General features: G+C 68.5%; 52 protein-coding genes, 1 tRNA gene and 1 pseudogene (1 of these 54 only partly in view). 28 read left to right on the forward strand and 26 right to left on the reverse strand.

Going from position 1 to position 55245, the window contains the following annotated elements; translation table 11 throughout:
- Nucleotides 1-212, forward strand: a pseudogene (istB, locus tag F3H32_RS10665) (IS21-like element ISPkr1 family helper ATPase IstB); the annotation flags it as partial.
- Between the two features lie 107 nt (nucleotides 213-319).
- Here istB and F3H32_RS17720 read toward each other — a convergent pair.
- On the reverse strand, nucleotides 320-484 hold the full coding sequence (locus F3H32_RS17720) for a hypothetical protein (RefSeq protein ID WP_188128644.1): 165 nt from the start codon (nucleotides 482-484) through the stop codon (nucleotides 320-322).
- A 171-nt stretch (nucleotides 485-655) separates the two neighbouring features.
- On the reverse strand, nucleotides 656-1309 hold the full coding sequence (locus F3H32_RS10670; RefSeq protein WP_188128645.1) for a GntR family transcriptional regulator: 654 nt from the start codon (nucleotides 1307-1309) through the stop codon (nucleotides 656-658).
- A 389-nt stretch (nucleotides 1310-1698) separates the two neighbouring features.
- Between F3H32_RS10670 and dctP the strand changes: the two genes are divergently transcribed.
- The 5 genes from dctP (at nucleotide 1699) to F3H32_RS10695 (ending at nucleotide 6698) form a co-directional block, all read left to right on the forward strand.
- Nucleotides 1699-2694: a TRAP transporter substrate-binding protein DctP gene (gene dctP / locus F3H32_RS10675; protein ID WP_115755259.1), complete on the forward strand. Its 996-nt coding sequence runs from the start codon at nucleotides 1699-1701 to the stop codon at nucleotides 2692-2694.
- A gap of 76 nt (nucleotides 2695-2770) precedes the next feature.
- The gene (locus F3H32_RS10680) at nucleotides 2771-3385 is read left to right on the forward strand and encodes a TRAP transporter small permease (protein ID WP_149765845.1); all 615 of its coding nucleotides are present in this window, start codon (nucleotides 2771-2773) and stop codon (nucleotides 3383-3385) included.
- Entirely contained in the window at nucleotides 3382-4677 is a 1296-nt protein-coding gene (locus F3H32_RS10685; protein ID WP_149765846.1) for a TRAP transporter large permease, read from the forward strand. Before F3H32_RS10680 ends, F3H32_RS10685 begins: the two co-directional genes overlap by 4 nt.
- A gap of 32 nt (nucleotides 4678-4709) precedes the next feature.
- A complete protein-coding gene (locus F3H32_RS10690) occupies nucleotides 4710-5867 on the forward strand; it encodes a M24 family metallopeptidase (protein WP_149765847.1) in 1158 nt (385 codons plus the stop codon).
- A gap of 3 nt (nucleotides 5868-5870) precedes the next feature.
- A complete protein-coding gene (locus tag F3H32_RS10695; RefSeq protein WP_149765848.1) occupies nucleotides 5871-6698 on the forward strand; it encodes a carbon-nitrogen hydrolase family protein in 828 nt (275 codons plus the stop codon).
- A gap of 208 nt (nucleotides 6699-6906) precedes the next feature.
- Here the strand turns inward: F3H32_RS10695 and F3H32_RS10700 are convergent.
- A tRNA-Ser gene (locus F3H32_RS10700) sits at nucleotides 6907-6996 on the reverse strand.
- A gap of 214 nt (nucleotides 6997-7210) precedes the next feature.
- Nucleotides 7211-8308 carry a redox-regulated ATPase YchF gene (ychF, locus tag F3H32_RS10705; RefSeq protein WP_149765849.1) on the reverse strand — a complete coding sequence of 366 codons (1098 nt, stop codon included), beginning with the start codon at nucleotides 8306-8308 and terminating at the stop codon, nucleotides 7211-7213.
- A gap of 127 nt (nucleotides 8309-8435) precedes the next feature.
- Here ychF and trpA point away from each other — a divergent pair, with 127 nt between their 5' ends.
- From trpA to F3H32_RS10720, 3 genes are all read left to right on the forward strand, one after another.
- Nucleotides 8436-9233, forward strand: a complete 798-nt coding sequence (gene trpA / locus F3H32_RS10710; RefSeq protein ID WP_149765850.1) for a tryptophan synthase subunit alpha — start codon at nucleotides 8436-8438, stop codon at nucleotides 9231-9233.
- A gap of 200 nt (nucleotides 9234-9433) precedes the next feature.
- Entirely contained in the window at nucleotides 9434-10963 is a 1530-nt protein-coding gene (locus F3H32_RS10715; protein ID WP_149765851.1) for a VOC family protein, read from the forward strand.
- Between the two features lie 245 nt (nucleotides 10964-11208).
- Nucleotides 11209-11802 carry an NADPH-dependent FMN reductase gene (locus F3H32_RS10720; protein ID WP_149765852.1) on the forward strand — a complete coding sequence of 198 codons (594 nt, stop codon included), beginning with the start codon at nucleotides 11209-11211 and terminating at the stop codon, nucleotides 11800-11802.
- Nucleotides 11803-11833: 31 nt separating this feature from the next.
- On the opposite strand, the gene F3H32_RS10725 is transcribed toward F3H32_RS10720, so the two are convergent.
- On the reverse strand, nucleotides 11834-12235 hold the full coding sequence (locus F3H32_RS10725; RefSeq protein WP_149765853.1) for a DUF1801 domain-containing protein: 402 nt from the start codon (nucleotides 12233-12235) through the stop codon (nucleotides 11834-11836).
- A 147-nt stretch (nucleotides 12236-12382) separates the two neighbouring features.
- Nucleotides 12383-13327, reverse strand: a complete 945-nt coding sequence (locus tag F3H32_RS10730) for a ring-cleaving dioxygenase (protein WP_149765854.1) — start codon at nucleotides 13325-13327, stop codon at nucleotides 12383-12385.
- A 109-nt stretch (nucleotides 13328-13436) separates the two neighbouring features.
- Between F3H32_RS10730 and F3H32_RS10735 the strand changes: the two genes are divergently transcribed.
- Both F3H32_RS10735 and F3H32_RS10740 read left to right on the forward strand, forming a co-directional pair.
- Entirely contained in the window at nucleotides 13437-14402 is a 966-nt protein-coding gene (locus F3H32_RS10735) for a LysR family transcriptional regulator (protein ID WP_149765855.1), read from the forward strand.
- Complete coding sequence (locus F3H32_RS10740) at nucleotides 14399-15418, forward strand: LLM class flavin-dependent oxidoreductase (protein WP_149765856.1); 1020 nt, start codon at nucleotides 14399-14401, stop codon at nucleotides 15416-15418. The genes F3H32_RS10735 and F3H32_RS10740 overlap by 4 nt, the downstream gene beginning before the upstream one ends.
- Nucleotides 15419-15444: 26 nt before the next feature.
- Here F3H32_RS10740 and F3H32_RS10745 read toward each other — a convergent pair whose 3' ends face one another.
- The 5 genes from F3H32_RS10745 to F3H32_RS10765 form a co-directional block, all read right to left on the reverse strand.
- Entirely contained in the window at nucleotides 15445-16008 is a 564-nt protein-coding gene (locus F3H32_RS10745) for a HutD/Ves family protein (RefSeq protein ID WP_149765857.1), read from the reverse strand.
- 14 nt (nucleotides 16009-16022) lie between these two features.
- The gene (locus F3H32_RS10750; RefSeq protein ID WP_149765858.1) at nucleotides 16023-17054 is read right to left on the reverse strand and encodes an AbrB family transcriptional regulator; all 1032 of its coding nucleotides are present in this window, start codon (nucleotides 17052-17054) and stop codon (nucleotides 16023-16025) included.
- Between the two features lie 77 nt (nucleotides 17055-17131).
- Entirely contained in the window at nucleotides 17132-18895 is a 1764-nt protein-coding gene (locus F3H32_RS10755; protein WP_149765859.1) for an acetyl/propionyl/methylcrotonyl-CoA carboxylase subunit alpha, read from the reverse strand.
- The gene (locus F3H32_RS10760) at nucleotides 18892-20478 is read right to left on the reverse strand and encodes a 5-oxoprolinase subunit B/C family protein (protein WP_149765860.1); all 1587 of its coding nucleotides are present in this window, start codon (nucleotides 20476-20478) and stop codon (nucleotides 18892-18894) included. Before F3H32_RS10760 ends, F3H32_RS10755 begins: the two co-directional genes overlap by 4 nt.
- Nucleotides 20475-21434, reverse strand: coding sequence for a LamB/YcsF family protein (locus F3H32_RS10765; RefSeq protein WP_223191416.1), 960 nt, complete (start codon nucleotides 21432-21434; stop codon nucleotides 20475-20477). Before F3H32_RS10765 ends, F3H32_RS10760 begins: the two co-directional genes overlap by 4 nt.
- 198 nt (nucleotides 21435-21632) lie before the next feature.
- On the opposite strand from F3H32_RS10765, the gene F3H32_RS10770 reads away from it, so the two are divergent.
- The 3 genes from F3H32_RS10770 to F3H32_RS10780 all read left to right on the forward strand — a co-directional run bounded on the left by F3H32_RS10770 (nucleotide 21633) and on the right by F3H32_RS10780 (nucleotide 25961).
- Nucleotides 21633-22817 (forward strand): HPP family protein, encoded by a 1185-nt coding sequence (locus tag F3H32_RS10770; protein WP_149765861.1) that lies wholly within the window; start codon nucleotides 21633-21635, stop codon nucleotides 22815-22817.
- Nucleotides 22818-22904: 87 nt separating this feature from the next.
- Entirely contained in the window at nucleotides 22905-23867 is a 963-nt protein-coding gene (locus F3H32_RS10775; protein ID WP_149765862.1) for a glycosyltransferase, read from the forward strand.
- A gap of 9 nt (nucleotides 23868-23876) precedes the next feature.
- The gene (locus F3H32_RS10780) at nucleotides 23877-25961 is read left to right on the forward strand and encodes an NAD-dependent epimerase/dehydratase family protein (protein ID WP_149765863.1); all 2085 of its coding nucleotides are present in this window, start codon (nucleotides 23877-23879) and stop codon (nucleotides 25959-25961) included.
- A gap of 54 nt (nucleotides 25962-26015) precedes the next feature.
- On the opposite strand, the gene F3H32_RS10785 is transcribed toward F3H32_RS10780, so the two are convergent.
- From F3H32_RS10785 to F3H32_RS10800, 4 genes are all read right to left on the reverse strand, one after another.
- Nucleotides 26016-26960: a hypothetical protein gene (locus F3H32_RS10785; protein ID WP_149765864.1), complete on the reverse strand. Its 945-nt coding sequence runs from the start codon at nucleotides 26958-26960 to the stop codon at nucleotides 26016-26018.
- Nucleotides 26961-27051: 91 nt separating this feature from the next.
- Nucleotides 27052-28143: a DUF475 domain-containing protein gene (locus F3H32_RS10790; protein ID WP_149765865.1), complete on the reverse strand. Its 1092-nt coding sequence runs from the start codon at nucleotides 28141-28143 to the stop codon at nucleotides 27052-27054.
- Between the two features lie 131 nt (nucleotides 28144-28274).
- A complete protein-coding gene (locus F3H32_RS10795) occupies nucleotides 28275-29705 on the reverse strand; it encodes a sensor histidine kinase (protein WP_149765866.1) in 1431 nt (476 codons plus the stop codon).
- Nucleotides 29702-30373, reverse strand: a complete 672-nt coding sequence (locus F3H32_RS10800) for a response regulator (protein ID WP_115756249.1) — start codon at nucleotides 30371-30373, stop codon at nucleotides 29702-29704. Before F3H32_RS10800 ends, F3H32_RS10795 begins: the two co-directional genes overlap by 4 nt.
- A 78-nt stretch (nucleotides 30374-30451) precedes the next feature.
- Here F3H32_RS10800 and F3H32_RS10805 point away from each other — a divergent pair, with 78 nt between their 5' ends.
- The 6 genes from F3H32_RS10805 (at nucleotide 30452) to F3H32_RS10830 (ending at nucleotide 35789) form a co-directional block, all read left to right on the forward strand.
- Nucleotides 30452-31531: an ABC transporter substrate-binding protein gene (locus F3H32_RS10805; protein ID WP_188128646.1), complete on the forward strand. Its 1080-nt coding sequence runs from the start codon at nucleotides 30452-30454 to the stop codon at nucleotides 31529-31531.
- 147 nt (nucleotides 31532-31678) lie between these two features.
- Complete coding sequence (locus tag F3H32_RS10810; RefSeq protein WP_149765868.1) at nucleotides 31679-32620, forward strand: Bug family tripartite tricarboxylate transporter substrate binding protein; 942 nt, start codon at nucleotides 31679-31681, stop codon at nucleotides 32618-32620.
- Complete coding sequence (locus F3H32_RS10815) at nucleotides 32617-33111, forward strand: tripartite tricarboxylate transporter TctB family protein (protein WP_149765869.1); 495 nt, start codon at nucleotides 32617-32619, stop codon at nucleotides 33109-33111. The genes F3H32_RS10810 and F3H32_RS10815 overlap by 4 nt, the downstream gene beginning before the upstream one ends.
- Nucleotides 33112-33114: 3 nt before the next feature.
- Nucleotides 33115-34632 carry a tripartite tricarboxylate transporter permease gene (locus F3H32_RS10820; protein WP_149765870.1) on the forward strand — a complete coding sequence of 506 codons (1518 nt, stop codon included), beginning with the start codon at nucleotides 33115-33117 and terminating at the stop codon, nucleotides 34630-34632.
- Nucleotides 34633-34668: 36 nt separating this feature from the next.
- Nucleotides 34669-34962 carry a hypothetical protein gene (locus F3H32_RS10825; RefSeq protein ID WP_149765871.1) on the forward strand — a complete coding sequence of 98 codons (294 nt, stop codon included), beginning with the start codon at nucleotides 34669-34671 and terminating at the stop codon, nucleotides 34960-34962.
- Nucleotides 34963-35468: 506 nt separating this feature from the next.
- Nucleotides 35469-35789, forward strand: a complete 321-nt coding sequence (locus F3H32_RS10830; protein WP_024842734.1) for a DUF6280 family protein — start codon at nucleotides 35469-35471, stop codon at nucleotides 35787-35789.
- Nucleotides 35790-36081: 292 nt separating this feature from the next.
- Here the strand turns inward: F3H32_RS10830 and F3H32_RS10835 are convergent, their stop codons facing one another.
- Nucleotides 36082-36798, reverse strand: coding sequence for an LrgB family protein (locus F3H32_RS10835; protein ID WP_149765872.1), 717 nt, complete (start codon nucleotides 36796-36798; stop codon nucleotides 36082-36084).
- On the reverse strand, nucleotides 36795-37148 hold the full coding sequence (locus tag F3H32_RS10840) for a CidA/LrgA family protein (RefSeq protein WP_149765873.1): 354 nt from the start codon (nucleotides 37146-37148) through the stop codon (nucleotides 36795-36797). Before F3H32_RS10840 ends, F3H32_RS10835 begins: the two co-directional genes overlap by 4 nt.
- Nucleotides 37149-37296: 148 nt before the next feature.
- On the opposite strand from F3H32_RS10840, the gene F3H32_RS10845 reads away from it, so the two are divergent.
- From F3H32_RS10845 to F3H32_RS10860, 4 genes are all read left to right on the forward strand, one after another.
- Nucleotides 37297-40740 (forward strand): chromosome segregation SMC family protein, encoded by a 3444-nt coding sequence (locus F3H32_RS10845; RefSeq protein WP_149765874.1) that lies wholly within the window; start codon nucleotides 37297-37299, stop codon nucleotides 40738-40740.
- A gap of 116 nt (nucleotides 40741-40856) precedes the next feature.
- Complete coding sequence (locus F3H32_RS10850) at nucleotides 40857-41297, forward strand: RidA family protein (protein WP_149765875.1); 441 nt, start codon at nucleotides 40857-40859, stop codon at nucleotides 41295-41297.
- Nucleotides 41297-42052 (forward strand): glycerophosphodiester phosphodiesterase family protein, encoded by a 756-nt coding sequence (locus tag F3H32_RS10855; RefSeq protein WP_149765876.1) that lies wholly within the window; start codon nucleotides 41297-41299, stop codon nucleotides 42050-42052. The genes F3H32_RS10850 and F3H32_RS10855 overlap by 1 nt, the downstream gene beginning before the upstream one ends.
- A gap of 32 nt (nucleotides 42053-42084) precedes the next feature.
- Nucleotides 42085-43230 carry a GNAT family N-acetyltransferase gene (locus F3H32_RS10860; RefSeq protein ID WP_223191417.1) on the forward strand — a complete coding sequence of 382 codons (1146 nt, stop codon included), beginning with the start codon at nucleotides 42085-42087 and terminating at the stop codon, nucleotides 43228-43230.
- Here the strand turns inward: F3H32_RS10860 and F3H32_RS10865 are convergent.
- Both F3H32_RS10865 and F3H32_RS10870 read right to left on the reverse strand, forming a co-directional pair.
- Nucleotides 43217-44029: a TIGR02186 family protein gene (locus F3H32_RS10865; protein ID WP_149765878.1), complete on the reverse strand. Its 813-nt coding sequence runs from the start codon at nucleotides 44027-44029 to the stop codon at nucleotides 43217-43219. The genes F3H32_RS10860 and F3H32_RS10865 overlap by 14 nt on opposite strands.
- Nucleotides 44026-44949 carry a sulfite exporter TauE/SafE family protein gene (locus tag F3H32_RS10870; RefSeq protein WP_149765879.1) on the reverse strand — a complete coding sequence of 308 codons (924 nt, stop codon included), beginning with the start codon at nucleotides 44947-44949 and terminating at the stop codon, nucleotides 44026-44028. The genes F3H32_RS10865 and F3H32_RS10870 overlap by 4 nt, the downstream gene beginning before the upstream one ends.
- 192 nt (nucleotides 44950-45141) lie before the next feature.
- Between F3H32_RS10870 and surE the strand changes: the two genes are divergently transcribed.
- From surE to F3H32_RS10885, 3 genes are read left to right on the forward strand one after another with little or no spacing between them, the layout of a single operon-like run.
- The gene (gene surE / locus F3H32_RS10875) at nucleotides 45142-45936 is read left to right on the forward strand and encodes a 5'/3'-nucleotidase SurE (protein ID WP_149765880.1); all 795 of its coding nucleotides are present in this window, start codon (nucleotides 45142-45144) and stop codon (nucleotides 45934-45936) included.
- A 7-nt stretch (nucleotides 45937-45943) separates the two neighbouring features.
- A complete protein-coding gene (locus tag F3H32_RS10880) occupies nucleotides 45944-46594 on the forward strand; it encodes a protein-L-isoaspartate(D-aspartate) O-methyltransferase (protein ID WP_115757039.1) in 651 nt (216 codons plus the stop codon).
- Between the two features lie 31 nt (nucleotides 46595-46625).
- Nucleotides 46626-47801, forward strand: a complete 1176-nt coding sequence (locus F3H32_RS10885; protein ID WP_149765881.1) for a LysM peptidoglycan-binding domain-containing protein — start codon at nucleotides 46626-46628, stop codon at nucleotides 47799-47801.
- A 49-nt stretch (nucleotides 47802-47850) separates the two neighbouring features.
- On the opposite strand, the gene F3H32_RS10890 is transcribed toward F3H32_RS10885, so the two are convergent.
- The 3 genes from F3H32_RS10890 to F3H32_RS10900 are packed head-to-tail and all read right to left on the reverse strand — an operon-like array spanning nucleotide 47851 to nucleotide 50717.
- On the reverse strand, nucleotides 47851-48618 hold the full coding sequence (locus F3H32_RS10890) for a hypothetical protein (protein WP_149765882.1): 768 nt from the start codon (nucleotides 48616-48618) through the stop codon (nucleotides 47851-47853).
- A gap of 27 nt (nucleotides 48619-48645) precedes the next feature.
- Nucleotides 48646-50040 (reverse strand): TolC family outer membrane protein, encoded by a 1395-nt coding sequence (locus tag F3H32_RS10895; RefSeq protein ID WP_149765883.1) that lies wholly within the window; start codon nucleotides 50038-50040, stop codon nucleotides 48646-48648.
- A gap of 23 nt (nucleotides 50041-50063) precedes the next feature.
- Nucleotides 50064-50717: a protein-L-isoaspartate O-methyltransferase family protein gene (locus tag F3H32_RS10900; RefSeq protein WP_115757177.1), complete on the reverse strand. Its 654-nt coding sequence runs from the start codon at nucleotides 50715-50717 to the stop codon at nucleotides 50064-50066.
- 112 nt (nucleotides 50718-50829) lie between these two features.
- Between F3H32_RS10900 and F3H32_RS10905 the strand changes: the two genes are divergently transcribed.
- Entirely contained in the window at nucleotides 50830-51525 is a 696-nt protein-coding gene (locus F3H32_RS10905; RefSeq protein ID WP_149765884.1) for a fumarylacetoacetate hydrolase family protein, read from the forward strand.
- Between the two features lies 1 nt (nucleotide 51526).
- On the opposite strand, the gene F3H32_RS10910 is transcribed toward F3H32_RS10905, so the two are convergent.
- The 4 genes from F3H32_RS10910 to F3H32_RS10925 form a co-directional block, all read right to left on the reverse strand.
- Complete coding sequence (locus F3H32_RS10910) at nucleotides 51527-51946, reverse strand: PaaI family thioesterase (RefSeq protein ID WP_115757175.1); 420 nt, start codon at nucleotides 51944-51946, stop codon at nucleotides 51527-51529.
- 58 nt (nucleotides 51947-52004) lie between these two features.
- Nucleotides 52005-52364: a hypothetical protein gene (locus tag F3H32_RS10915; RefSeq protein WP_149765885.1), complete on the reverse strand. Its 360-nt coding sequence runs from the start codon at nucleotides 52362-52364 to the stop codon at nucleotides 52005-52007.
- A 98-nt stretch (nucleotides 52365-52462) separates the two neighbouring features.
- On the reverse strand, nucleotides 52463-53506 hold the full coding sequence (gene selD / locus F3H32_RS10920; protein WP_149765886.1) for a selenide, water dikinase SelD: 1044 nt from the start codon (nucleotides 53504-53506) through the stop codon (nucleotides 52463-52465).
- Nucleotides 53503-55245, reverse strand: partial view of an efflux RND transporter permease subunit gene (locus F3H32_RS10925; protein WP_149765887.1) — the 3' portion only. The gene runs 1356 nt beyond the window's last position; 1743 of the gene's 3099 nt are visible here — the last part of the coding sequence; its start codon lies off the right edge, out of view — the gene reads right to left on this strand; it ends in the stop codon at nucleotides 53503-53505. Before F3H32_RS10925 ends, selD begins: the two co-directional genes overlap by 4 nt.

Below are 55245 nucleotides of genomic sequence, written 5' to 3' on the forward strand. Positions count from 1 at the left end.
TCGCCCAGACGGGTGGCCAGCTCCTGTTCCACCTCATCAGTCGCCTTTACGAACGCACCTCGATCATCGTGACGACGAACCTCGACTTCGGCGAATGGCCGACCGTCTTCGGAGACGCGAAGATGACAACGGCGCTCCTCGACCGACTGACCCATCACTGTGACATCGTCGAGACCGGCAACGAGAGCTGGCGCTTCAAGACGCGGGAATGACCGAGACGCCGCTGGCCCGATCCGGTTGCGCTGTATGGAGGCTACACCGCATCGGGCCAGCTACCCGTGCTGACCAAGCGGGGTCATTATTGGGCGCCGAAAGGGGGTCAAAGTTGCGTGCCGATTGACACCCCGGCCATCCCCTTGGAGGTGCCGCCATAGCCATTGGCGAAATAGCCGTTGGTGGCCTGGGCGGGTTGCGTGCCGAGGATGGCCGTCAGCACTGCGCCGCCGGCCAGCGCCGCGGCGCGACGCTGTTCGATCTTGTCCATCTTTCCTCCCTGACTGGGGCTTCTTGCCGCCCCGCTTTGTCTTCTGCGATCCCGCTCCTCCACGGAATCCAGAAGATTCATATATTCGTATGTAAAGATATTGCCGTCCGTCAAGCGAATGTCGCGGCCCGCGGATAGCGAAGGCTTTCGTTTCGGGGCGACGACCGGGTGTCAGTCGGCGTCCAGCCCGCCTTCCTCCAGCATCGCGTTGATCTTGGCGAAGCCGTATTGGATATGGATGCGCTGCACGAAGCCCACGGCCTCGGCGTCGCCATGCTTTACCGCATTCACAAGATCGGTCAGTTCTTCCAGCAGGGCGTCGGTGACTTCGGCCTCGCGCGTCTGCGCGACCATGTACCAGGTGCTGGCCGCCTGGACATAGGTCTGAAGCCACATCGAGCGAAGCGACGAGTTGCCGATCATCGAGGCGATCACCTCGTGCAGCTCGTGATTGATAAGGACATATTCGTCAGCCTTGAAGCCGTCCCGCAGCCTGCGGGCGCGCTGAAGCAACCCCTGCAAGGCGGCCAGATGGGCGGGGCCGGGGGCGACGGGCGACAGCTTTCCGATCAGGCAGGCAAGCTCAAGGCGCATTTCGTAGACGTGGCGGATCTGCTCTTCGGACAGGCGAACGACGACCGTCCCGACGCCGTTGCGCGATTCGATCATCCCCAGATGGCTTATCCGGTTCAGCGCATCGCGGACCGGGGTCCGGCTGACGCCGAACTCGCGCGCCAGCTCGGCCTCTTTCAACTGGTCGCCGGGTCTGTATCGCAGCAGGCAGATGCGCTCGACCAGCAACCGCTGGATCGCCGAAGCGTCCATCCTGGGCCCCAAAGCTGCGGCTGCTTTTGACTTGTCGTCGATGGCGTTCAACTTGCGATCTCCGATGCTTCTCAATGCTCCAGCGGGCGACGACAGCCGCCGTGCGGTATTCGATCCGGCCAGCCGCATGTCCCACATCCCGGCCTGATTCGAACAGATAGCCGGTTTGCCCGGCCTCTGCTTTTGCTACAGCGCGACATCCGGGCTTGCGGCGGCGGTTGGCGTCCGCGACCAAAGGCGTAGGTCCTGCCAAGCTGAATGCAGCATTTGTTGTTATTGCGGAAATATCCAGCATAATTTCCAGTTGACAGCTTAGGTGTATGCAGCTTAGCTTTTTGAAAGCGGCGCGTCCAGACTCGGCGCCGCCAGAAAAAACAGGGGAGGACGATATGAAATACGCGGGCTACCTTCTGGGCGCCGTGCTGGTCGCGGGGGGTGCTGCCTCCTCTGCGCAGGCGCAACAGGCCATCCTGGGCCACATCATGGACAGCGAACACATCTTCCACCACGTGTCCGAGCGTTTCATGGAACGGCTGGACGAACTGTCGGGCGGAAGCTTCGCCGTCGACTACCATCCGGGCGGCGATCTTGGCGACTGGACCTCGATCACCGAGCAGGTGGCGCAGGGCGCGGTGCAGATGACCATGACCTACAACCACTCGGAACTGGACCCGCGGTGGGATCTTTCGGTGCTGGGCTATGTCGCCAGCGACTGGGATGCCGCCCAAAAGATCTATGGACCCGGTTCGGTCATGGAAGGCGTCTATGCCGGTATCATGAACGACCTGGGGATGGAGCTGCTGGGCATCATCCCGACCGATTTTGCCGGGTTCATCGTCCGCAAGGGCAAGGCCGTCCCGGTGAACTTTCCCGAGGATGCAGCGGGCATGAAGATGCGGGTGCCGGGCATGCCGATGGCGATCGAGCGTTACAACGCGCTGGGCTTCTCGCCGGTGCCGATGGCGTTCTCCGAGGTGCATACCGCGCTGCAAACCGGCGCGATCGACGGCCGCGCCTATTCCCCGCCGGTCGAGGTGCCGATGTTCAGCGACGTGCTGGAGGCCTATGTCTTCACCCGCGAGCATTTCGAGCATACCTTCTGGGTTGCTAACAAGGCTTGGTTCGACGGCCTGACCGACGAACAGCGGGGCTGGCTGACGGAAGCGGCCGACGAGGCGGTTTCCGGCTCCTGGGAACTGGCGCAGTCGCAAAGCGCCAAGTGGCTGGCCGAAATCGAGGCCGGCGGCGTCGATGTGGTCGAACTGACGCCCGAGCAGCAGGAAAAGCACCGCGCGCTCGTGATCGAGGCCGAATACCCCTACATGGAAAACATCGTCGGCGCCGAGATCATGGACCAGATCCGCGCCGCCGCCGGCACCAACTGAACCACCGTCAACGAAAGCGGACCGGGCCGCGGGGGCAACCTGCGCGCCCTGCCGCGATGCGCCGAAAGGCCAGATCATGACCAAGGACTTGCTGCATATCGACAGCCTGGACGACGTGATCGGCACCTCGCCAATCCGTCCTGTCCCGGAACATGACCGCCCGCCGTCGCCGATCCATTCGGGCCTGGGTCCGGTCTATGCCGCCGAGCGCGGGATCGCCTGGCTCATGCGGGTGATCATGTTCCTGGCGATCATCTCGCTTGGCCTGCTGATGGCGGCGCAGGTGTTCATGCGCTACGTGATCTCGGCGCCTTTCCTTGGAATCGAGGAGCTGGCGCCGCTGCTTGCGGTCTGGGTCTATTTCCTGGGCATGGCCTATTGCTCGCGCGAGCGGGACCATATCGAGGGCGGGATGATGACGCTTGTCATCAAGAATCCGCGCCTGCTGACGGCCCTGCGGCTGCTTGGCTCGGCCGCGACGCTGATCACCATCGTGATCTTCATGCGCTTCGCCTGGGACTTCGTCGCCTTCAACTATTCGGTGGGCCGGCGCAGCACCTATATGCGGCTGCCCAAGGTGCTGTGGGACGTTTCGCTGCTGATCGGGCTGGCGCTGATGACCTTTTATGCCGCGCTTCAGTGCCTTGCCGAGGCGCGGGCGCTTTTCATCACGCGGGGTCGTGGCAAATGACCGCTTTGTTCATCGTTCTGATCGTCGTCGTCTTCTTCCTGCTGATCGAGGTTCCGGTCGGCTTCGCATTCGGCATTGGCGCGCTGCTTTACGGCTATATGTCGGGCACCGACATCTCGTTCCATGCCGGTTTCGGCTATACGCAGATCAGCGCCTTTTCCCTGCTGGCCATCCCGCTTTTCATCCTGTCGGGCACGCTGATGGGGGCCAGCGGGATTTCCGACCGGCTGCTGAACTTTGTCAATTCCTTCGTCGGGCGCACCAAGGGCGGCCTGGGCGCGGTGACGGTCATCACCTGCGCGATCTTTGGCGCGATCTCGGGCTCGGCCTCGGCGGCGATCGCGGCCATCGGCAAGATCATGGTCCCGCGCATGATCCGCGAGGGCTATCCGCCCGGCCACGCCACCGCGCTGGTCGCGGTCTCTTCGGTGCTGGCGCTGCTGATCCCGCCCTCGATCCCGATGATCGTCTTTGCCATCGCCATCCGCGAGTCGGTCGCCAAGGCGTTCCTGTCGACGATGATCCCCGGCGCCCTGCTGGCGATCATCTACTGCGGCCTGAACTTCTGGTTCCTGCGCAACAACAGGACCATCGTGGTGCAGCCCAAGCTGCCGGCGCAGGAAACCGTCCGGCAGATCGCGATCACCGGCAAGCAGGCGTCGCTGGCGATCCTGATGCCTGGCATCATCCTGGGCGGCATCTATTCCGGCATCGCCACCCCGACCGAGGCGGGCGCGGTGGCCCTTGTCTACACGCTGTTCGTCGGCATCCTGATCTACCGCACGCTAAGCTGGGGCAATCTGTTCAATTCCACCGTCGAGGCGGCGCGGCTGACCGGCGCAATCATCATGGTGCTGTTCTTCCTGTTCGTGATGAGCCGCGGAATGGTGCTGGCCAAGGTGCCGACGCAATTCGCGGATTTCCTGCTGTCGATTTCGGACAACCGCATCGTGATCCTGCTGCTGATCAACCTGCTGCTGCTGCTGATGGGCATGATCATCGACGATGTCTCGGGCAGCGTGCTGGCGGCGATCATCCTGCTGCCGGTGACGCAGAGCATCGGCCTGGACCCGATCCATTTTGCCGGAATCGTCGGCGTGAACCTGGGCCTGGGCAATATCTCGCCGCCTTGCGCGCCGCTTCTCTACATGGCGGGCGGGGTCACGAAACAGCCTTTGTCCACCTATATCGGCCCGACCATGAAGTTCCTTATGCTCGGCCATCTGCCGATGGTGTTTCTGGTCACGTTCATCCCCGAACTGTCGCTTTGGTTGCCCAGCCTGCTGGGCTGATCTTCAATATCCTACATTACAGGAACCGACCCATGCTTGAAGAAGCAAGAATACGCACGGCCCGCCTTCAGTCACGGATGAAGGAACTGGGCATCCGCCAGGCGGTGTTCACCGACGAAAGCTCGATCGCCTATCTGGCCGGGTTCTGGGGCTATCTGGGCATCGAGTTCGGCCGCCCCACGATGCTGGTTCTGCGCGCCGAGGACGAGCCGGTCGTCATCACGCCGATGATGGAAAGCGAAATGGTCGCAGAGATGACCTGGGTTTCCGATATCCGCGTCTGGGAGGACATGGGCCAGCGTAGCTGGGGCCGCGCCCTTTCGCAGGTGCTGGGCGACAGCCCGTCAGAGATCTGGATCGAAAAGCCGCATGTCCCGGCGATCGTGCGCAATTTCCTTGACGACAGCTTCCCCGGCGTGGCGCTGAAGGACATCAGCCCGGTCCTGGGCGCGCAACGGATGATCAAGTCGCCGCTTGAAATCCAGGTGATGAAGCAGGCCGGGCAGATCGCCGGCGCCATGATGAAGGCCGCACATGAGTCGCTGGCCGAGGGCGGCCGCGAATACGAAAGCGCCCTGGCCGTGATCGACGCGGGCACCCGCAAGGCGGCCGGCTTCCTGACCGACAAGGGGTGGGAGCGGTTCGTTTCGCCGATGATCCACAACCTTCAGATCCTGCAAAGCGGCGCCGATACCTCGATGGTCCACCGCCGCGCCTCGGTCCGCGAATACCGCCGCGCCGACCCGGTCTATTTCTGCTTTTGCAACATGGTCCAGTTCAAGCAGTACAAGCTTGGCTTCGACCGCATGTTCCACATCGCCGAAATCTCGGACGAGGCCGCCCGCGTCCAGCAGGCCGCCATCGACGCCCAAGCGGCCGCCATCGCGGCGATCCGGCCCGGCGCGCTGGCCGAGGATATCGCCGCCGCGGCGAATGCGGTTTATGCCGAACGCGGCTACGAGACCGGCTACCGCACCGGCCGCTCGATCGGGGTCGCCTATCTTGAGGCGCCCGAGCTCAAGGCCGGGGACAGGACGGTGCTGCAACCGGGCATGACCTTCGCGGTGGATGGCGGGATTTCCATCGACGGCGTGACCGCGGGACGGATCGGCGATTCCGTCGTCGTGACCGAGGATGGGTGCGACTATCTCACCGACTATCCCCGCCAGCTTCTCGTGACCGCGGGCTGAGGCATGGCGCGCGGCTTCAAGCTTGCCGTGGCCCAGACCCCAGGGGACCTGGCCACCACGCGGGATCGGATCGAGTGGCTGGCCATGACGCTTTCGCAACTGCAAGGCCGGGACGTCGATCTGTTGCTGCTGCCGGAACTGTATCTGACCGGCTACAATATCGGTGCGGATGTCGTCGATCGGGCCGAGGCATCGGACGGCCCCGGCGCCGCCAGGATCGCGGATCTGGCCCGCCGGTTCGGTATCGCGGTCCATTACGGTTATGCCGAGCGCGCGGATGGCGTGATCTATGGCGCGGCCCAGTGCTTTGGCCCGGACGGAACCTGTCTGGGCCGGCATCGCAAGCTGATCCTGCCGCCGGGATTCGAGAGCGAATATTTCGCCCCCGGCGAAGGATGCAGCCTGTTTAGCTGGAGGGGCCTGCGGATCGCCACGCTGATCTGCTATGACGCAGAGTTCCCCGAAACCGCGCGACATGTCGCGGCGCTGGGGGCGCAACTGATCCTTGTTCCGACCGCCCTGGGCGCGCAATGGGGTTGGGTCGGCCGCACGATGATCCCGACGCGCGGCTATGAAAACGGCGTCTTTCTTGCCTATGCGAACCACGCCGGGCAGGAAAACGGCATGGCATTCCTGGGCGAAAGCTTCATCGCTGCACCAGACGGCCAGGAGCTTGCGCGGGCAGGGGTCGCCCCCGAAGTCCTGATCGCGGATATCGACCCGACGCGGGTGACGCAGGCGCAAAAGCGCCTGCCCTATCTTAAGGACCGGCTTGCGCTGCCGCTGTCTGGCGACAATGCGCCGGAAAGAGGCGGTGTTCTGGCAACTTAGCCGGAATCGCGGCACGGGAAAGACATGCGGTCGGCGGCGAAATGGCCGCCGGCCGCGCCAGTGCCCGGCAGTATCGCTGCGCGCCGGCCCGCCTTTACCGGCTTCATGGCGCGGTCTGGGCGATGCAGCAAAGTCACCAAGCTATATGGGCATGAAGGTTGGCGCCAATGCACGCCCATTGATCGGAATGCAGCCGCCAGTCAGGTGATGGCGGAGACGAAGGGATTCGAACCCTCGAGGCGGTTTCCCGCCTGCACCCTTAGCAGGGGTGTGCCTTCGACCACTCGGCCACGTCTCCGCCGCGGGGTCTAGCAGGCTGGGGGCGGGAGAAACAAGGGGAAATCGCACCGGATGCACGGTTTGGCGAAAATTCCCCCGATCACCGCGCCAACCCGCAACGGCCCGGAAACACGCCGGGATTCGCCCAGTGTCCAGCGGCTCGGCAGCCGCTGCGGCCCACCCGGTGGGCAGCCGCCGCCAAACCCGGTGGCCCGCCCGCGGGACGGCCGTTCTTAGGCGTTGAACAGGAAATGCAGCACGTCGCCGTCCTGCACCACATAGGACTTGCCCTCGACGCGGAACTTGCCGGCCTCGCGGGCGCCGGCCTCGCCCTTACAGGTGATGTAGTCGTCATAGGCGATGGTCTCGGCGCGGATGAAGCCGCGCTCGAAATCGCCATGGATCACGCCCGCCGCCGCCGGGGCCAGCGTGCCCTTGTGGATGGTCCAGGCGCGGGCCTCCTTGGGGCCGACGGTGAAATAGGTCTCAAGGCCCAGAAGCTTGTAGCCTTCACGGATCAGGCGATCCAGCCCGGCCTCGTGCAGGCCCATCTCTTCCAGGAACATGCCGGCTTCCTCGGGGGGAAGCTGGCTGATCTCTTCCTCGATCCTGGCGGAAATCACCACATGGCCGGCACCCTGTTCCGCCGCCATCTGCGCCACGCGCTCGGACTGGCTGTTGCCGGTGGCGGCCTTGTCTTCTTCGACGTTGCAGACGAACAGCACCGGCTTGGCGGTCAGCAATTGCAGCATGTCCCAAGGCTTGCGATCCTCGTCGTCGACCTTGACGGTGCGGGCGGGCTTGCCGGATTCCAGCGCCGCCTGCGCGGCCTTCAGCAGCTTTTCCTGGGCCACCGCCTCCTTGTCGCCGCCCTTCAGCTTGCGGGCGATATTGGCCAGCCGCCGCTCGACCGATTCCAGGTCGGCGATCATCAGCTCGGTCTCGATGGTTTCGGCATCGGCGATGGGATCGACGCGGCCCTCGACATGGGTGACGTCGCCGTCTTCAAAGCAGCGCAGCACATGGGCGATGGCATCGACCTCGCGGATATTGGCCAGGAACTGGTTGCCCAACCCCTCGCCTTTGCTGGCGCCCTTTACCAGGCCGGCGATGTCGACAAAGGTGATGCGGGTGGGGATGACCTGCTTGCTGCCCGCGATCGCGGCCAGCTTGTCCAGCCGCGCGTCGGGCACCGCGACCTCGCCCACGTTCGGCTCGATGGTGCAAAAGGGAAAGTTCGCGGCCTGCGCGGCGGCGGTTTTCGTCAGCGCGTTGAACAGCGTCGACTTGCCCACGTTGGGCAGGCCGACGATCCCCATGCGAAAGCCCATGATGCACCCCTTTTTGCCGGATTTGCGCGCTTATTATGGGCAGCGGACGGCCAAGTCCAGTGGCGGGCCGTTGATCTTGCCCCTCAAGCCGGGCTAGGGCTGGGCGGACCATGAGGGAACGGGGCGGATGAGCAGAATCGACGACACTTTCGCGCGGCTGGCCGAAACGGACGGCAAGGCTTTCGTCACCTACATGATGGGCTGCGACCCGGATTTCGACCGCTCGCTGGAGATCATGCGCGGCCTGCCGGGCGCAGGCGTGGACATCATCGAACTGGGCATGCCCTTTACCGACCCGATGGCGGACGGCGCCACGATCCAGGCGGCCGGCCAGCGCGCGCTGGCGGCGGGGGGCAGCGTCAGCCGGGTGCTGGACATGGTGCGCGCCTTTCGCGTCCAGGACGACGCGACGCCGATCGTGCTGATGGGCTATTACAACCCGATCTATGCCCGCGAGGGGGGCGTGGACCGCTTTATCGCCGAGGCGGTCGAGGCCGGGGTGGACGGGCTGATCGTCGTCGACCTGCCCCCCGAAGAGGATGCCGAACTGTGCCTGCCGGCGCGGCAAGCGGGGCTGAACTTCATCCGGCTTGCGACGCCCACCACCGACGACCAGCGCCTGCCCGCGGTGGTCCGCAACACCAGCGGCTTCGTCTACTACGTCTCGGTCACGGGCATCACCGGCGGCCCGGCCGCCAATGCCGCCGAGGTCGCGCCCGAGGTCGCGCGCATCCGCGCCAGCGCGAAACTGCCGGTGGTGGTGGGCTTTGGCATCTCGACCCCCCAGGCGGCGCAGGCGGTGGCGGCCGTCGCCGACGGCTGCGTCGTGGGCAGCGCCATTGTCAAGCTGATCGGCGAAGGGCGGCCGGTGCCCGAGGTCCTGTCCTTTGTCGCGGATCTGGCCCAGGGCGCGCATCACCGCTGAACCGTTCGGGCTTGGGCTGCGTTCGACGATACGGAACGCCGCGTCCCGGTCGCCGCCGGTTGGCGAAAGGCGGCAGGCCGCTATCTTGGACGCATCGTCACAGGTTCCATGGCCCGGCCGGCCTTTCCGGCCGGGCGCAGGCTTGTCCGCCGGCATGTCGTGATGCAAGGCGCGGGCGGGCGACAGGATAGGGGAAAGCCATGCCCAGCGGCATCCATCACGTCACCGGCATCACCCGACGGGTGCAGGCCAATGTGGATTTCTATGCGGGCTTTCTGGGCCTGCGCCTGGTCAAGCGCACCGGCGGCTTCGAGGATGCCGGGCAATTGCACCTGTTTTATGGCGATGCGCTTGGCTCTCCCGGCTCGCTTGTCACCTTCCTGGTATGGGAGGACGGCGCGAGGGGCCGAGTCGGCCTGGGCCAGGTGGCGGAAATCGCGCTGGCCGTGCCGCCCGACAGCATCGGCGACTGGCTGACCCGCGCCATGGCCGCGCGCGTCCCGGTCGAGGGGCCGCTGCGCGAGCAGGGGGAAACCGTGCTGCGGCTGAAAGACCCGGACGGCATCACCGTCAAGCTGGTCGGCGCGGCGCTGCCGGCCGCCGCGCCGTTGCCCGACCCGGTCGCGCCGACGCGGCTGCGCGGCGTTACCATCCTGACCGAACGGCCGCAGGAGACGCGCGATTTCATCGCCCGCTTCGGCTATCGGCCGGGGCCGGCGGCGGGGGCGATCCAGCGCATGGTCTCGGACACCGATGTCGTGGATATCCGCGATGCGGCCGGCTTCTTTCCTGCCATCGCCGGCACCGGCACGCTGGACCACGTGGCCTTTCGCGCCGCCGATGCCGATGCGCTGCGCGCCATGCGGCTGGCGCTGAAGGACGGCGAGCCGACCGCCCTGCATGACCGCAAGTATTTCCAGTCGCTCTATGTCCGCGAGCCGGGGGGCACGTTGCTGGAACATGCCACCGACGGCCCCGGCCTTGTCGTGGACGAAGCGCCTGCGGAACTGGGCCGGACACTGTTCGTCCCGCCCCAGGACGCGGCCCGCGCCGATGACCTGCGGGTGATCCTGCCGCAATTCGCCCTGCCGGGCGAAGAAAGGCATCCGATGCGCGATCTGCATTTCGTCCACCGCTTTCACCGGCCCGCGCAGGCCGACGGCAGCACCATCGTCCTGCTGCACGGCACCGGCGGCAACGAGGCCGACCTGATGCCGCTGGCCCATCGCATCGCGCCGAACGCCACGCTGCTGGGCGTCCGCGGCCGCTCGACCAAGGAAGGCATCAACCGCTGGTTTCGCCGCTACAACGCCGTGGCCTTCGACCAGGCGGATGTCCGGGCCGAGGCCGAGGCTTTCGCCGGCTTCATCGAGGCTGCCGCGCGGGCCTATGGGCTGGACCCGCGGGCGCTGGTCCATCTGGGCTATTCCAACGGTGCGAACCTGCTGGGCGCGGTCATGCAACTTTACCCCGGCCTGATCCGCCGGGCGGTGCTGATCCGCGCCGTCCAGGTGCTGGAGGAACCCCCGGCGCTGGAGGCGCAGGCCCTGGCCGACAGCCGGGTCCTGATGCTGACCGGCAGCCGCGACCCCTTTGCCCGCATGGGTCCGGCACTGGGGCGCGCCTTGCAGGACGGCGGCGCGGCGCTGGATGCCCGGACGATCGATGCCGGGCATGAGCTTCAGCCCGACGACCTGACCGCGGCCACCGACTGGCTGGCCCGCGACTGAGGGCCCAAAACCGGCGGTGCGGCGCCTGTCCGCGCTGCCGCATGAGTATTTTTGAAACGGTGAAAGCCGGGCAGGCGGGTCGCAAGGCCCGCCTGTTCCTTTCCGGCGGCCTGTTTCCGATTTTCGAACGCTGCTTCCGATGCCGGTTGGCTTGCCCGAAAGCCCCGCAACGGCCAGTTTGAGGCCATGACGTTCCACCACGCGGCCGCGACCGGCCCGCAGCACCATCACGAAGGACAACACCCATGACCCGCAAACCGCATATCGCCATCATCATCGGTTCGACCCGCGCCGCGCGCTTTGCCGACAAGCCCGCCGCCTGGCTGCTTGAAAATGCGCAAAAGCGCCAGGACATGAGCTTCGAGCTGGTGGACCTGCGCGACTATGACCTGCCGCTGTTCGACGAGGCCGCCTCGAACCTGTGGATGCCATCGCAGGATGCGCGCGCGGTGAAATGGCAGCAGAAGCTGGCCGAGTTCGACGGCTATGTCTTCCTGACCGCCGAATACAACCATTCGGTCAGCGGCTCGCTGAAAAACGCGCTGGACCAGGCTTATAAGGAATGGAACCGCAAGCCGGCTGCCGCCATGGGCTATGGCGGCGTCGGCGCCGCCCGCGCCATCGAGCATCTGCGCGGCATCGCCGTCGAATTGCAGATGGTGCCGCTGCGCAACGCCGTGCATCTGGGCGGCGGCGATTTCTTCAAGGTCTCGCCCCTGGGCGCTAATGGCGAGATGGCCGAGGTCGAGGCGAACCTGCTGCCGGCGCTGGAGGCCATGCTGGACGAATTGCTCTGGTGGGCCGAGGCGACCATGGCGCAGCGCGCCAAGACCGCCTGATTATAGTCTTGTTAATCGGTTTGCGGGGCGGTCACTTCGACCGCCCCTTTTTCTTGGCCCGGTTCAGCGCCACGGCGGCGCGGATCAGCGCCTTCAGCGCCTCGGCGTCGATCGGCTCGCCCTCGCGCAGGTCGATGGCGCGGCGGGTATTGCCCTCCAGGCTGGCGTTGAACAGGCCCGCAGGATCTTCCAGCGCCGCGCCCTTGGCGAAGGTCATCTTGACCACCTGCTTGTAGGTCTCGCCGGTGCAGAGGATGCCGTCATGCGACCAGACCGGCACGCCGCGCCATTTCCATTCCTCGACCACCTCGGGATCGGCCTCGTGGATCAGGGCGCGCAGCCGCGCCAGGGTCTCGCCGCGCCAGTCGCCCAGTTCCCTGATCCGCGCGTCGATCAGGTCCGAGGCGCGCTGTTCCGCTTCCGGCTGGCTCATGGCTTGGGCTCCACATCCTGTCGCGGTTGGAAGCATGGCGCGAAACCCCCCGATCCGGCAACAGGGCCGACGGCTGCGAGCGGATTCGCGCGCAGGAAAAGGCCGCCGGATCGCTCCGGCGGCCTTTCGTTTCGTTTCGGCGGGGTTTCAGTCCAGCGGCTTCAGCCGCGCCTCGATCTGCGCGCGCTGCCCCTCCAGGAAGGGGGGCAGGGACAGCGACTGCCCCAGGCTTTCCAGCGGCTCGTCCACGGCAAAGCCGGGCTCGTCGCTGGCGATCTCGAACAGGTTGCCGCCCGGCTCGCGGAAATAGAGCGAGCGGAAATAATAGCGCTCGACCTCGCCCGAATTGGGCACCCGCATCTCGGCCAGCCGCTGCGCCCAGGCGTGGATCGCCGGCTTGTCGGGCACGCGGAAGGCGACGTGATGCACGCCCCCCGCGCCCTGGCGCGCCTTGGGCAGGTCGGGCTGGACCGCGACATGCAGTTCGGCCGCGGGGCCGCCCCGGCCCATTTCGTAGACATGGACGGTGCCGTGCCCGTCGGGGCTGGCATGGTCGCGGACCTTGCGCATGCCCATCACCTGGGTCAGCACCGCCTCGGTCGGGGCAAGCTCGGGGACCGAGATGGTGATCGGCCCCAGCCCGTGGATCTGCTGCGCCGCGGGCACCGGGCTTTTCTCCCAAGGGGCGGCCACGGCATCGGGCGCGTCCTCGGTCAGGCGAAAGCGCTGGCCTTCGGGGTCTTCGAAATCCAGGCTGGCGCGGCTGTCGAGGGTCGCGATCTGGCCCACGGCCAACCCGCGATCCCGAAGCCGCCCGGCCCAATAGTCCAGGCTGTCGCCGGCGACCCGCAAGCCGGTGCGGCTGATCGAATGCGTGCCGCGCCGTTCCCGCGCCGCCGGCCAGTCGAAAAAGGTCAGGTCGGTGCCGGGCCGCGCCAGCCCGTCGGCGTAGAACAGGTGATAGGCGCTGGTGTCGTCCTGGTTGACGGTCTTTTTCACCAGTCGCAGCCCCAGCGTGTCGGTATAGAATTGCTTGTTGCCGGGCGCATCGGCGGTGATCGCCGTCAGGTGGTGAATTCCGGTCAGCTCCATGATGGGCCTCCTTTCTTCCTGGCACCAATATCGGTCATGGGCGGCTTTTGCGCCACGGTCCCGGCCACGAACCTTGTGTTCGGCGCCGGCGAACGGATAGGCTAGGGCCATGCGCTATGACCTGAACGACCTGGAAACCTTTCTGACGGTGATGGAACTGGGCACCGTCACCGCGGCCGCCGCGCGGCTGAACCTGTCGAAATCGGTGGTCAGCAAGCGCATCACCGACCTGGAGGCGACGCTGGGCGCGGCGCTGTTTCGCCGCAATGCCGGCCGCATTACCCCGACCGAGGCGGCGCAGCGCCTGGCCGAACGGCTGCGTCCCGCGCTGGCCGAACTGGTCGCGGCGGCGGAAAGCACCGCCTGGGACATGGACGGGCTGGCCCCCCTGCGCGGGACCCTGTCCGTCGCCGCGCCGATGAGCTTTGGCGTGCTGCATCTGGGGCCGATCATCGCCCGCTTTGCCGCGCAGAACCCGGAACTGGAATTCCGCGTCGATTACGACGACCGCAGCCGCGACCTGGCGCGCGAGGGGTTCGACATCGGCATCCGCATCGGCAAGATGCGCGACAAGGCGCTGATGCAGCGCAAGCTGTGCGAGGATGCCAGCATCGCCTGCGCCAGCCCCGCCTATCTGGACCGCAAGGGCCGGCCGCAAACCCTGGCCGACCTGCGCGAGCACGAGGTGATCGGCTACAGCCACCTGCCGATGAGCCAGCTTTGGCAGTTCCAGGACCGCGACCGCTTCGTGTCGCCGCTGGTGCAGGGCCGGCTGTCGATGAACAATGGCGAGGCGATCCGCGACATGGCGATCGAGGGGCTGGGCCTGGCCATCCTGCCGGGCTTTCTCGTCGCCCCGGCGCTGGCCGACGGGCGGCTGGAGCGGGTGCTGGCCGGTTTCGGCACCCGACCCTTGCCGATCGTGGCGGTCTGGCCGCCGGTTTCGCCCATGCCGGCCAAGCTGCGCCGCTTTGTCGATCACCTGGCGGCGGAATTGCACCGCCCGGCATGGCATGCCGGCCGGGCGGGTCCCATATCCCCCCTGTCCGCCACAACCCCAAAGGTCGCCTCGTGAAGAAGATCGGTTTCCTGTCCTTTGGCCATTGGTCGGACGAGCCCGCGTCGCAGGCGCGCAGCGCCCAGGATACGCTGCTGCAATCCATCGAGCTGGCCGTCGCGGCCGAGGAACTGGGCGCGGACGGCGCCTATTTCCGCGTGCATCATTATGCGCGCCAACTGGCTTCGCCCTTTCCGCTGCTGGCGGCGGTGGGCGCGCGCACCAGCCGCATCGAGATCGGCACCGCCGTGATCGACATGCGCTATGAAAACCCGCTGTATATGGCCGAGGATGCCGGGGCCGCCGACCTGATCGCCGGGGGGCGACTGCAACTGGGCATCTCTCGCGGGTCGCCCGAGCAGGTGATCGAGGGCTGGCGCTATTTCGGCTATGTCCCGGCCGAAGGGGAAAGCGACGCCGACATGGCGCGACGCCATGCCGAGGTGTTCCTGAATGTGATCGAAGGCCGCGGTTTCGCCCAGCCGAACCCGCGCCCGATGTTCCCCAACCCGCCCGGCCTGTTGCGGATCGAGCCGCATTCGCCGGGCCTGCGCGACCGCATCTGGTGGGGCGCCGCCTCGAACGACACCGCCCGCTGGGCGGCGCAGATGGGCATGCATCTGCAAAGCTCGACCCTGAAGACGGACGAAAGCGGCAAGCCCTTCCACGTCCAGCAGGCCGAGCAGATCCGCACCTATCGCGAGGCATGGGCGGCGGCAGGGCACGAGCGGAAGCCGCGGGCTTCGGTCAGCCGCTCGATCTTTCCGCTGCTGGACGACCGCGACCGGATGTATTTCGGCCGCGGCGGCAAGGAGGCCGACCAGGTCGGCTTTATCGAGGAGACGCGCTCGATCTTCGGCCGCGGCTATACAGGCGAGCCGGACCGGCTGATCGAGGAATTGCGCGGCGACGAGGCCATCGCCGAGGCCGACACGCTGCTGCTGACGGTGCCGAACCAGTTGGGCGTCGATTACAACGCCCATGTGATCGAGGCGGTGTTGAAACACCTGGCCCCGGCGCTAGGCTGGCGCTAGGTCGCCGGGCGGGGTCAGGCGCGCATTCAGGCGCGGCTGATCTCGGCCAGCCAGACCTGCGGGGCCGGGGCGATGGGCTGCGCGGCCTCGGGTCCGTCGCACAGCAGCGCGTCCAGCGGCTCCAGCGCCACGGCGCGGCCGGCAAGATCCAGCACCACCGGCCCGGTCGCAAGCAGCAGCCGCCAATCCGCTGGACGCTGGACCGCCTGGGTCAATCGCGACAGCCGGTGGGTAAAGCCGCCGCGCCGCGTCATCACGTTCAGGTCGGTGATCGGCCCGGCAAGCAGCCGCGCCGAACAGGGCTGATCCGCAGGAAAGGACAGGGGCGGCCCGTCCGGCGTCAGCGCCTGCGGGTCCCGTCCCTGCACCTGCAATTCGATCCCCTTGCCGGTCAGCACCGCCAGGCTGCGGTCGATCTGCGGAAAGATCGAGAAATCGCCATCCTCGGCCACGTCCGCCATGCTGACGCGCCAGCCGAAATCCGCAAGGCCCGCGGGCGGCGGATGAATGGCGATCTGAACCGTTTGGCCGCGCCCGTTCTTCCACGGCATCCGGCGGTGATCGGCGGCTTTCAGAATGCGGTAGGCCATTCGGGTCTTTCCTCTTAGCGTTGCCGGTTCAGCAATTTTCCCGCCACCGGGGCCAGCACGATGACGATGACCATGCGCAGCAGGTGGTGGCTGACGACATAGGCCAGGTCCGCCCCGGCGATCAGCGCGATCACCACCATTTCGGCCTGTCCGCCCGGCAGAAAGGCCAGGAATGCATCAAGCGCCGGGGCCAGGCCAAGATGCATGATCGCTTCGATGAAAACCAGGCTGATCCCGGCCAAGAGCAGCGCATAGGCCATGCCGGCCGTCACATGCAGCCGCAATTCGCGCAGGGTGATGCCGGCATATTTCACCCCGACCGCGATGCCGATGAAGAATTGCGCGGCCTGGATCATCTCGGCCGGCGGGCGGTGGCTGATCAGGCCCGACAGCGACAGCGCCGCCGTCAGCACCATCGGCCCCAGGATCGAGGCGCCAAAGACGCCCAGCCGCTCGGCCCCTTTCCAGCCGACCAGCCCGGCGGCGAGCATCAGCGCGATCTCGGCTGCGCCGGTCGCGCGCATCGGCGCGCCGGGCGGCTGCGTCAGGTCCAGGCCCCACCAACTGGACATGATCAGCGGCGCGACGGTGACGATCACCAGGACCCGCGTCGCATGGATCAGCGACAAGGCGCGGACGTCGCCGCCCGCCTCTTCGCCAAAGACCAACATGTCCTGCAAGCCGCCGGGCATGGCGCCATACCAGGCCGTCGCATGGTCAAAGCCGAAGCCGCGGCGAAACAGCGGATAGCCGACCAGCGCGATCACGGCGATGAAACCCGGCACGAACAGCAGCGACGCGGCCACCTCGGGCAGTTCCGCCAGCACGCCGGGCGTGATCGAAGCGCCGACCGCGACCCCCAGGATGGTGCGCATGAAGATGCCGAACTGGCCGGCCCCGGCCAGCGGCGCACCGGCCAGCGCCGCGACCAGGCAGGCCAGCATCGGACCCAGCAGCATGGGCAGCGGCAGGTGCAGCATCACAAAGGCCGCGCCGCCCAGGGCGGCCAGCGCAAAGGTCAGAATGCGGCGGTTCAGCAGGTTCATGGTGTTTTCGGCAGTCACCCGGCATTGCGCGCCGGCAGGCCGAATTGGCACGGCCCGCCGGGAAATGTCAAAGCGCCTTAGCCGATCCGCGCCAGCGGGTCGCCAAAGCCCAGCACATCGCCCTGCGCGGCGATGCGGGTCAGGCGGCCCGCGCGATGCGCCTCGATCCGGGTTTCCATCTTCATCGCCTCGATGGTGGCGACGATCTGGCCCTGTTCGACCTTAGCCCCGTCTTCGGCCTGCCACAGCGTCAGCGTGCCGGGGACCGGGGCGGTCAGCACCGCTTCGTCCGTGCTGGGCGCAGCCTGGGCGGCGGGGGCGGCGGGGGGCAGGGCGGAAAGCAGATCGGCCGGCAGGCCCAGTTCATGCCGCTTGCCGTCGATCTCAACCGCCAGGCGCAACAGCCGCGCGGGCGGGGCCGGCGCGACGCGGGGATGGGGGGCGACCGCCTGGACCAGCGCCTTGGCGAAATCGGTCTCGATCCAGCGGGTATGGACGCGGAAATCCCCGTCCTCGGCGCGGAAATCCGGCTGGTCCAGCAGCGCGCGGGCAAAGGGCAGCACCGAGGCCACGCCCTCGATGCGGAATTCGCGCAGGGCGCGGGCGGCGCGCTCCAGCGCCTCGGCGCGGGTCGCGCCGGTCACGATCAGCTTGGCCATCAGCGAATCGAAGCTGCCCGGCACCACCGACCCCTGGGCCACGCCGCTATCCATGCGGATGCCCGGCCCCGAGGGCGCGTCGAAGACCTTGACCGGGCCGGGCGTGGGCAGGAAGCCGCGCGCCGGGTCTTCGGCATTGATGCGGAACTCGATGGCATGGCCGCGCGGCTGGGGCACCGTGTCGTCGGCCAGCCGCGCGCCTTGCGCCACGCGGATCATGGCGCGCACCAGGTCGATGCCGGTGGTTTCCTCGGTCACCGGATGTTCGACCTGCAACCTGGTATTCACCTCGAGAAAGGAAATCATGCCATTGGCGGACAGCAGGTATTCCACCGTTCCCGCCCCCGAATAGCCGGCATGGGCGCAGATGGCGCGGGCGGAATCCTGGATGCGGGCGCGCTGGCCGTCGGTCAGGAACGGTGCCGGCGCTTCTTCGACCAGCTTCTGGTTGCGGCGTTGCAGGGAACAGTCGCGGGTGCCCAGCACCTTGACGGTGCCGTGCCGGTCGGCCAGCACCTGCGCCTCGACATGGCGCGGGCGGTCCAGGAACTGCTCGATGAAACACTCGCCGCGGCCAAAGGCTGACAGCGCCTCGCGGGTGGCGCTGTCGAACAGTTCTTCGACCTCTTCCAGCCGCCAGGCGACCTTCATGCCGCGGCCGCCGCCGCCGAAAGCGGCCTTGATGGCGATGGGCAGGCCGTGCTGCTTGGCAAAAGCCAGCGCCTCGGCGGCGCTTTCGACCGGGCCGGGGGTGCCGGCGACCAGCGGCGCGCCGACGGACTGGGCGATGCGGCGGGCCTGGATCTTGTCGCCAAGCGCCCGGATCACCGATGCGTCGGGGCCGATCCAGATCAGCCCCGCATCCTGCACCGCCTGGGCGAATTCGGCGCGTTCGGACAGGAAACCATAGCCCGGATGGATGGCATCGGCCCCGGCAGCCTGGGCGATGGCAAGGATCTTGCCGGCATCCAGATAGGTCTCGGCGGGCTTGTCGCCCCCCAGCGCATGGGCCTGGTCGGCCATGCGCACGAAGATCGCGTCGCGGTCGGCATCGGCATAGACGGCGACGCTTTCGATGCCTTCGTCGCGGCAGGCGCGGATCACGCGCACGGCGATCTCGCCCCGGTTGGCGATCAGCAGGCGGCGGATCGGGCGGCTGGGGCCGGTGGCGAAGATGGTCATGCGGGCCTTTCTGGCGTGATGGCGGCAAAATCGGCGCTGGCGGTGAAGCGGATGCGGGCGCCGGGCGGAATCTGCCCGGCCAGGTCAAGCGCCCGCGGGTGCAAGGTGGCGATGACCGGATAGCCGCCGGTCAGCGGATGGTCGGCCAGAAACAGCACCGGCTGGCCGGAATGCGGGATCTGGATGGCGCCGGTTTCGGTCCCTTCCGAGGGCAGTTCGGTGGCGTCGGCCCGCGTCACCGCATCGCCTTGCAGGCGGATGCCGACGCGCGAGCTTTGTTGCGTCACCAGCCATTCCTGGCTCAGGAAATGCTTGACCATCCGGGGCGTGAACCAGTCGGTGCGGGGGCCCAGTGTCACCGGCAGCTCCACCAGATCGCCGGCTTTCGGCAGGGCGGGCTGGTCCTGGGGCTGGCCGGTGGCCCCGGCAGGGCCATTCGCAGGCGCGACCACCGCGCCCGAGGTCAGCGCGCCCGGCCCCACGAAGGCCAGCGTGTCGGTTGCGGCCGAGCCCAGGACCGGCGCGACCGCGAAGCCGCCGCGCAGTGCCAGATAGCTGCGCATCCCGGCCTGCGGCGGGTCGATGATCACCTCGTCCCCCTTGTCCAGCGCGAAGGCATGGCCGGGCGGGATCCTTTGCCCGGCCACCCGTGCCTGGCCCGCGCCCGTCAGTGCCAGCACCATCGGCTGGTCGGCGGCCATTCGGACCGGACCCAAGGTGATCTCCAGCACCGGCCTGTCCGAGGGGTTTCCGACCGCGCGGTTCGCCCGGCGCGCCGCGCCCATGTCCAGCGCGCCCGAGGCCGAGACGCCTTGCCCGCCCTGTCCCGGCCGCCCCTCGTCCTGGAAAGTGATGGGAAAGGCGGTGAAGAGCAGGCGCAACCCTTGCCTGGGTTGCGGCTCGGGGATGGCGGCCGAGGCGTGGACCTTGGACCCGCGCGCCACGAACCGGCAGCGCATGCCGGGACGCAGCAGCGCCGGCGGATCGCGGGACAGGTCCCACATCGGCACCTTTGTGCGGCCGATCAACTGCCAGCCGCCGGGGGTTTCCTGCGGATAGACGCCGCAAAACCGCCCGGCCAGCGCCACCGAACCCGCCGGGATGCGGGTGCGCGGCGATGGCCGGCGCGGCAGGTCGAACCGCGGATCGTCGCCGGTCATATAGGCGAAACCGGGCGCAAAGCCGCAAAAGGCCACCTGCCAGGTGGTGTCCTGATGGGCGGCGATCACCTGGGCCTGGGTCAGGCCCATATGGGTGGCGACATCCGCCAGATCCTCGCCGTCATAGGTCATGGGCAGTTCGACCGTCTGGCGGGCGCGGGGGTCGGGCCGGGCGCCGGGGGCGGGCTGGCGGGCCTGCACCGCGCCGGCCAGCCGGCCGTCGGCGGCAACGCCGGGGGCGGTGCGGATCATCAGCGTGCGCGCGGCCGGGACGATCTCGGCCACGCCGGGCAGCGGATCGGCCATGAGCGCGTCGAACAGCGCCAGCGTCCGGTCCAGGTCATCCAGTTCCGCCAGCAGGGTGCGGGGCCCGATGGGCAGAAAGCGGATGGCCGGCGGGGGCGGGGCGGGGGACCCGCTCATCCCCTTGCCCGCACGGCCGGGGCGATAGTGACGCCGCCCGCCAGCAGCACCGCGCGGATGCGGGCGGCCATGGCGACCGCGCCGGGGCTGTCGCCATGCACGCAGATGCTGTCGGCTTGCAGATGCAGGGTGGAGCCGTCCGCAGCCTCGACCACGCCCTCGCCCGCCAGACGCAGCATGCGGGCGGCGACGGTTTCGGGATCGTGCAGCACCGCGCCCGGCTCGCGGCGCGAGACAAGCTGCCCGTCGGGGCGATAGGCGCGGTCGGCAAAGGCTTCGGCGATGACGGGCAGGCCGGCCCGCGCCGCCTGGGCCAGGATCTGCGTCCCCGCCAGGCCCATCATGGCAAGCGAGGGATCGACGGCGCGGATCCCCTCGATCACCGCGGCGCCCTGTCGGGGATCGACGGCGATGGTGTTGTAAAGCGCGCCATGCGGCTTGACATAGCTGACGCGGGTGCCGGCGGCGGCGGCGATGCCTTGCAGCGCGCCGATCTGATAGACCACGTCCGCGACCAGTTCGGCATGGGTCACGTCCATCGCCCTGCGGCCGAAGCCCACCCGGTCGGGATAGGAGACATGCGCGCCGACCGCCAGGCCCCGCGCCGCCGCCTCGCGCACGGTGGCCAGGATGGTCAGCGGGTCGCCGGCGTGAAAGCCGCAGGCGACATTGGCCGAGCTGACGATGCCAAGCATGGTGGCGTCGTCGCCCATCTTCCAGGCGCCATAACCTTCGCCCAGGTCGCTGTTCAGGTCGATGTTGCGGGTCATGTTTTCCTCGGGCGGGCGACGGATCTGAAGCTCATATACCAGATCGGCGCAACAGGCGGCCAGCGGGATGGCGATGACGATCACCGTGGCGATGTTGCGGTCGTGGCCGCCTATACGGAGTTTCACGCCGCCATGATCGCGCCAGACCGACAGCCCGCGGCTGAGCCAGTTCCTGACCCAGGCCACCGGGCTGCGGCTGGCATGCGGCCTGCTGGACAGTCCCGGACTGCTGCGCCGGCCTATGGCAATGCCGGCATCCTGGACCGGCCGGGCCGATCCCGGCGGCGATACATCCTTTCTAGGACTTGCAACCGGCGCGGTCCTGCGACAAATCGGGCGCGGGGACGCGGCCCCTCGCGGGCCAGGCGTGAAGGAACAAGCCAAATGACCAGACCGGCTGCGGCTGCGCTGCACCAGTTCACGCGGGCCCTTGGTCCCGCCATCGCCCCCGGCTCCCCGCGTGAGGCGTTTCGCGCAGGAATAGGCGCATTGGCAGGATTGGGGGTGGCGGGGCTGCTTTTGCTGACCCCCTCGGCCGACATGCGGCTGGGGCTGTCGATGATCGCGCCCTTCGGGGCGACCGCTGTCCTTGTCTTTGCGGTGCCGAACAGCCCCCTGGCCCAGCCGTGGTCGGCGGTGGTCGGCAATTGCGCCGCCGCCCTTATCGGCGTGCTGGTCTGCATGGCGACGCCGCATCCGTTGCTTTGCATCGCGCTGGCGGTCGGGCTGACCATTACCGCGATGATCCTGTTGCGCGCCGTGCATCCGCCCGCCGGCGCGGTCGCCATGACCGCCGCCCTTAACCCCGAGGCGATCGCAGAGCTTGGCTTCCGCTTTGTCTTCGCGCCGGTGCTTGCGGGCACGCTGGCGCTGGTCGGGCTGGCGATGATCTATGCCCGGCTGACCGGGCGGCGCTATCCGCTGCGCCAGTTCGACGAGCCTGGGCCGCATGGCACCGCCGATCATCCGGCGATGGAGCGGCTGGGCCTGTCCGAGCAGGAACTGACCGAGATCCTGCAACGCTATCGCCAGTCGCTGAACCTGGGGGTCGAGGATCTGGCCCGGCTGATCGGCGCCGCCGAATTGCAGGCTGCCACCCATCATACCGGACCCCTGACCGCGGCGGACGTGATGTCGTGCGACCTGATCACCGTGATGCCGCAGACGCGGCTGGTCCGGGTCGCCGACATCTTTCGCAACCATGGCTTCACCTCGTTGCCGGTGATCGACGCCGCGGGCCGGTTCTGCGGCATCATCTTTCAGATCCACCTGATCCGCCGCGCCCGCGAAGACGCCTTTCACCACGACCGCCGCTTTTCCGCCGCCATGTCGGATCTGCTGGGTCCCCGGCGCGGCATGCCGACGCGGGCGCGCGAAATCATGCAGACCGACCCGCCGCATGTCGCCCCCGATGCGCCCATCGGGACGCTGCTGCCGATGCTGGCCTCGGGCGAATGCGACGCGGTGCCGGTGCTGGAGGGGTCGCGGATCGTCGGTATCGTGACCCAGACCGACCTGATCTCGGCCCTGGCCCGGCAAAGCTTGCGCAAGGGGCTGTCGGGGTCCTGAACATGCCCATAACGACAGGCCGCGCCGCATTGCAGGATGCTTGGCCGCGGGGCTAGGGTTTCCCGGCCGGATCAACACGAGGGAATCATGACCCGTCCGACGCTGGGCGCCGTCGCCATCGGCCGCAACGAGGGCGAGCGGCTGAAAGCCTGCCTGCGCTCGCTGGTGCCGCTTTGCGACCGGGTGGTCTATGTCGACAGCGGCTCGCGCGACGACAGCGTAGAGTTTGCCCGCGGCCTTGGCGTCGCGGTGGTGGAACTTGACCCGTCGGTTCCCTTTACGGCCGCCCGCGCCCGCAATGCCGGCTTTCAGGCGCTGCTGGCCGGTGGCGGGCTGGACCTGGTGCAATTCGTCGATGGCGATTGCCGGGTCCAGCCGGGCTGGCTGGAAGCCGGCATCGCCGCCATGCAGGCCGATCCCGGCCTGGGCCTGGTGACGGGCTGGCGGTCCGAGATCCACCCCACGGCCACCGTCTACAACCAGATGTGCCAGGTGGACTGGCACCGCCCGGCCGGGCCGATCACCACCTGCGGCGGCGACATGATGGTGCGCGCCGCGGCGTTTCGCCAGATCGGCGGCTTCGACCCGACCGTGATTGCCGCCGAGGATGACGAATTCTGCCTGCGGCTCGGCAAGGCCGGCTGGACGCTGATGCGCCTGCCGGTGCCGATGACCCGCCACGACGCCGACATGACCCGTTTCGACCAATGGTGGCAGCGCAGCATCCGCAACGGCCACGGATTCGCGCAGGTGGGCGCCCTGCATCCGCCGCATTTCCGCCGCGAAAAGCTGCGGGTCTGGGCCTATGGGCTGGTGCTGCCGCTGCTTTTCCTGCTGGGGCTTTTCACCAGCCCCTGGCTGTCGCTGGCGGTGCTGGGGCTTTACGCGCTGTCGTTCTGGAAAACCTGGCGCGGGCTGCGGGGCCAGCCGCTGGCTGCGCGGCAGGCGGGGTTGCTGACGCTGGCCAAGATCCCCAACCTTTGGGGGATGCTGACATATTTCCGTCGCCGCCGCCGGGGCGACGCCATGCATATTATCGAGTATAAATAGGAGCTTGCCATGACATCGGACCTGCGCGTCGCCCTTTTGGGGGCCGGCTATATCGCGTCATGGCATGCCGACGCGATCAAGGCCGCGCCGGGCGCGCGGCTGGTGGCGATCTGCGACCCCGCTATCGACGCGGCCGAGGCGCTGGCCTCCAGCCACGGCGTTGCTGCCTTTGCCGACCTGGACCAGATGATCGCCGCGGGCGTTTGCGACGTGGTGCATATCCTGGCGCCGCCGGATCTGCATCGCGACCTGGCGGTGCGATGCCTGAACGCCGGCCTGCATGTGCTGGTGGAAAAGCCGGTGGCGCTGTCGGTGGCCGAGCTCGACGAGATGGAGGCCGCGGCCCAGGCCGCCGGCCGCCAGCTTGGCGCCTGCCACAACTTCCTGGGCCTGCCGGGCTATGAAAGGCTGAAGCGGGCGGTGCAAGCGGGCGATCTGGGCGTGGTCTCCAGTGTGCAGGTCAATTGGGCGCTGCCCTTGGTGCCGCTGCGCTCGGGTCCTTACGGGCTGTGGATGCTGCGGCAGACGCAGAACCTGCTGCTGGAGCTTGGCCCGCATCCGTTTTCCCTGGCCGCGGACCTGTTCGGCCCGCTTGAGATCGAGCATGTCAGCCTGGGCCAATGGATCACCCTGCCCGGCGGCGAGCGGCGGCCGCAAAGCTGGCGTATCCTGGCCCGCGCCGGCAAGGTGGATGTGACCATCGCCCTGTCGCTGGTCGAAACCTTTGACGACCGCTCGGTCACGCTGCGGGGTTCGTCCGGCATGGCGCGGCTGGACTATGCGGCGGATGCGCTGGTGGTCAGCCGCGACAATACCGCCGACCTGGTGCTGAACCCGCTGGTCAAGGAATTGTCCCGCGCCGGGGCGCATCTGCGCGAAGGGCTGCGCAATGCCCTGCGCCAGGCCGCCTCGCTGAACCAGAAAAGCCCCTATGGGCTTAGCTTCCGCGCCACCGTCGCGGGTTTCTACGATGGCATCCGCGCCGGCCGGCCCGATCCGCGCTTTGCCCCAGGCTCGGCCCGCGCGGTGATGCAGGGGATCAAGGATGCGCTGGCCTGCCTGCCCGTCCTGCCGCCGGTTCCGGCCCGGCCCGCGGGCACGCCGCAGCCGCGGGTCATGGTGATCGGCGGCACCGGCTTCATCGGCCGCAACCTGACCCGGCGGCTGGTCCAGCGCGGCCATGACGTGCGCGTGCTGTCGCGTGGCCGCAACGGCCCCTTTTCCGACATCGCCGACCATGTCGAGACGCTGGGCGTGTCGCTGCGCGACGAGGACGGGCTGGCCGCGGCCATGCAGGGCATGGATTGCGTCTTCAACCTGGCGAAATCCACCGACAAAAGCTGGCAGGCGGCGCTGGAAAACGACGTGGCCACGACCGAGCGCATCGGCCGCGCCGCGATCCGCGCCGGCATCGGGCGGCTGGTCCATACCGGCACCATCGCATCCTATGACATGTCCGACCCGGCCCGCACCATCACCGAGGCCAGCGATTTCGGCCAGATGGACAGCCGCAACATCTATGCCCGGTCCAAGGCCGAGGGCGAGCGGCGGCTGGTCGCCATGCAGACGCAGGGGTTGCGGCTGGTGATCGCCCGGCCCGGCATCGTGCTGGGCGACGGCGGGCCGTTGCAGCATTGGGGCATCGGCCGCTGGCATGGCGCGGGCGCGGTGCGGCTGTGGGGCAATGGCCGCAACATCCTGCCCTTCGTGCTGGCCTGCGACGTCTCGGACGGGCTGATCGCGATGATGGAGCGGGACGAGGCGCTTGGCGAAAGCTTCAACCTGATCGGCGAGCCGATGTTTTCGGGGCGCGACTATTTCGCGGCCATCTATCGCCGCCGCGGGGCGCGGATCCGGGTCAGCGGCTCGAACCTGACCGCGCTTTGGGCGGCGGATGCGGTCAAACAGGGGCTCAAGCGCCACGCCCTGCGCCGCAAGGGCGCCGCGCCCGCCTCGCTGGCCGATTGGAAGTCGCGCGGGCATCTGTCGCGTTTCGACAATGCCAAGCCCAAGCGCCTGCTGGGCTGGACGCCCGAGGCCGACCGCGACGCGTTTTGGCGCCGCGCCATCGACGAAGCGCATCTGTTCTGGTGAACGGACCGCCCCGCGCGGGCAGCACCGGGTTTGCAAGAACGCCGGCTTCGCCCTTTACGGCGGCGCCAGCCCGGTCAGGGGCTGGGTGCTGACCACCTCCCAGACCAGTTCCTGCATGCGCCGCGCCAGCTCCGGCGAAGGCGCATCGGCGGGGCTGCCATCGGCGCGCATCAGCGCATGCGGCAGACCGACCGGGGATTGGCCGTAAAGCACCGCGTAATGGGTCAGCGCCACCAGATAGGCGCCCAGGTCGTTGGGATGGATGGGGTCCAGCGAACCGTCCGGGTTGCGGGCAAACAGGTCCTCGCGCGATGCCAGTTCGGCAATGCCGCCCCTGGCCTCGGCCTCGGCCACCAGCCGGGCCATGACCTGCCCGGCGGGGATCAGCCAGACTGGCTTGCCCGCGGCGCGTGCGGCGGGCCAAAGCAGGCCGGGCTTCCACAGGGTTTCCAGATCCTGGGGCAGGCGCGACAGCCAGTCCGGCTGGTCGTCCAGCGCATGCCAGCTTTCATAAAGAAAGATCTGCCCGCCGGGATTGGCCTGCGCCGCCTTTGCCGCCCATTTTCCGGCGTAAAGCGGGCTTTCCTTGTATTGGATGGCGTCCTGAAGCCGCACCATCTCGGTCATGACGAAGGCGTCGTAATCGCCGCTGGACAGCGCCTCATGGGCCTCGCGATGGCGGGGGGTGGCGTTTTCCTGGTCAAAGCCGTTGATCGCATCGCGCCCCTGGAAATGCTCGCGCAGTGCGGTGCCCCAGCCCAGTTGCAGAGCATAGTCATGCCCGGCCCCGGCCAGTTGCGCCAGCATGGCCGGCATGTCCCGGCCGACCAGGCTGTGGCCCAGGTGATAGACCCGCAGCGGCCCTTGCGGCAGCGCCCGGCCGCCCTGGTAAAGCGCCTGCACATCGGCGCCGTCGTCGGGCGCGGTTCCTTGCGCATGGCGCCAATAAAACAGTGCCGCCACGACGGCCACCACCAGCAGGGCAAGCAGGTAACGCATCTTCATCCCCATCCCGGACCTTGGAACAGGAATAGCAAAAAGGCCGCCGCCCCGAAAGGCAGCGGCCGTTCCGCATCGCTTTTGCCCCGACTTATGCGCGGGCGTGGTACTTGCGGTTCCAGCGGATCGAGGACCAGAGCGAGATGCCGATCAGCGTCGCGCCGCCCAGGCCGGTGATGACCTCGGGGATATGGACCAGCGGCTGCACGAACATGATCACCGACAGCGCGATGATGGCATAGAAGGCGCCATGTTCCAGGAAACGGTATTCGGCCAGCGTCCCGCGCTCGACCAGCATGATGGTCATGGAACGCACATACATCGCGCCGATGCCCAGGCCGATGGCGATGACGAACAGGTTGTGGGTCAGGGCAAAGGCCCCGATCACGCCGTCGAAGCTGAAGGACGCGTCCAGCACTTCCAGGTAAAGAAAGGCGCCGATGCCGCCCTTGGCCCCGGCCTGCAAGGTCTGCTGCGAACTGTCCAGCAGGCCGCCCAGCACCTCGACCAGCAGAAAGGTCAGAAGGCCCCAGATCGCCGACTGGAAGAAGATCTGCGCTTCGGCCCCGCCCAGGAAGCGGGAAAAGATCAGCACCGTGACCAGGACCACCGCGACCTCGATGCCGCGGATGGTGGCATAGCGCTGCATCCGGTCTTCCAGCCAGCGCACCCAGTGGACGTCCTTTTCGTGGTCGAAAAAGAAGCTTAGCCCGACCATCATCAGGAAGGTACCGCCGAATGCCGCGATGGGCAGATGCGCGTCATGCATGATGCGCGAATATTCATCGGGCTGGCTTGCGGCCATCACCATCGCCTGCCAGGGGCCGATATTCGCGGCGATGACCACGATCAGCAGCGGAAAGACGATTCGCATGCCGAAGACCGCGATCAGGATGCCCCAGGTCAGAAAGCGGCGCTGCCACTTGGGGGTCATCTCTTTCAGCTTGTTGGCATTGACGATGGCGTTGTCGAAGGACAGCGAGATTTCCAGCACCGCAAGCACGGCGCAGATGAAAAAGACCGTCAGCGTGCCGCTGATGGTGCCGGTGGTCTGCCATCCCAGCGCCGCGCCCAGGGCAAGGCCAAGCGCGGTGACGATAAAGGACCACTTGAAATAGTGCAGGGTGGGACGATGGGTTCCACTCGTCGAGCCCCCCAAGGGCGGGTTGTTTCCTTGCTGCATGTCAGAACAAGATTCCAGGCGGCTGGTCAAAGATCGATGCCGACATCACGAACGTGCCGCCACGTCCGCCAGAGGGGCCCGGCCATCAAACTGCGTCCGCAAGCGGACTTGGCGAAAATGGCGAAGCCGCATCACGATTGCAAGGGTTTCATGTCGATTGCGTCGTTTTCTTGCGCGGTTGCCGCCTTGGATATGACCGGCAGGCTGATGCGCGCCCGCAGCCCGCGCCCGCCTCCGCCCTCGGCCAGGGTCAGGGTCCCGCCAAACAGCCCGGCGATTTCCTGCGCGACGGGCAGGCCCAGGCCCATGCCCGGCGCCGCCGCCTCGCCGCGCCGGAAACGGCGCACGGCGCCGGCGCGCGCGGGGGCGGGGATGCCGGGGCCGTTATCCTCGACCTCCAGCACCGCATCCCGGCCCTGGGGCAGGACCCGCACCGTCACCACCGCGGCCCGCCCTGCATGAAGCAGCGCGTTCGAGATCAGGTTGCTCAGCGCCTCGCCCAGAAGCAGCGGCTCGGCCCGGACCAGCAGCGGGCCCTTGCCCTCGAATCCCAGGTCGATGCCGGCTTCGGCCGCGGCGGGAATATGCTCGGCCGTCAGGTCGCGCGCCCATGCGGCCAGGTCCAGCGGACCGGCGCCCGCGCCCCCTTCGGCGGCATCGACCTGGGCCAGCAGCAAAAGCTGGGCCAGGATGCGCTCGGCATGGGCCACGGCGGCGTCGCCCTTGGCCGCGGCGGCCTGGGCCTGGGGCAGGGTCGCGGCCCGCGCCGCCAGCGCCAGTTGGGTGCGCACCACCGCCAGCGGCGTGCGCAACTGGTGCCCGGCATTGCCGGTAAAGTTGCGCATCCCGTCCAGCGCCGTTTCCAGCCGCCGCATGAAGCCGTTGACCGTGCCGACCAGTCCGCGAACCTCGGACGGCACGGGCGTCCTGATCGGGCTCAGGTCGCCGGGGCTGCGGGCGGCGATTTCATCGCCCAGCCGGTAAAGCGGGCGCAAGGACAGCGTGACCGCGATCCAGACGATCAGCGCCGCGCCCGCGATCATCAGCGCCAGCCGCAGGGCCGAGCGCATCAGGATCGCCCGCGTCAGTTCGCGCCGGGCGTTGGTCGTTTCGGCCACGGTCACGACAAAGGGCACCTCGTCGATGCCGGTCGAGGCGGCGCGGGCCAGGCTGGCGACCCGCACCGCCTCGCCCCGGAACAGGTCGTCGGCATAGGCTGGCCCGCCGCCCGGCCGCGCCGGCGCCATCGGCAGGTCGCCATAGCCGGTGACGATATGGCCCGGCGGGCCGTCCACGCGATAAAAGACCCGGTCCTGCGCGGCCGAACTCAGCATCTCCAGCGCGCCATAGGGGATCTCGATGGCGATCCGCCCGTCCTCGTCCAGCGAGGCGCGTTCCGCGATCACCAGCGCCGAGCCGGCCAGCACCCGGTCGGCCAGCGCATTGGCCATGCGCACCGCCTCGCGCCAGGTGTCGGCCAGGGCCGCCGCCCCCAGCGCCAGCGTTCCCATGAGCAGCCAGCCCAAAAGCCGGCGGCGCAGGGAAAACGGCCGCCGGATCACGGCTGCGCCCGGTCAAGGAAATAGCCGATGCCCCGCGCCGTCCTGACCGTCAGACCGGCCGGCGCCAGCCGCTTGCGCAGCCGGCTGACATATTGCTCGATCGCGTTGGCCGACAGGTCGTCCTCAAGCGAGGTCAGGGATTGCACGATGCTGTCGCGCGCTACCACCTTGCCGGCGCGCATGATCAGCAGTTCCAGCAGGCCGCGTTCCCGCGCCGGCAGGTCCAGCGGCTGGCCCGCCAGCAAAAAGCTGCGCGCCGTCTGGTCCAGCACCAGGTCGCCGAAGCTGACGGTGGAATTGCGCAAGCCCGCCTGGCGGCGCAGCAGCGAACGGATGCGGGCCTCGAACTCGCCGATGTCGAAGGGCTTGATCAGATAGTCGTCGGCGCCCAGGTCCAGGCCGCGCACCCGCTCTTCGGGGGCGCCGCGCGCGGTCAGGATCATCACCGCCGCCGGGTTGCGCCGCGCCCGCATGGCGCGCAGCACCTCGATCCCGTCCATCTGCGGCAGGTTCAGGTCCAGGATCACCAGGTCAAAGCTTTCCGCCGCCGCCAGCGCCTCGGCCGAGGCGCCGTCATGGACCACGTCCACCGCATAGCCCGATTGCCGCAGCAATGCGACCAGCCCCTCGGCCAGCGACAGATTGTCCTCGGCAAGCAAAATGCGCATGGTTCTCTCCCTTATCAGCAACCTAGCGGGGCGGCGCGGACTTGTGAACGGGCCGCCGCTTTGGCAAGCTTGCCCATCATGCGCCCGTTTTTCCGCCCTTTGCCCGTCCTTGCCGCCGCGCTTTTGCTGTTGGCCGGTGCGGCATCGGCGCAGATGACGCTGTTTTCCGCCCCGGCCGGCAAGGGGCGGGAATTGACGGTCTATTCCTCGCTCGACGACGATCTGGCGGCGCCGCTGATCGCGGCGTTCCAAAGCCGCAACCCCGACGTGGCGGTGCGCTATGAAAACCTGCTGACGACCGAACTGCACGACCGCATCGTGGCCGAGACGCAGGCGGGCGGCGGCACGGCGGATTTCGCCTTTTCCTCGGCCATGGATTTGCAGGTCAAGCTGGCGAATGACGGCTTCGCCCGCCCGGTCCAGACCCCGGACACCCCCGGCTGGCCCGGCTGGGCGAACTGGCGCGACACCGCCTATGCGCTGACCTTTGAACCCGCCGTCTTTGCCTATCACAAGCCCAGCTTTGCCGATCACCCGCCGCCCGCCACCCGCGCCGACCTGATGCGCTGGATGGCCGAACACCCGGCCCAGGCGCAGGGGCGGATCGGCACCTATGACGTGGCGCGTTCCGGCGTGGGCTACCTGTTCCTGGCCCGCGACCAAGAGCTTTATCCCGGCATCTGGTCGGTGGTGCAGGCGATGGGCCGGGCGGGGGTGCAGCAATTCCCCACCTCGGCCGAGTTGCTGGAGCGGATCGCCGACGGGCGGCTGGCGGTGGGCTACAACCTGCTTGGCTCTTACGCCTCGGACTGGGCGCGGCGGCATCCCGACCTGGGGGTGATCCTGCCGCGCGATTTCACCGTGGTCGTCTCGCGCGTGGGGCTGGTGCCGATGGCGGCGCGCCAGCCGGGGCTGGGGGCGGATTTCCTGGCCTTCCTGATGTCGCCCGAGGGGCAGGGCCTTTTGTCGCGCACCCTGCGGCTGTCGGCCGTCAGCCTGGAGGTCGCGGGCCAGCCCGGCCCGGCGGGCGGCATGCAGGACCTGGCCGGGCTGCGGCTGAAGCCGGTGCCGGTCAGCCCCGGCCTTCTGGCCTATCTGGACCGCGCAACGCGGGCCAGGCTGCTGGCGCGCTGGAACAAGGCGCTGGCCGGCGAATAGTTTTTCGCCGCGATGTCAGGTCCATGACAGCTTTCTATGCTGCAAGGAACCCGGAGGGTGCCCGCATTCCGGGAGAGATGCGGGCCGAAGCCAGACAACGGATAACGGGACCGGCGCGCATGCGTCCGGCCGATGCGGAGGAAGACCATGAAGCAATTCGTTCTTGCCAGCCTGTTCGCGGGGGCCGTCGCGGTCCCGGCCATGGCCGATTACACCATCATCGCCCCGGCCAATCCGGGCGGCGGCTGGGACCAGACCGCCCGCACCATGCAGACGGTGATGCAAGAGGAAGGCATTTCGAAATCGGCCCAGGTCCAGAACGTGCCCGGCGCCGGCGGCACCATCGGCCTGGCGCAATTCGCCAGCCAGAACAACGGCAACCCCGACGCGCTGATCGTCGGCGGCTATGTCATGGTCGGCGCCATCCTGACCAACAATTCGCCCGTCTCGCTGAAAGACGTGACCCCCATCGCCCGGCTGACCGGCGAATACGAGGCGATCGTGGTTCCCGCCGCCTCGTCCATCCAGGACATCCAGGGGCTGGTCGAGGCGCTGAAAGCCGATCCCGGCGCGGTCAGCTGGGCCGGCGGCTCGGCCGGGGGCACCGACCATATCGCCGTGGGCCTGATCGCCAAGGCGGCCGGCGTCGATCCGACCAAGATCAACTACATCGCCTATTCCGGCGGCGGCGAGGCGCTGGCGGCGATCCTGGGCAACCAGGTGACGGCCGGCATTTCCTCGCTGGGCGAGTTCGAGGCCCAGATCCAGGCCGGCACCCTGCGCCTTTTGGCCGTGTCCTCGCCCGAGCGGCTGGAGGGCGTCGATGCGCCGACCCTGCAAGAGGCCGGGCTGGACGTGACGCTGGAAAACTGGCGCATGGTCGCGGCCGCGCCGGGCCTGTCGGACGAACAGAAGGCCAAGGTCACGGCCGATATCGAGAAGATGGCGAAATCGGAAAACTGGCAAAAGCAACTGGCCGACAAGGGCTGGATGGATACCTGGCTGGCCGGTCCCGAATTTGACGCCCAGCTTGAAAAGGACATTTCCGCGACCGAAGCGATCCTCAAGGACATCGGTCTGGTGAAATGAGCGGCAATCGCCATGAACCGCAGCGCCGCCGGGATATGGCGGCGCTGGCCATCGCGGCGGGGCTGCTCGTGGCCGGGGCGGTGATGCTGTGGGACAGCGCGCGGCTGGCCGATCTGGGCGGCTATTCCGGCGTGGGCCCCGCCAGCGTGCCGCGCGTCGTGGGCTTTGCGCTGATCGGCCTGGCCGTATGGACCGCCATCGAGGCGCTGCGCGGCGATTTTCCCCAGCGCCCGGCGCAGAACATCCCGCCGGTGCTGTGGATCGTCGCGGGCCTGGCGCTGCAACTGGTGCTGCTGCATCTCACAGGCTTTTCCATCGCCACGGGCATCCTTTTCGCCTTTACGGCGCGGGCATTCGGCAAGCGCAACCTGGCGATGACCATCCCCATCGGCATCGTCTTTGCCTTCGCGGTCTGGGCGGTCTTTTCGCAACTCCTGATGCTGCACCTGCCTGCCGGGCCGCTTGAGCATCTGGTCTTTCCGCGGGGCTGAACCATGAGCGCATTCGACTTCCTGCTTCAGGGGCTTGGCACCGCCGCCGACCCGATGATGCTGCTTTATGCGCTGATCGGCGTGACGCTGGGCACCGCGGTCGGCGTGCTGCCCGGCATCGGCCCGGCGCTGACCGTGGCGCTTTTGCTGCCCGTGACCTATCGGCTGGACCCGGCCGGTTCGCTCATCATGTTCGCGGGCATCTATTACGGCGGCATGTATGGCGGCTCGACCACGTCGATCCTGCTGAACACGCCGGGCGAAAGCGCCTCGATCATCACCGCGCTGGAGGGCAACAAGATGGCCCGCAAGGGCCGCGGCGGGCCGGCGCTGGCCACCGCCGCCATCGGGTCCTTCATCGCCGGGCTGATCGCGACGCTGCTTTTGGCTTTCCTGGCGCCATGGATCGTCAAGGTGGCGCTGGTCTTTGGCCCGCGCGAATATTTCGCGCTGATGGTGCTGGCCTTCGTCACCGTCTCGGCCGCATTCGGCGATTCGGCGCTGCGTGGGCTGACCTCGCTGTTCCTGGGCCTGGCCCTGGCCTGCGTCGGCATCGACCAGTTGACCGGCCAGGCGCGGCTGTCCTTTGGCGTGCCCGAACTGCTGGACGGGATCGAGGTGACGACCATGGCCGTCGCCATGTTCGCCCTGGGCGAGGCGCTGTTCATCGCCGGCCAGCGCGACCAAGCCGAGGACGAGGTGACGGCCGTCAAGGGTTCCGTCTGGATGAGCCGCCGCGACTGGGCGCGATCCTGGAAGCCCTGGCTGCGCGGCACGGTCATCGGCTTTCCCATCGGCGCCATGCCGGCCGGCGGGGCCGAGATCGGCACCTTCCTATCCTATGCCACCGAAAAACGGCTGACCAGGCACCCCGAGGAATTCGGCGACGGCGCCATTGAGGGTGTCGCCGGCCCCGAGGCCGCGAACAATGCCAGCGCCGCCGGCACGCTGGTGCCGCTCTTGACGCTGGGCCTGCCGACCTCGGCCACGGCGGCGATCATGCTGGCGGGGTTCCAGCAATTCGGCCTGCAACCCGGCCCCTTGCTGTTCGCCACCAACCCCACCCTGGTCTGGGGGCTGATCGCCAGCCTGCTGATCGCGAACGCCATGCTTCTGGTGCTGAACCTGCCGCTGATCGGGCTGTGGGTAAAGCTGCTGACGGTGCCGAAGCCCTGGCTTTACGCCGGCATCCTGCTGTTCGCGACGCTGGGCACCATCGGCGCCAACCCCTCCAGCTTCGAACTGGGGATGCTTCTGGGCTTTGGCGTGCTGGGCTATGTGATGCGGCTGTTCGGCTATCCGATCGCGCCCATCGTGGTCGGCCTGATCCTTGGCCCGATGGCCGAACAGCAGTTGCGCCGGGCGCTGGCCATCAGCCAGGGCGACTGGACCACGCTGGTGCAATCGCCCATTGCCGCCACCCTGCTGGCCATCGCGGCCCTGGCGCTGATCGTGCCGCTGATCCTGCGCGCCCGCGGCAAGGGCGAGATGCTGAGCCAACTGGCCGGCGAAGAGGACTGACCGCCCGCCCGGCCCGGCAACGGGTCGGGCGCCGCCATGTCCGGCACGCCATGGTCGGGTGCCATGTCCCGGCGTCATGGCGGCCTTGCCTTTATCTGCGTTGTGCCGGGGGCGGGCAGACCCCATCTGTCTGTCATCGAACTTCTCGATGAACCCTTGAAGACAGGCAGAAAAATGCACCGCGCTTTCCATTCCATCGCTTCGGCTCTTTCGACCCTGCGGGCTGCGATCGCAGTCGCTTCGGCGGCCGAAGCGCACCGCCGGCCCGCCGCCAGCGACCTGCGTCGCCTGGGCATCGACGCGACGAAATTCGCCGCCATCCATCTTTGACATCGCCTAGTGCCGCCGCGCCGGAACGCCCTTGCCGCGTTTCGGCGCTTGCGTTTGTCCGCTGGGCAGCGGCGCGTCGTCGCAGCCGCCCCTGGCGTTCGGCGGCGCATGGCAGATAAGGCCCGCCGCCGCGCCGGATGATGTGCGGCGGGATGCATCTGCGACAGATCAATGAAAATCCCGGCATAATTCCGCCGGACCAAAGGGTTGAACGCCGCTGGCGCGACCCTATATCGGTTGCCGTGCCCTGGGGCAACCGAAAGGCGATTTGTGCGTTGTCAAGGGTGCCTGCGAATTTCCGTATGTCGCAAGATCGTTGCTTTTGGCGGCTATCACGCTTATCTGCCACGACTTGCATGTGGTGCATGGCGGTCATGCGGTAGGAGGCATACCGAATCACGGCAGGGATCGGCTAAGCTGGCCAATGCCGCCTGGAGGCAGAAGATGCAGCAGCCTTGGCCTTGGTCAAGGGGCGGTGGCACCGCAAGAAAAACAGGATAATGATGATGCGCGATTTCGTGGATGGCTCGGCTTTCAATTTCGAACAGGGACAGCGGGCCCGCAAGCTGTTTGCGGCCGTTGTGCTGGCTGCGCTGGACGATGCGATCGCCGATGACAAGAAATATGGCAACGGGCCCGATCAGATCGCCCGCTGGGCCCGCTCGCGCGATGGGCGCGAGGTGCTGTCCTGCGCCGGCATCGACCCGAACGAGCGGGTGGTCAAGGGGCTGATGGAATTCGTGGCCAAGGGCGTGCGCACCTCGGTCGCGCTGTCGCGCGAGGAAAGCGAACGCCGCCACGCCGCCGAGGAAGCCGACGCGGCATAAGCGCCGGCCTCGCGCATTGGCTGGGCCGTCCCGCGGGGCGGCCTTTTTCGTTCAAATCCGATGGAATGCCTGCCCGGCAGGGCGGGTGGACGATCACATTCCCATCAGCAGCCCGACAACAGCCACGATGCCGCCGATCATGAGGGCCGGCACCCGCGCTTGCCAGCAGCCAAGGGTCGCGCTGAAGACGCTTGATCGCCCGCCGCATTCGCGCTGCGAAGCTTCGTGACCCTGCGGTCAATCATGAAGCGAATATAGCCCCCAGCCGGCGGCAATGGGATGGCCTTGCCCCTTATCCAAACAGCCGCAGCGTCAGCGGCGCTATCACCGAGGTCAGCACCGCGTTCAGCCCCATGCCGATGCCCGCGAATGCACCCGCGGTCTCGTTCACCTGAAAGGCGCGCGCCGTGCCGATGCCATGCGCGGCCACGCCCAGCGAAAAGCCGCGCGCCCGCCAGTCGCGGATCCCCAGCGCATTCAGCAGCGGCGTGGCGATGATGGCGCCGAAGATGCCCGTCACCAGCACCAGGACGGCGGTGATCGTGGGCTCGCCGCCCAGCCCCTCGGCAATGCCGATGGCGACGGGGGCGGTCGTCGATTTCGGCGCCAGGCTGGCCAGCATCACCTCGCTAAGGCCGAAAGCCTTGCCGATGGCCAGGGCCGAGACCACCGCCGTCACCGAACCCGCGACCAGCGCCGCCACCAGCGGCAGCGCCGCCCGCTTGACCCGGTGCAGGTTGTCGTAAAGCGGCATTCCCAGCGCCACCGTGGCCGGGCCCAGCATGAAATGCACGAATTGCGCGCCCTCGAAATAGGTCTGGTAGCTGGTGCCGGTCAGCCCTAGCACGCAGGCCAGCAGGATCACCGCGCACAGCACCGGATTGGCCCAGCTTTGCCGGCCCATGGCGCGAAAGAAGCTGTCGCCCAGCCAATAGGCGATCAGCGTCGCCGTCAGCCACAAAAGCGGGCCTTGGGTCAGATAGCTCCAGATCAGCGCGGCGTCGGTCATTCCTCGGACCCGCCCGTCCAGCGCAGCACCGCGCGGAACACCAGCGCCCCCGCCGCGATGGCCAGCGCGGTTGAGACGGTCAGCGCCAAGGCTACCGCCAGCCCGTCGCTGCGAAACTGGCCCAGATGCGCGACGACGCCCACCCCGGCGGGGACGAAGAACAGCGACAGATGGCCCAGGATGCCGGCGACGACCGGGCGCAGCATCTGGGCCAATGCCGGGCGCAGCGCGCAGGACAGCACCAGCAGCATCAGCCCCAGCACCGGGCCGGGCAGCACCAGGCCAAGGCCGCGGGTGGCAACCTCGCCCACCAGTTGAAAGACCAGAATGATGGCAAGCGCGGGAATCATACCGCAAAGCTTAGCACCGCATTTCCGGCAGAGAAGCTTAATCTTGTGGATAAGCGGACCACCCCCGCCATATCTTGGGGTTTGTATTGACTCGGGGCCGCGGATGGCAAAGAATCCGGGCATTGCAACGACCCCGTGGACCCCTGTCTTGCGCTTTGACCGCCTGCGTCTCAACGGCTTCAAAAGCTTCGTGGATCCGACCGACCTGGTCATCCGCGAGGGGCTGACCGGCGTGGTCGGCCCCAATGGCTGCGGCAAGTCGAACCTGCTGGAGGCTTTGCGCTGGGTCATGGGCGAAAACCGGCCCACCGCCATGCGCGGCGACGGGATGGAGGACGTGATCTTTGCCGGCACCGCGCGCCGTTCCGCCCGTGCCCATGCCGAGGTCACGCTGACCATCGACAACAAGGACCGCCTTGCCCCCGCCGGCATGAACGACGCCGACGCGCTGGACATCACCCGCCGCATCACCCGCGACGCCGGTTCCGCCTATCGCATCAACGGCAAGGAGGTGCGGGCGCGCGACGTGCAGATGCTGTTCGCGGATGCCTCGACCGGGGCGCATTCGCCGGCGCTGGTGCGGCAGGGGCAGATTTCCGAACTCATCAACGCCAAGCCCAAGGCGCGCCGGCGGGTGTTGGAGGAGGCGGCGGGGATTTCCGGCCTTTACCAGCGCCGGCACGAGGCCGAGTTGCGGCTGAACGCGGCCGAGGCGAACCTGACGCGGGTGGACGACACGCTGGACCAGCTATCCACGCAGGCCGCCAGCCTGGCGCGGCAGGCCCGCGCCGCCGCCCGCTATCGCGAGATCGGCGCGGCGCTGCGCCGGGCCGAAGGGGTGCTGCTCTATCGCCGCTGGGCCGAGGCCGACCAGGCCAAGGCAGGGGCGGCCGAGGCCCTGCGCGCCGCGATCCGCGCCGCTGCCGAGGCCGAGACCCAGGCCCGCCGCGCCATCGCCGCGCGCGAGGCGGCCGAGGCGAAGCTGCCCCCCCTGCGCGAAGAGGAACAGGTCGCGAGTGCCATCTTGTCCCGCGCCACCGTCGAACGCGAGGCGCTGGACGAGGCCGAGGCCCGCGCCGGCCAGGCCATCCAGACCCTGCTGGCGCGCATCGCCCAGCTTGACCGCGACATCGAGCGGGAATCGGCGCTGAACCGCGACGCGGGCGAGGTGATTGCGCGGCTGGAATGGGAAAGGCGCGAGCTGGACAAGGCCGGGCAGGGCCATGAGGACCGGCTGGACGCCGCCGGCAATGCCGCCGCAGAGGCCGCCGAGGCCCTGCGAGAGGTCGAGGCCAAGCTGGCCGAGCTGACCGACGAATCCGCCCGGCTTGCCGCGCGCCACCAATCCGCCGAGCGGCTGGTCCACGACCTGCGCCAGATGCAGGAGCGCGCCACCCGCGCTGCGGCCGAGGCCGAGGCGGCAGCCGCCCGCGCCACCGATACCGGCGTTGAGGCCGATGCGGCCCGCGCCGCCGCCGAAGAAGCGCAGGAGGAAGCCCGCGACCGCGTCGAATCCGCCGAAGAATCGCTGGCCGGGGCCGAGGAAGCCCGCGCCGCGCTTGAGGCCGAGGAATCCGCGGCCCGTGCGGCACGGGCCGAGGCCGAGGGTGAGGTCTCGGCGCTGAATGCCGAGATGGCGGCGCTGAAGCGGCTGGTGGAACGTGGGCAGGGCGGTGATTCGATCCTGGACCTGGTGCGGGTCGCGCGGGGATATGAAACGGCCTTTGGTGCGGCGCTGGGCGACGATCTGGGCGTCGGGCTGGCCGATGACGGCTCGGGTTGGCATCTGCTGCCCGGCTATGACGCACCGCAGCCGCTGCCCGAGGGCGCCGAAGCCCTGGCGCCGCATGTCGATGGCCCCGCGGCGCTGGCCCGGCGGCTGTCGCAGGTCGGGCTGGTCGCGGATGCGGCCATGGGCGCGGCGATGCAGTCCGCTCTTGCCCCCGGCCAGCGGCTGGTCACGCGGGCGGGCGACCTGTTCCGCTGGGACGGTATGCGGGTGATGGCGGGCGAGGCCGCGTCCTCGGCCGCGCTGCATCTGCAAAAGGTCAACCAACTGGCCGAACTGGCCGAACAGGCCGGGACGGCGCAGGCCCGCGCCGAGGATGCGCAGGCCGCGCATCAGGCGCTGCGCGACCGCCACCTGGCCGCGACCGAGGCCGAGAAGCGCGCCCGCGATGCCAGGCGCGAGGCCGAGCGCGGGCTGTCGGACGCCGTGCGCGCCGTGACCCGCGCCGAATCCGAACTGGCCATGGCGCAAAGCCGCGCCGAATCCGCCCGCGCCGAACTGACCCGGCATCGCGAGGATGCGCTGGACGCCCGCGCCCGGCTGGCCGAGGCCGAGCGGGCGCTGGCCGAACTGCCCGACCGCGGCGCGGTGGCGGCGGCGCTGGACCATGCCCGCATGGGCGTCGAGGCGGCGCGCATCGCCACCATGACCCGGCGCAGCGGGCTGGACGAATTGCGGCGCGAGGCCAATGCGCGGATCAAGCGCCTGCAAGAGATCGCCAAGGAGGACTCCGGCTGGCGGCTGCGGCTGGACCAGGCCGGCACCCGCGCCGCCGAACTGGCCGCCCGCCGCGACGAAGCCGCCGCCGACCTGGAGGAAGCCGAGGCCCAGCCCGAGATCCTGGCCGAGCGCCGCGACGTCCTGACCGAGGCCGAGGCGCAGGCGCGCGCCCGCCTGGCCCGCGCCCGCGAGGCGCTGTCCGCCGCCGACCAGGCGCTGCGCATCGCCGCCGAGGCCGAGCGCGAGGCCGAGCGCGCCGCATCCGACGCGCGCGAGACCCGCGCCGCCCGCGAGGCCCGCGCCGAGGCCGCGATCCAGGCTGAAGCCGCCGCCCGCCTGCGCATCCACGAAGAATTGGACGCCACGCCCGAGGCGCTGCTGGCATCCCTGGGCGAGGTCGAGGAGATCGCCGCCGAGGCGCTGGAGGACCAGATCGCCCGGCTGCGCCAGCAACGCGACGCCTTGGGCGCGGTGAACCTGCGCGCCGACGAGGACAAGCGCGAGTTGGAGACCGAGCGCGACCGGCTGGCGACCGAAAAGGAAGACCTGACCGAGGCGATCCGCAAGCTGCGCCAGGGCATCGGCAGCCTGAACCGCGAGGGGCGCGAGCGGCTGCTGGCGGCCTTTGACACGGTAAACGCCAATTTCACCACGCTGTTCACGCATCTTTTCGGCGGCGGAGAGGCGCGGCTGGTGCTGGTCGAAGCTGACGACCCGCTGGAGGCAGGGCTGGAGATCATGTGCCAGCCGCCGGGGAAAAAGCTCTCGACGCTCAGCCTGCTGTCGGGGGGCGAGCAGACGTTGACGGCGCTGGCGCTGATCTTTGCGGTCTTCCTGGCCAATCCCGCGCCGATCTGCGTGCTGGACGAGGTGGACGCGCCGCTGGACGACGCCAACGTCACCCGCTTCTGCGATCTGATGGACGAGATGACGCGGCGGACCGAGACGCGCTTTCTTGTGATCACGCACCACGCCGTCACCATGGCGCGCATGGACCGGCTGTTCGGCGTGACCATGGTGGAACAGGGCGTCAGCCAGCTGGTCAGCGTGGACCTGAAGCGGGCCGAGGCGCTGGTCGCCTGAAAACCCGCCCGATGGTCCGGGTGGGCGCGCGGATAGGGGTTGCAGGCCGGGGCGTCGGGCGCAACTATCCCCGCCGAGCGATTTTGCGCACCTTCATCGACAGACAGGAGAAAAGCATGTCCATCGAGACGAAACTGGCGGAACTGGGGATCACGCTGCCCGACGCACCGGCACCGGCGGCGAATTACGTGCCCTATGTGATGACCGGCAACCTGCTGTTCGTTTCGGGCCAGATCAGCCCGGCCAAGGGGCGGCTGGGCGCCGACCTGGCGGTCGAGGAAGGGGCCGAGGCGGCGCGCGCCTGCGGGCTGGCGCTTTTGGCGCAGGCGCGGGCGGCGCTGGGGTCGCTGGACCGGGTGGCGCGGGTGGTCAAGCTGACCGGCTTTGTCAACTCGACCCCCGAATTTACCGACCAGCCCGAGGTCATCAACGGCTGTTCGGACCTGATGGTCGAGGTCTTTGCCGACAAGGGCCGCCATGCCCGCGCCGCCGTTTCGGCCGCGGCCCTGCCGCGCGGCGTCGCGGTCGAGGTCGAGGCGATCTTCGAGTTCGCCTGATGGGTCTGCATCCCGATTTCCTGCGCCAGCCCATCGCCCATCGCGGGTTGCATGGGCCGGGCGTGCCGGAAAACAGCATGGCGGCGTTCCGCGCCGCCATCGCCGCGGGCTACGGCATCGAATGCGACATCCAGCGCGCGGCGGACGGCACGGCGCTGGTCTTTCACGACGACGACCTGCCGCGGCTGACCGGGGCCCAGGGGCTGGTCAGTGCGCTAAGCATCGACGCGCTGTCGCAACTGCGCATCCTGGACACGGATGAACCCATCCCGACGCTGGCCGACCTGCTGGCCGAGGTCGCGGGCCGGGTGTCGCTGCTGATCGAGATCAAGGACCAAAGCCTGCGCGGCACGGACCAGGTCGGCGATTTGCAGGCCGAGGTGGCGCGGCTGCTTGCCGGCTATGGCGGGCCGGTCGCGGTCATGTCCTTCAACCCCCATGCGGTCGCGGCCTTCCATGCCGCCGCGCCGGGGGTGACGGTGGGGTTGACCACCTGCGGCTATGATGCCGCGGATTGGGACATGCTGGACGCCCAGACCCGCGCGCATCTGGCGGCGATTGCCGATTTCGACCGGGTGGGGGCCAGCTTCATCTCTCATGACCGCCGCGACCTGGCCAATCCGGCGGTGGCGGCGCTGAAGGCGCGGGACGTGCCGGTCCTGTGCTGGACCGTGCGCTCGGCCGAGCAGGAGGCCGAGGCGCGGCGCATCGCCGACAACATCACATTCGAACACTACCTGCCCGCCAGGCCCTGACAATCGCCGCGCCCGCGCCTATGTTTCCCGCCATGAGCGAGCTTGCCGTTTCCGTCCTGCCTGCGATTTCCGGGATCCATGCCGCCGAATGGGACGGCTGCGGGGCGGGCGCCAACCCTTTTACCACCCATCGCTTCCTGGCGGCGCTGGAGCAATCGGGCTCGGTCGGCGAGGGGACGGGTTGGCATCCCAGCCACCTGGTCGCGCGGCTGGACGGGCAGGTGGCGGGGGTCGCGCCCTGCTATCTCAAGACCGACAGCCAGGGCGAATACATCTTTGACCATGGCTGGGCACAGGCTTACGCGCGGGCGGGCGGGCGCTATTACCCCAAGCTGCAATGCGCGGTGCCCTTTACCCCCGTCACCGGGCCGCGGCTGATCGCGCCCGACCCGGCGGTGCGGCGCGGGTTGCTGGCGGCCATGGCCCAGATCGCGCGGCAATCGGGCCTGTCGGGCGCCCATGTCACCTTCTGCACCGAGGAAGAAGCGGGGCTGGGTGAGGAGGCGGGCTTCCTGCCCCGCGCCAGCGAACAGTTCCATTGGCTGAACCAGGGCTATGCCACGTTCGACGATTTCCTGGCCCAACTATCCTCGCGCAAGCGCAAGGCGATCCGCAAGGAACGCGACCGCGCGCAGGCTTTCGGTGGCAGCATCCGCAGCCTGACCGGCGACCAGATCCTGCCCGAGCATTGGGACGCCTTCTGGACCTTTTACCAGGATACCGGCGGGCGCAAATGGGGCCGGCCCTATCTGACCCGCGCCTTCTTCGAGATCCTGCACCATACCATGCGCGACGACTGCCTGCTGGTCCTGGCCGAACGCGACGGCCAGCCCGTCGCCGGGGCGCTGAACCTGATCGGGCGGGACGCGCTTTACGGCCGCTATTGGGGCTGCACCGAGGACCACCCGTTCCTGCATTTCGAACTGTGCTATCACCAGGCCATCGACTGGGCCATCGCCCATGGCCTGTCCCGCGTCGAGGCCGGGGCCCAGGGCGAACACAAGCTGGCGCGCGGCTATATGCCCGCCCGGACCCATTCGCTGCATTGGCTGGCCGAGCCGGGCTTTCACCATGCCGTGGCCGATTACCTGGACCGCGAGCGCGAGGCGGTGGGCGAGGAGATGGCGATCCTGGCCGAACTGGGCCCGTTCCGGCGCGGCGGCCTTAGGGACGCCTGATCAGCCGAAACGCGGCCGAGGCGCCCCAGCCCGCCGCCACCGCGATCGCCAGCGACATGATGCCGTAGATAAAGGGCTGCTCCAGCGCCAGGCGATAAAGCCAACGCTCCAGCCCGACCTTGCGCACGTCGATGGGCGCGCGAAAGGTGTCGATGATCCGCCCCTGGCGCAACAGGAAGATGCGGGTGCTGTAGACGCCCTCGACCAGGTTGGCGGGCAGGCGGACATCGGCGCGAAACAGCGTCTGTTCGGCCAGCCGCACCGCGCCTTCGTCCTGGCGATAGAAGCCGTTGGCCTGGCGCAGGCGGATCAGCGCCTCGGTATAGGGCACCGCGTCCTCGACCTCCATCGGCCCGGCAAAGGCCCGCATCGCCAGCGGGATCGAGATGCGGTGGCTTTGATCCTGCGCCGGCGTCAGGATCAGGTATAGCGGCCGGGTGGTGGCCACCACATAGAAGCTGGGGGCCGCGCCGATGCTGACCTGGCTGGTGTTGATCCAGATGCCGGCGCGGCGTTCCTTGTGGCGCACGGTCAGGGCCTGGGCCGGCCCCTCCAGGGTGACGATCACGTCCAGCGCCTCGTCGGGGGGGATCGCGGTCTCGCGCTTGATGGCGCCGTAGATGATGATTTCCGAGCCGTCGAAGCTGGTGGTGATTTCGACATCCTCTCGCGACAGGCCCGCGACGATCTGCTCTGCCGGTGGGGCAGGGGCAGGGGCAGGGTCCGGCGCGGCCTGGGCATGAAGGGGCAGGCCCGGCAGGACCAGGGCCGCCAGCAGGAACAGCGCCCCCCGGATCACCGCAAGACCCCCGGCGTGATCGAATAAAGCTCGTCCGGGCGCAGGAACAGGTCCAGCGCCAGCTTGCCGCAGACCGCCAGCACCAGAAGCGCCAGCAGGATGCGCAACTGCTCGGCCCGCAGCCGCGCGCCCAGATGGGTGCCGATCTGCGCCCCGGTCACGCCGCCGACGATCAGCAGCACCGCCAGCATCACGTCCACCGTGTTCGAGGACACGGCGTGCATCAGCGTGGTATAGGCCGACAGGAAGGTGATCTGGAACAGCGAGGTGCCGATGACCACCTTGGTCGGCATGCCCAGCAGATAGATCATCGCCGGCACCATGATGAAGCCGCCGCCGACCCCCATGATCGCGCCCAGCACCCCCACGGCGGCGCCGACCAGCAGCACCGGGATGGCGCTGATGTAAAGCCCCGAGGCGCGGAACTTCATCTTCCACGGCCAGCGATGCACCCAGCCGTGCTGGTGGCGCCGCATCGGCTTGACCGGCCCGCTGCGGCGCGCGCGGCGCAGCGCACCCAGGCTTTCTTGCAGCATCATCGCGCCGATCAGGCCCAGAAACACCACATAGCATAGTTGCACGACCAGATCGACCTGGCCCAGCCGCGACAACAGGTTGAACAGCAGCACCCCGGCGGATGACCCGACCAGGCCCCCGGCCAGCAGCACCCAGCCCATGCGGAAATCCACGGTCTTGCGCTTGACATGCGCCAGCACGCCGGACACCGACGAGGCGACGACCTGGTTGGCGCCGGTCGCCACCGCGATCGCCGGCGGGATGCCGATGAAGAACAGCAAGGGCGTGATCAGGAAGCCGCCGCCCACGCCGAACAGGCCCGACATCAGCCCGACGATCCCGCCAAGGCCGATCAGCACCAGCGCATTGACCGCCACTTCGGCGATGGGAAGATAGATCTGCATGTCCTGCCCGGCCCCTTGCCTTGCCCCGATGCTGCCCCGGCAGCGTTCCGGCGTCAAACGCTTCCGTCGCCCGTCCAGCGGGTTGCCGCAAGGCTGTAGCGCGGATAAGCATGATGCGACAGGCAGATACCGGCCTGGCGCGCGCGGCTGCGGGGCAGGCGCCGCGCCGCGGCCGGCCGGACAGGGAAGATCATGCGCATTCTGATTACCAATGACGACGGCATCAATGCTCCGGGGCTGGAGGCGCTGGAAGCCATCGCGACCGAGGTCGCCGGGCCGGGCGGCGAGGTCTGGACCGTCGCCCCCGCATTCGAGCAATCGGGGGTTGCGCATTGCATCAGCTATGTCCACCCGACCCTGATCGCCGAACTGGCGCCGCGCCGCTTTGCGGCCGAGGGCACGCCGGCCGACTGCGTGCTGGCCGCCATCGCCGACGTGATGCGGGACAACCCGCCCGACCTGGTGCTGTCGGGGGTGAACCGCGGCAACAACTCGGGCGAGAACGTGATGTATTCCGGCACCGTCGGCGGCGCGATGGAGGCGGCGTTGCAGGGCCTGCCGGCCATCGCCCTGTCGCAATACATGGGCAGCCGCACTGCGGCGCTGGACGATCCGTTCCAGGCGGCGCGCCTGCACGGGCCGCGGCTGATCCGTCAATTGCTGGATTACGGCGACTGGACCTCGGACGAGGATTTCCGGCTGTTCTACAACATCAACTTCCCGCCCTGCGACGCGGCCTCGGTCAAGGGCACGCGGGTCGCGGCCCAAGGCCGCCGCCAGGGCGTGCGCTTCGAGGTCGAGCCCTATCACGCCCCGAACGGCCGGCGGTTCCTGTGGGTGCTGGGCGGTTCGCAGACCGCCGAGGCCACGCCCGACAGTGACGTGGACGCGAATATGCGCGACTATATCTCATTGACGCCGATGCGGCCGGACCTGACCTGCCACAAGACCCTGGCCGAGCTGCGCGGCGTCCTGGAGGAGGGCTGAGAGACCGATGGGCGACGATCCCGAAACTGCCGAACGCAAGATGCGCTTCCTGTTCGCGCTGCGGCAGCGCGGGGTCACCGATCCGCGGGTGCTTGAGGCGATGGAGCGCATCGACCGCGGCGAGTTCGTGCGCGGCCATTTCGAGGATCGCGCCTATGACGATACGCCGCTGCCCATTCCCTGCGGCCAGACCATCAGCCAGCCCTCGGTCGTGGGGCTGATGACCCAGGCGCTGGAGGTCGGGCCGCGCGACAAGGTGCTGGAGATCGGCACCGGCTCGGGCTACCAGGCCGCGGTGCTGTCGCTTTTGTGCCGCCGGGTCTATACCATCGACCGCCACCGCCGCCTGGTGGCCGAGGCCGAGACGCTGTTTCGCGACCTGGGCCTGCCGAATATCACCCCGCTGGTGGCCGACGGATCGCGGGGGCTGCCCGAACAGGCGCCCTTTGATCGCATCATGGTGACGGCGGCGGCCGAGGATCCGCCGGGCCCGCTCTTGGCGCAGTTGAAGATCGGAGGTATCATGGTGGTGCCGGTCGGACAGTCGGATGCGGTCCAGACCCTGATCCGCGTGCGGCGTGGCGAAGACGGCTTTGAATATGACGAATTGCGGCAGGTGCGTTTCGTGCCGCTGGTCGAGGGGTTGGGACAGACATGACCCCCGGCCGTCCAGAGTGAGGAACGGGCAGATGATCACGATCAGGCGGTTGGCGCTTTTCGCCGCGACTGCGGCGGCCTTGGCGTCCTGCGGGCCGCAGGGCGGCCTGGATTTCAGCAATTTCGATCCCGACCTGCGCCGCTGGGGCGGCGGCGGGCTGGAAACGGCGGCAGCGGCGGCGCGCGCCCAGCCCCGCCCGGCCCCCGATCAGCGCGGGGTGATTTCCTATCCCGGCTACCAGGTGGCCATCGCGCGGCAGGGCGATACCGTCGCCACCATCGCCGCCCGGCTGGGGCTGAACGCGGCGGAACTGGCGCAATACAACGCCATCGCGGCCAATACCGTGCTGAACCCCGGCGCGGTGGTCGCCCTGCCGCGCCGTGTCGCGGCAGGTGCGGCGACGGCGCCGGTCCCGTCTTCGACCGGGCAGGTCAGCGACCCCTTTGCCGGCCAGGGCGTCAGGCAACCGGCGCAGTCGCCGGCAGGCACGTCCGCGGGCGCAGGGGCCGTGACCAGCACCACCCTGCCCGCCGCCAGCCAGCCGCGGCAGCATGTCGTCGCGGCAGGCGAGACCGCCTGGTCCATCGCCCGCAAATACAATGTCTCGGTGGGCGACCTGGCGCAGTGGAACGGGTTGACGCCAGAGATGACCCTTCGCACCGGCCAGCGCCTGCTGATACCCGTCGCCGGACAGGCCCGCGCCGGGGCGGCGGCCGTCACCGCGCCGGGCGTGGGCAGTCCCACGCCGACCCCGCCCTCTTCGGCCGAACCCCTGCCGAAAGAGCGGACCCAGCCGGCCGCCAGCCCGGTGAACAAACCGGCCGGGCCGGACCTGGGCAAGACCCGGACGGCCGCGTCCGGCAACGGCAAGTTCCGCATGCCCGCCAGCGGCGCCATCATCCGCACCTATCAAAAGGGCAAGAACGACGGCATCGACATCGCTGCCGCGCCCGGCAGCACTGTTTCGGCCGCAGGCAGCGGCACGGTCGCGGCGATCACGCGCGACACCGACCAAGTGCCGATCATCGTCATCCGGCACGATGGCAACCTGATGACGGTCTATGCCGGCCTTCAGGATGTCGCCGTAACCAAGGGTCAGGCGGTCAGCGCCGGCACGGCGCTGGGCAAGACCCGAAGCCAGGGCGTGGTGCATTTCGAGGTGCGCAACGGATTCGAAAGCGTCGATCCCGAGAAATACCTGAACTAGCCGGCCCCTGCTGCCGAAGTTCCCGCGCGGGCGGGCGGATTCGGCCGGGTCAATCCTCTTCGCACATCTGGCGCAGGGCCAGTTCGATCTCGTGCCGGATCATCTGTTGCAGGTTGCGGCTAAGCCGGTTGCCGATTTCGCCCTGAAGTTCCTGGCGGATCGCCTCGCGGATCATGCCGCGCAAATGGGTGCCCTTCTGCGCGTCCTTGTCCTGGGGCGCAAACAGATGCGGCTCGCCGCTGTCGCGGGCCATGGCTTCGGCGGCCTGCGCCTCGGCCGCGGGATTGATCGGGGTCACGGAAGCGTTGGCGTGCAGCATGGTTTCCTCCATTTGCTGGATGGTGGTGTCGGGCGCTTCCAGCACAGGGCCAAAAGCAAAGCAGGACAGGAAGTCGAAGCCTGTATCGGGCGCGGGCCCGCAAGCAGCGGCCGCGGCGGTGGCGGTCGCGGTCTGGGCTGGCTGGTCGGGCCGGTCGCCCTGCGGCGCGGCTGCCGCGTCCTTGGGGACGGCCGAATCGCCGGGCGCCGGGTGATCCGCGGCATCGGTGGCCGCCGGTGGCGGGCGGTGCGCGGCGGCGATCAGGGCGCTACTGTCCAGCACCAGCGGGCTGATTCGCGACGGCGAGGCGTGGCGCGCCGCCAAGACCTGTTCGATCCGCGGCTGGGGCGCGCATTCTTGCGCCGGCAGCCCGTCAGGCGGCTGCGCCAAAGGGCGGCAGCCGGTTTCGTCCTGTGCGATAAGCCGGCGGATCGAAGCCAGCACATCGCCGACATTGTCCGAGCCCGGAGGAGGCTGGCGCATCACTTCATGCTGCATGATGCGCCCCCCGGATCGAGGGCGGCGTTAGTCCCTGCCGAGCGCGCGCAAGACGCGGTCGAGGCTTTCGCCCTGCCTGCTGGTATAGGGTGCGTCCTGCACCGCATTGTAATAGGCCGATGGGTCATAGGTCGGTATTCCCAGTTTCAGGTTTTCAACCGTCAACAGACCCATAGCAGCCAGAAGTTGATAATGTGCTAATTGCAGATTGGCCTCGGCCGAGATTTTGTTGGCCCGCGCCTCCAGCAGCAATTGTTCGGCATCCAGAACGTCCAGGGTGGTGCGGGCGCCCAGCGTCGCTTCTTCGCGCACACCTTCATAGGCTTGCCGCGCGGCGACGATCTGCTCGTCGATGGCGCGAATCTGCGCCCGCGCCACCTCGATTGCCGCCCAGGACCGGCCGACCGCCTCATCGACCTGGCGCGAGATCTGAAGCAGCCCGGCCCTCGCCTCGTCGCGCCGCGCCATGGCCTGGCGATGCGCCGAAGGCAGCCTGCCGCCGGAATAGATCGTCTGCGACATGCTGAGCGAGGCGCCCAGCGTGTTGCGGGTCGTCTCGATGCCCTGGACCGTCAGATCGTTCGATCGCCCGATGCTGGCCTGGCCGGACAGCGTCGGATTACGCTCGGCCGCGGCCGCGGCAACGCCCAGCTCGGCGGCGGCGGCCAGGCGCTGCGCCTGCTGGATCGCCGGATGGCTGCGCTGGCCGATCTGCCGCGCCGTTTCAAGTGCGGCGGGAAGCGCCGGCGTGGGCGGCGGCGGATCAAGCTGGCCGGGCGTTCGGCCGGTCGCGGCGCGATAAACCTCGCGCGCTATTTCCAGATCACCGCGCGCGGCGGCCAGGCCAGCCCGTGCCGCAGCCAGGGCGGCATCGGCCTGGGCCACGTCGGTCTGGGTGATCTCGCCCACTTCGAAACGGTCCGAGGCAGCTTGCTGTTCCTGACCGATCACCCGAACGGAATTTGCCTGCAAATCAACCTGTTCAGTCGTGCTGCGCACGTCCAGGTATGCCTGAACCGCGCCCAGCAGCACGTCCTGTTCCACGCCGACCAGCGCGGCGCGCGTGGCCAGCACGGTTTCCTTGGCGGCGTCGATGGCGATGGCGTTGCGGCCCCAGTCGTAAAGCGTGATCTGCGCCTGTAATCCGATCCCGGTCGAGCGGCCGATTCCCAACCCGTTGATTTTCTGGAAACTGTGTTCGGCGATCCATTGCACCACCGGACGCAACTGCGCCAGCGCGGTGGCCGCGTCTTCGTCCGCGGCGCGCAGCACGGCGCGGTTCTGTTCCAGCAGGGCGGAATGGCGATAGGCGGCGACCATGGCGTCGGCCAGTGATTCGGCCGATGCAGGCAGCGCGGCCGTTCCCGCGACCAGGGCCGCGACCAGCGGGCGCCGCAGCGTTTTCAGCGTTTTGCGAAACATGCCATGACCTTTCCTGTCGGCATTCACAAGACAAAACCCCGCGGACGCGCAAAGCCCGGCAGCAGCGGGGCAGCGGCGTTGAAGGCGAAGCGCCAGTTCACGCGCCCGTCCAGCTTGTGGCCGATGCGGACGGTGCCAAGATTGCTTTCGCGAAACAGCGCGACGATGCGGCCGCCCTCGCGCAATTGCCCGGCCAGCGCCTCGGGGACCTGTTCCACCGCGCCTTCGATCAGGATGGCGTCATAGGGCGCCTGGCCGGCGCAGCCCGCGGCCAGGGGGCCCTGGACCACGGCGACGTTGAAGACATCCTGCGCGGCCAGCCGGCTTTCAGCCTCGGCGGCCATGGCGGCGTCCTCTTCGACCGCGACGACGGCTTCGGCGATGCGCGCCATGACGGCGGCCGAATAGCCGTAGCCGCAGCCCACATCCAGCACCAGATCGTCGTTTTGCAGGTTCAGCGCATCCATCATCTTGCCCAGTGTCCGCGGCTCCAGCAGCACGCGGCCGGGGGCCAGGACGATATTGTTGTCGACATAGGCGACGTCCCGGCGCGATTCGGGAACGAACTGTTCGCGCGGGACGTTCAGCATCGCCTCGATCACCGGATAGCTGGTCACTTCGTTCGGACGCACCTGAGTGTCGACCATCATGGTGCGGCGCTGCGCGAAATCGGTCATGTATGCGAACCCTGCTTTCGGTTGGCTTTACGCTCTCTTGCCACGAAAATCCGGTGCGGGCAACGGCGGCCGCGTTCTTGCCGCAATGGTGATGGCATGGCAGGCTGGCGGCATGAGCGAATACCTGTTTCCCCCCGCCCCGCCCGCCGCGCTGCCCGTTTCGGGGCAAGAGGCGCGCTTTCCCGTGCACCGGGTCTTTTGCGTGGGGCGCAACTATGCCGCCCATGCCGCCGAAATGGGGGCCGAGGTGGACCGCGATGCGCCGTTCTATTTCCTGAAATCCGCCCATGCCGTGCGGCAAAGTGGCGCAACGCTGCCCTATCCGCCCGGCACGCGGGACCTGCATCATGAAATCGAACTGGTCGTGGCAATCGGCGCGCCCGCGTTCCGCCTTGCCCCGGCGCAGGCGATGGATGCGGTCTGGGGCTATGGCGTGGGGCTGGACATGACGCGCCGGGACTTGCAGGCCCGTGCCAAGGACAAGCGCCAGCCCTGGGACCTGGGCAAGGATTTCGAGGGGGCGGCGGTGTTCTCGGCCCTGACGCCGGCGCGGGATTTCACCCCGGCCGCACAGCCGATCCATCTGCGGGTGAACGGCGCGATGCGCCAGCAGGCCGGGATCGCCGAGATGGTCTGGTCGATCCCGGACCTGATCGCCGATCTGTCGCGATACTATCACCTGGGGCCGGGCGACCTTGTCATGACCGGCACGCCCGCGGGGGTGGGGCCGGTGCAACCCGGCGACCGGCTTGCCGGCGGGGTCGAGGGGCTGGAGCCGGTCGAACTGACCATCGGCCCGGCGCAATAGCTCAGACGGGCTCCTTCCATTCCAGCACCAGTTGGGTCTGGATCACCACCGCCGCCAACTGGCCGTCGCCGCGCAGGATGTCGGTCTGCCAGATCATCGTGGTCCGGCCCAGGTGCAGCGGCCGGGGCCGCGCCTCGGCCATGTCGCCCAGCCGGATCGGGCGCAGGAAATTGGTCTTGCTTTCCAAGGTCGTCGTGGCCCAGCCGGGGGACAGGCGCAGATGCGTGGCGGTGCCAGCCGCGTGATCGGCCAGGCTCATGATCGCGCCGCCATGCAATACGCCGTTGCGATTGGTCAGCACCCGCGTGACCGGCATGCGCAGCACCACCTGGTCCAGGGTGGCGGCGACGATCTCCATCCCCAGCGATTCGGAATAGGGCGAATGCGCCTCGATCAAGGCGGAAATCTGGCTGTCATCCATGGCGGTCCCCGTTTTGCGCGCATCTTCCGGCCCGCCACGGCCTGCGTCAAGCGGGCTTTCAGCAGGCCGGCGCCGGCTCGGGGCGCCCGGCCAGATCAAGCCCGCGCGCGGTCGGCGGTTGCCATGTCCGGGTGTCCGGGTCCGCGCCCGACGGGTTGGTGCCGATCATCGAACCGCCGGTGCCGCCGGTCCAGGCTGTCGAGCCGGAATTTTCCGGCGCGGTGCCATCGGCCGGCCCGCTGTCGGGTGTCGCGGGCTCGGCCATGGCGGCGGCGGGCGGACATTCCCCGGCATCCAGCGTGGCATCGGCCGGCTGCGTGCCGGCGGCGGGATCGGTCTGGGCGGCAAGCGGCGCGGCAAGGCAAGCCAGCGACAAGCCAAGCGCGGCTGCTAGGCGTAAGCGGAAAATCTGGGGCATGGGCTGCATCCTCCTGCCGGTCCAACGCCAGCCGCCGCGCCGGGTTCCGCCGGCGGCCTGCCGCTTCACCGTTTCCCAAATACTCACGAATCCCGGCGCTATTCGACCAGGATCCCGGCGACCCCCTGCTCGGCCTGGCCGATAACGGCCGCCAGCGGGAAGCCCGCGCCGCGGATGAAATCCAGCACCTCGCCGGCGGCCCCAGGCGCACAGGCGACCAGAAGCCCGCCCGAGGTCTGCGGATCGGTCAGCAGCGCCCGCCGCCAATCGGGCAGGCCCTCGGGCAGTTCGACCTCGGCGCCATAGGCGGCCCAGTTCCGGGTCGAGGCGCCGGTGGTGAAACCCGCCTGCGCCAGCTCCTCCGCCCGCGATAAAAGCGGCAGGTCGGCCAGCCGCAGCCGCAGCCGCAGCCCGGCGCCGCGGGCGATCTCCAGCCCGTGGCCCAGGATGCCGAAGCCGGTCACGTCGGTCAGGGCATGGACGTCGGCCCGCTTGGCCAGATCGGCGCCCACCCGGTTCAGCGTGGTGGCCGAGGCGACCATCTCGTCGATGCCGGCCTGGTCCAGCGCGTCCTTCTTGATGGCGGCGGAATAGATGCCGACGCCCAGCCCCTTGGTCAGGATCAGCGTGTCGCCCGGCCGCGCATCGGCATTGCGGCGCAATTCGGACGGGTGGCAAAGACCGATCACCGCCAGGCCATAGATCGGCTCGGGCGCGTCGATGGAATGGCCGCCGGCCACCGGGATGCCGGCCTGGTGGCAGATCTCGCGCCCGCCTTCCAGGATTTCGCGGATCTGGTCCGGGGCCAGCTTGTCGATGGGCATGCCCAGGATCGCCAGCGCCATGATCGGCCGCCCGCCCATGGCATAGATGTCGGAAATCGCATTGGTGGCGGCGATGCGGCCAAAGGCGCGCGGGTCGTCCACCATCGGCATGAAGAAATCGGTGGTGGCGATGACGCAGGTATTGTCGTCCACCTGATACACCGCCGCGTCGTCCGAGGTCTCGGTCCCGACCAGCAATTGCGGAAAGGCCTGCGCCATCGGCTGGCCGGCCAGCAATTCGCGCAGGACCGAGGGCGCCAGCTTGCAGCCGCAGCCGCCGCCATGCGCCAGCGAGGTCAGTCGGGGAAGGTCGTTCATGTCCGGGCTCTCCTGTCGGTCAGCCAGCGCACGGTAACGTAGAAAGCCGGGATCATGAAGATGCCAAGGAAGGTCGCGGCGATCATCCCCCCCATCACCCCGATGCCGATCGAGTTCTGCGCCGCGGCGCCCGCGCCGGTGGCGATGGCCAGCGGCAGCACCCCCAGGATGAAGGCCAGCGAGGTCATCAGGATCGGCCGCAGCCGCAGCCGCGCCGCCTCGACCGCCGCGGCCACGGTGGCGCGGCCGGATTGTTCCAGGTCGCGGGCGAATTCGACGATCAGGATGGCGTTCTTGGCCGCCAGGCCGATGGTGGTCAGGATCCCGACCTTGAAATAGACGTCATTGGCTTGGCCAAAGGTCAGCGCCGCCACCACCGCGCCCAGAACCCCGACCGGCACCGCCAGCATGACCGAGAAAGGCACCGACCAGCTTTCGTAAAGCGCCGCCAGGGACAGGAACACCACCAGCGCCGACAGCGCGAAAAGCCAGGGCGCCTGGTTGCCCGATTGCCGTTCCTGATAGGACAGGCCGGTCCAGGCGGCGCTGTAGCTGCCGGGAAGCTGCGCGACCAGTTCCTCCATCGCCTCCATGGCCTGGCCGGAACTTGCTCCCGAAGCCGGCTCGCCGCCGATCTCGATGGCGTCGACGCCGTCGATGCGCGACAGGCTTGGCTCGACCGGCTCCCAGCGCGTGGACATGAAGGCGGTAAAGGGCACCATCTCGCCGCTGGCATTGCGGGCATACCAGCTATCCACATCCTCGGGCTGCATGCGGTTCGCCGCCGCACCCTGGACGATGACCGGCCGCAGTTGCGCGCCAAGGGCGAAATCGTTGACCTCGGTCCCGGCAAAGATCGTGGACAGCATCGCATTCACGCCCGACAGGCTGACGCCAAAGCTTTCTGCCTTTTGCTGGTCGATGTCGATGCGCAGCGCCGCCTCGTCCTCGGTGCCCGAGCTTTCGACATTGGCCAGCCGTGGGTCCTGGTTGGCCCGCTCCTCCAGCAGTTCCGCCGCCTCGATCCGGGCCTCGATGCTGCCGGCGGCCTGATCTGTCAGATACATGGTGAAGCCCGCCGAATTGCCCAGCCGCGGGATCGCGGGCGGCTGCATGAAGAAGATGCGCCCCGCCCGATGCCCCGAGAAATGCGCGTTGGCCCGCCGCGCCACCGCCGAGGCAGACAGTTCAGCCGGCTGCCGCAGGTCGAAATCGCGCAGCTTGACGAAGATCATCGCCCGGTTCTGCGACGTGCCGCCAAAGCCGAAGCCCATGGCGACAAAGACCGATTCCACCGCGTCCTTTTCCTGGGACAGCATGTAGTCCTCGATCTCCTGGACCACGGCGGCGGTCTGCTGCGCGGTCGAGCCCTCGGTCAGGGTGATGCGCGATTGCAGCACGCCCTGATCCTCGCCGGGGATGAAGGTGGTCTCCATGCGGCCGAACAGGTCGAAGGCGCCATAGCTGATCGCGGCCAGCACCAGCATGACCAGCATCGGCCGGCGCAGGGTGCGGCGCACGGTCGCGGAATAGCCGTGCGTCACCCGGTCGAACCCGGCGTTGAACCAGCGCGCGGGGGCAAAGCGCGCCGGGCCGTGGCTTTGGCGCAGCAGGCTTGCGCACATGGCCGGGGTCAGGATCAGCGCGACCAAAAGCGACAGCACCATGGCGGTGATGATCGTGACCGAGAACTGGCGATAGATCACCCCGGTCGAGCCGGGCATGAACCCCATGGGCAG

It is taken from the genome of Paracoccus thiocyanatus, from assembly GCF_900156255.1.
In the GTDB taxonomy this organism is placed as follows: domain Bacteria; phylum Pseudomonadota; class Alphaproteobacteria; order Rhodobacterales; family Rhodobacteraceae; genus Paracoccus; species Paracoccus thiocyanatus.

What these genes read in the sequence shown, in the direction of transcription:
- F3H32_RS17720 (WP_188128644.1), bottom strand. Translation starts at nt 484, where the DNA reads ATGGACAAGATCGAACAGCGTCGCGCCGCGGCGCTGGCCGGCGGCGCA.
- F3H32_RS10670 (WP_188128645.1), bottom strand. Translation starts at nt 1,309, where the DNA reads ATGGACGCTTCGGCGATCCAGCGGTTGCTGGTCGAGCGCATCTGCCTG.
- dctP (WP_115755259.1), top strand. Translation starts at nt 1,699, where the DNA reads ATGAAATACGCGGGCTACCTTCTGGGCGCCGTGCTGGTCGCGGGGGGT.
- F3H32_RS10680 (WP_149765845.1), top strand. Translation starts at nt 2,771, where the DNA reads ATGACCAAGGACTTGCTGCATATCGACAGCCTGGACGACGTGATCGGC.
- F3H32_RS10685 (WP_149765846.1), top strand. Translation starts at nt 3,382, where the DNA reads ATGACCGCTTTGTTCATCGTTCTGATCGTCGTCGTCTTCTTCCTGCTG.
- F3H32_RS10690 (WP_149765847.1), top strand. Translation starts at nt 4,710, where the DNA reads ATGCTTGAAGAAGCAAGAATACGCACGGCCCGCCTTCAGTCACGGATG.
- F3H32_RS10695 (WP_149765848.1), top strand. Translation starts at nt 5,871, where the DNA reads ATGGCGCGCGGCTTCAAGCTTGCCGTGGCCCAGACCCCAGGGGACCTG.
- ychF (WP_149765849.1), bottom strand. Translation starts at nt 8,308, where the DNA reads ATGGGCTTTCGCATGGGGATCGTCGGCCTGCCCAACGTGGGCAAGTCG.
- trpA (WP_149765850.1), top strand. Translation starts at nt 8,436, where the DNA reads ATGAGCAGAATCGACGACACTTTCGCGCGGCTGGCCGAAACGGACGGC.
- F3H32_RS10715 (WP_149765851.1), top strand. Translation starts at nt 9,434, where the DNA reads ATGCCCAGCGGCATCCATCACGTCACCGGCATCACCCGACGGGTGCAG.
- F3H32_RS10720 (WP_149765852.1), top strand. Translation starts at nt 11,209, where the DNA reads ATGACCCGCAAACCGCATATCGCCATCATCATCGGTTCGACCCGCGCC.
- F3H32_RS10725 (WP_149765853.1), bottom strand. Translation starts at nt 12,235, where the DNA reads ATGAGCCAGCCGGAAGCGGAACAGCGCGCCTCGGACCTGATCGACGCG.
- F3H32_RS10730 (WP_149765854.1), bottom strand. Translation starts at nt 13,327, where the DNA reads ATGGAGCTGACCGGAATTCACCACCTGACGGCGATCACCGCCGATGCG.
- F3H32_RS10735 (WP_149765855.1), top strand. Translation starts at nt 13,437, where the DNA reads ATGCGCTATGACCTGAACGACCTGGAAACCTTTCTGACGGTGATGGAA.
- F3H32_RS10745 (WP_149765857.1), bottom strand. Translation starts at nt 16,008, where the DNA reads ATGGCCTACCGCATTCTGAAAGCCGCCGATCACCGCCGGATGCCGTGG.
- F3H32_RS10750 (WP_149765858.1), bottom strand. Translation starts at nt 17,054, where the DNA reads ATGAACCTGCTGAACCGCCGCATTCTGACCTTTGCGCTGGCCGCCCTG.
- F3H32_RS10755 (WP_149765859.1), bottom strand. Translation starts at nt 18,895, where the DNA reads ATGACCATCTTCGCCACCGGCCCCAGCCGCCCGATCCGCCGCCTGCTG.
- F3H32_RS10760 (WP_149765860.1), bottom strand. Translation starts at nt 20,478, where the DNA reads ATGAGCGGGTCCCCCGCCCCGCCCCCGCCGGCCATCCGCTTTCTGCCC.
- F3H32_RS10770 (WP_149765861.1), top strand. Translation starts at nt 21,633, where the DNA reads ATGACCAGACCGGCTGCGGCTGCGCTGCACCAGTTCACGCGGGCCCTT.
- F3H32_RS10775 (WP_149765862.1), top strand. Translation starts at nt 22,905, where the DNA reads ATGACCCGTCCGACGCTGGGCGCCGTCGCCATCGGCCGCAACGAGGGC.
- F3H32_RS10780 (WP_149765863.1), top strand. Translation starts at nt 23,877, where the DNA reads ATGACATCGGACCTGCGCGTCGCCCTTTTGGGGGCCGGCTATATCGCG.
- F3H32_RS10785 (WP_149765864.1), bottom strand. Translation starts at nt 26,960, where the DNA reads ATGCGTTACCTGCTTGCCCTGCTGGTGGTGGCCGTCGTGGCGGCACTG.
- F3H32_RS10790 (WP_149765865.1), bottom strand. Translation starts at nt 28,143, where the DNA reads ATGCAGCAAGGAAACAACCCGCCCTTGGGGGGCTCGACGAGTGGAACC.
- F3H32_RS10800 (WP_115756249.1), bottom strand. Translation starts at nt 30,373, where the DNA reads ATGCGCATTTTGCTTGCCGAGGACAATCTGTCGCTGGCCGAGGGGCTG.
- F3H32_RS10805 (WP_188128646.1), top strand. Translation starts at nt 30,452, where the DNA reads ATGCGCCCGTTTTTCCGCCCTTTGCCCGTCCTTGCCGCCGCGCTTTTG.
- F3H32_RS10810 (WP_149765868.1), top strand. Translation starts at nt 31,679, where the DNA reads ATGAAGCAATTCGTTCTTGCCAGCCTGTTCGCGGGGGCCGTCGCGGTC.
- F3H32_RS10815 (WP_149765869.1), top strand. Translation starts at nt 32,617, where the DNA reads ATGAGCGGCAATCGCCATGAACCGCAGCGCCGCCGGGATATGGCGGCG.
- F3H32_RS10820 (WP_149765870.1), top strand. Translation starts at nt 33,115, where the DNA reads ATGAGCGCATTCGACTTCCTGCTTCAGGGGCTTGGCACCGCCGCCGAC.
- F3H32_RS10825 (WP_149765871.1), top strand. Translation starts at nt 34,669, where the DNA reads ATGTCCGGCACGCCATGGTCGGGTGCCATGTCCCGGCGTCATGGCGGC.
- F3H32_RS10830 (WP_024842734.1), top strand. Translation starts at nt 35,469, where the DNA reads ATGCGCGATTTCGTGGATGGCTCGGCTTTCAATTTCGAACAGGGACAG.
- F3H32_RS10835 (WP_149765872.1), bottom strand. Translation starts at nt 36,798, where the DNA reads ATGACCGACGCCGCGCTGATCTGGAGCTATCTGACCCAAGGCCCGCTT.
- F3H32_RS10840 (WP_149765873.1), bottom strand. Translation starts at nt 37,148, where the DNA reads ATGATTCCCGCGCTTGCCATCATTCTGGTCTTTCAACTGGTGGGCGAG.
- F3H32_RS10850 (WP_149765875.1), top strand. Translation starts at nt 40,857, where the DNA reads ATGTCCATCGAGACGAAACTGGCGGAACTGGGGATCACGCTGCCCGAC.
- F3H32_RS10855 (WP_149765876.1), top strand. Translation starts at nt 41,297, where the DNA reads ATGGGTCTGCATCCCGATTTCCTGCGCCAGCCCATCGCCCATCGCGGG.
- F3H32_RS10860 (WP_223191417.1), top strand. Translation starts at nt 42,085, where the DNA reads ATGAGCGAGCTTGCCGTTTCCGTCCTGCCTGCGATTTCCGGGATCCAT.
- F3H32_RS10870 (WP_149765879.1), bottom strand. Translation starts at nt 44,949, where the DNA reads ATGCAGATCTATCTTCCCATCGCCGAAGTGGCGGTCAATGCGCTGGTG.
- surE (WP_149765880.1), top strand. Translation starts at nt 45,142, where the DNA reads ATGCGCATTCTGATTACCAATGACGACGGCATCAATGCTCCGGGGCTG.
- F3H32_RS10880 (WP_115757039.1), top strand. Translation starts at nt 45,944, where the DNA reads ATGGGCGACGATCCCGAAACTGCCGAACGCAAGATGCGCTTCCTGTTC.
- F3H32_RS10885 (WP_149765881.1), top strand. Translation starts at nt 46,626, where the DNA reads ATGATCACGATCAGGCGGTTGGCGCTTTTCGCCGCGACTGCGGCGGCC.
- F3H32_RS10890 (WP_149765882.1), bottom strand. Translation starts at nt 48,618, where the DNA reads ATGCAGCATGAAGTGATGCGCCAGCCTCCTCCGGGCTCGGACAATGTC.
- F3H32_RS10895 (WP_149765883.1), bottom strand. Translation starts at nt 50,040, where the DNA reads ATGTTTCGCAAAACGCTGAAAACGCTGCGGCGCCCGCTGGTCGCGGCC.
- F3H32_RS10900 (WP_115757177.1), bottom strand. Translation starts at nt 50,717, where the DNA reads ATGACCGATTTCGCGCAGCGCCGCACCATGATGGTCGACACTCAGGTG.
- F3H32_RS10905 (WP_149765884.1), top strand. Translation starts at nt 50,830, where the DNA reads ATGAGCGAATACCTGTTTCCCCCCGCCCCGCCCGCCGCGCTGCCCGTT.
- F3H32_RS10910 (WP_115757175.1), bottom strand. Translation starts at nt 51,946, where the DNA reads ATGGATGACAGCCAGATTTCCGCCTTGATCGAGGCGCATTCGCCCTAT.
- F3H32_RS10915 (WP_149765885.1), bottom strand. Translation starts at nt 52,364, where the DNA reads ATGCCCCAGATTTTCCGCTTACGCCTAGCAGCCGCGCTTGGCTTGTCG.
- selD (WP_149765886.1), bottom strand. Translation starts at nt 53,506, where the DNA reads ATGAACGACCTTCCCCGACTGACCTCGCTGGCGCATGGCGGCGGCTGC.